Origin of the sequence: Alteromonas sp. DY56-G5 (assembly GCF_041414725.1) — a bacterium.
Taxonomy (GTDB): domain Bacteria; phylum Pseudomonadota; class Gammaproteobacteria; order Enterobacterales; family Alteromonadaceae; genus Alteromonas; species Alteromonas macleodii.
This window is the reverse complement of the sequence record NZ_JANHZQ010000012.1, coordinates 1-57,671: the sequence shown is the minus strand read 5'-3', so window position 1 is coordinate 57,671 and position 57,671 is coordinate 1. Positions and strand designations below refer to the sequence as shown.

Genomic DNA, 57,671 nt, shown 5'->3' with positions numbered 1-57,671 from the left:
CCTGAAGGCGCCCCGTGAAATAATGGGCGGATAAGTGAGGGCTAGGCTCTACAATCGCTTCGATATCAGCAACAGGGATATTGAGGTTGACCATTTCTCGCACTTGATTAAGCGCGCCCGTCATCTCTTCCTCAATGTTATCTTGTATGTGGAAGTAGACCAGACAGGTAAAAACCAAAAAGCAGCCAATGAATACGGCCACTATAGCTGTAGATATTTTCGTAAAACCTGACATAACCGCCCCTGCAAGCCTTTTATTACAGGGTTATGCTATACAGGCTACGTTAAAAAGCACATCCTGCAATAGGGGCGAATTCATCCTACCAAGGTAGGATGAATTCTGTTTTGAGCGATGTTTTATTTGGTAAGAACTTAGACTGTTTACACTTATCGGTAAGCCTGTTTCTCTGTGCTACTAGCTTCCCAATCGACTGCTGAATTGGCCTACTGCATCAACGACTTCTTTTGCACCGTCTTGAATTTGTTCGATAACTTCACCCGCCTCTCTGGCGTAGTTGAGCCCTGATTGCGCTTTTTCATCACCTTCATTAACCAAGTTCACTGCGTCGGTGGCCAATGTCTGGTTGTGTTTAACCACGTTGATAATTTCTTCCGTGGCTTCGGTTGTACGCGATGCTAACTGACGCACCTCGTCAGCAACTACAGCGAAACCTCGCCCCTGATCGCCAGCACGTGCCGCCTCAATCGCAGCATTTAGAGCAAGCAAGTTGGTTTGTTCGGCAATAGCACTGATACTTCCGATAATAGTGGCAATTTGTTGAGACTGAGCGTCCAACGCATTAATCCCCTCTTTTGCCCTATCCATTTGCTGCGACAATGAAGACATTTCAGAAAGCAGTTCGCTAATGACTTCCTTTCCTCGTGTGGCGATTTGATCCGTTGTGTTTGAAGAACGGTAGGCGATATCAGCAGCACTGGACACGGCATTTTCTCGTGCCACCTGCTCAGTAATATCAGTAGCCAGCTTAACCACTTTATACATACGACCGTGAGAATCACAAATCGGGTTATAGGTGGCTTCCAGCCAAATAGTGTTGCCGTGAGTATCGAAACGTTCGAATCTTCCTGCGACGAATTCACCCTGAGCAAGTCGTTCCCAAAACGTTTTATATTCGCGGGAATTCGCATACTCCGTATCACAGAAAATTCTATGATGCTGACCTTTAATATCGTTAAGGCTGTACTTAACGGTTTTTAGGAAAGCTTCGTTTGCGTCTTGAATATTGCCGTTTAAATCGAATTCAATCGCTGCATTTGACTTATGTAGTGCGGCCACCAAATCTTCGTGTTCTTTCGAGTTGGCTATAGTGCGCGTGAGGTCGTTGAGGTTAACTGAGAATTTGTGAATATTCCCTTTTCCGTCAAAAATAGGTTCAACTACGCCCCTTAACCACGCTTCTTCACCATTTTCACGAAGAAACTCAATCGCCCCCCAGTAATGAACACGCTGCTCGATAGAATCTTTCAGCTTTTTAAAGTGAGGCGTGTTTCTGGCAATCTCGGGAACAAATTCAAAGAAGCGATGCCCTTTCACTTGAGAGAGTGAGTAACCTAGCTCTTTCTCGAACATCTCGTTGACGGCTTCAATTTCACCACGTTCATTAAGATTCAGAAAGATCATTTCTTCGCGCAAGCCATCTCGCACTTGCTTGAGTATATGTAGCTCCTCGCGAAGCGCTTCGTTTTCTTTCACTAAGTGTTTATTGAACATAGGGCCTTCCCTGACAGAGAATTACAGTAATATGCCGTATATCGGCAGTAACCAACCTTGCCTTAACGATAAATTGATAAATGCATACAAGGTTAAGCAATCGTCACGCTAAAATGTGCCTGTTCGCCAGGGCGTGCTGTCCTAGTTTTGGTATGTGCTATGTAAAGCCTAGACCACATTCAGCCACTTGCATTAAAGCGTGGAGAGTTTTTCGACGCTGCTACGCTATTTTTTACATATTTACCCTGCAAAAGACAGTAGATAAATGTCTAATTTTTTAGTCGAGAAATTTTGAATGGTATTGTGTAACTTTATCTGTAAGCCATTGTGTAAACACCTGAAAGCGGGCTTGAGAATGGGTTTCCTTGTGTGTGGCAAGCCAGAACGTACGCTTAATATGAATCTCGTTTTCAATGAGTCTAACTAAGCCCGGCTGAGTTTCAGCCATAAATTTAGGCAAAATGCCCACCCCTGCACCATTTACAAGCATTTGATACTGCGCATTAATACTGGTGCTGCGAAGGGCACTCAATTGTGACAAAGCAGTCTCTTCAATGAACTTTAATTGAGGCGCATACACCAAATCGGGCACGTAACTCACTAAATTGAAGGCGGTGAGCTCTTGTAATGTTCGTGGTTCGTTGTCGCTGATAAGGGACTGGTGGGTATAAAGGTAAAGGTTATAGTCAGTCAATTTTTGTGTAACTAGCAAGCCTTTACTGGGCTTTTCTAACAAGATAGCCATATCGGCTTCTCGTTTGTTCAGGTTTAAAAAGCCGCTGGTTGCCACAAGCTCAATACTGATCCCCGGATACTGCTTTTTAAAATCGGGTAGTAAAGGCGCCAAAAACCAGCTACCGAAACCTTCAGAAACACTCACTCTGATCGTACCTGCCAAATGCGAGCGTTCATCACCTAATTCATTTTGTGCCTCTAGAAAATAATGTTCTGCCTTTTCAATATACGTAACTAGCTCACTGCCATGGGTGGTAAGCACATACCCCTTTCTAGTTAGCTCGAACAACTTGCAATTTAATGAGTCCTCCAGTTTTTTTACACGACGAATTAATGTCGTAGGGTCTACCTTCAAGCCTTTAGCTGCAACAGCTACACGACCATTTCTTGCCAAACCAAGAAACAAACGCATGTCGTCCCAATTCACTTAAACACCTGCATTTTTACAGCACCATACTGCAAGTATATGTATTGTCTTTGCAAACACAAGGTTTCAATATTGTTAAAAATTACAGGAGCTATGTCATGAGAAAGATTGTTCACTTTATTGCAGGTAAAGATTTTGAGGATAGCAGCGAGAATACCGCGTCGGTATTTGCGCCTAACACCGGTGAAGTACAGGCTGAAGTAAGCTTGGCTAACACTTCAACTTTGGCCTATGCAATTGAAACAGCCCAAGCTGCACAGGTTGAGTGGGCAGCAACAAATCCTCAACGACGCGCTCGTGTAATGTTCAAGTTTAAAGAGCTGGTTGAAGCAAACCGCGACCGCTTAGCGGCACTATTATCGAGCGAGCACGGTAAAGTATTAGTTGATGCGCAAGGTGATATTCAGCGTGGCCTTGAAGTTATCGAGTTTGCCTGTGGTATCCCTCATGCGCAAAAAGGTGAATATACCGAAGGCGCAGGCCCGGGAATCGATGTGTATTCCATGCGCCAAGCACTTGGTGTAGTGGCAGGTATTACGCCATTTAACTTCCCGGCCATGATCCCTATGTGGATGTTCGGTGTGGCAATTGCCTGCGGTAACGCGTTCATTTTAAAGCCATCAGAGCGCGATCCGTCAGTACCTGTTGAACTGGCAAAGCTTATGATTGAAGCTGGCCTTCCTGCAGGAGTGCTTAACGTTGTACACGGTAACAAAGAAGTGGTTGATGGGATTTTAGATCATCAAACTATTAAGGCGGTGAGCTTTGTAGGCTCTTCTGATATCGCTAACTACGTGTACGAGCGTGGCGCTCGTGCTGGTAAGCGCGTTCAGGCTATGGGCGGCGCGAAAAACCACGGCATCGTAATGCCTGATGCAGATTTGGATCAGGTGGTAACGGACTTAGTTGGTGCTGCATACGGCAGTGCTGGTGAACGCTGTATGGCGCTACCGGTTGTTGTTCCGGTGGGCGATGAAACTGCTGAAAAACTGAAAGCCAAGCTTATACCAGCGATTAAAGACATTATGGTAAGTCATAGTGAAGATCCTAACGCCCATTATGGCCCTGTGGTTACTGCTGCGCACAAAGAGCGCGTTGAAGGCTATATCGACCTTTGCATAGAAGAAGGTGCTGAGCTTGTTTACGACGGCAGAACCAGTCAGATCCCAGACGACAGTCAAGGCTACTTCATCGGCCCAACGTTCTTTGACCACGTGACCAAAGACATGCGTTCATACCAAGAAGAAATTTTTGGCCCTGTGCTGCAAATGGTGCGCGCGAAAGATTTCAATGAAGCGGTTAACTTAGCAAGTGACCATCAATACGGTAACGGCGTTGCTATGTACACCCGTAACGGCCATGCGGCGCGCGAATTTGCGCAACGTGTAAACGTGGGCATGGTAGGGATTAATGTACCTATTCCTGTGCCAGTTGCTTACCACACCTTTGGGGGCTGGAAGCGCTCTGCATTTGGTGATACCAACCAGCACGGTATGGAAGGGGTGAAATTCTGGACCAAGGTTAAGACCATTACGCAGCGCTGGCCTGATGGCTCAGGTACGAACGACAACGCCTTTGTTATTCCAACCATGGGCTAAGTGAGGAGACTATTATGACCACAGTTGCATTTATTGGCCTAGGTAATATGGGCTCAGGGATGGCAGATAACCTGGTTAAGAACGATTACAACGTATTAGCTTTTGACTTAAGCGAAGCGGCGCTAGCTAAAGCCAAAGAGGCAGGCTGCACTATTGCGCAAAGTACCGAGCAAGCTGCTGCTGAGGCCGACATCGTTATCACTATGTTACCAGCAGGCAAGCACGTAAAAGATATCTATTCAAATCAGATATTGGCTTCTGTCCGTGAAGGCACCTTGCTTATTGATTGCTCCACCATCGACGTAGAAACGGCGAAGAGTGTGTCAGAACTGGCAGAGAAAAAAGGCCTTAAAATGCTGGATGCGCCGGTTTCTGGTGGTGTTTCAGCGGCTGCAGGCGGCACACTCACGTTTATGGTGGGTGGCGACGCTGATGCCTTTGACAAAGCCCATGGTGTACTTAGCGCAATGGGCAAAAAAATCGTCCATGCGGGCGGCCATGGTGCGGGACAAGCAGCAAAGATTTGTAACAACATGTTACTTGGCGCGACCATGATTGCGACGTGTGAAAGCTTCCAGCTGGCACAAAAACTAGGCTTAGATGCGCAAGTGTTCTTCGATATCGCGTCAAATGCCTCGGGACAGACATGGTCAATGACCACCTACTGCCCTGTAAAAGGTGTAGGGCCACAAAGCCCTGCTGATAACGATTTTGCTGGCGGTTTCGCTTCTGCGCTTATGCTCAAAGACTTGGGGCTGGCCATGCAGGGCGCGAAGGGCGTCAACGCGCAAGTACCTATGGGTGAGCTTGCTGCAAAGTGGTTTGAAATGCATTGCGAAGAAGGCAATGCAGGGATGGATTTCTCTTCAATAATCAACCGATTAGCGTAAGAGAAAACCAACAGTTCTCCGACGGCTACTTTCCCTCAGAAGAGGTGGCCATCTTACTGAGCGAGTAAAGGATTTTACTCGCTCTTTTTTTTAAACAAACTGCGTCTACGCTTTTTCTCTCCGATTTTCTTTCTAAGCCATCCGCGGTTTAATCATTTCCCCTAGGCTGCGTCAACATGTCATCATACGCATCCATTTCCCAAGGCAGTTCGCCTGGGCTGGTATCGAGGAAGTGCAGATAACTTTCGAACTGATCTAAGATGTCCTTAGTAATACTCTCTTTGTCATATCCGTAAATATCGTAAGCTTGTCCTCCGCGGCGAAGGAATACTTCAGCACGAAAATATTTTTCTGACTCGTCTTCTTCTGAACGCAGTTCTGCGTAGCTAAACCCTGGCACTAAATATTCAGTCATACGGATATCGTAGATAAAATCCATGTGATCGTGACGCTCAACAGTGAAGGTGGCCCTTCCCGTTTCCTCATCAAGCTTAACAAACGCCTCCCACTCTCTCGCTTTCAAAGCAGCTTGTACGTCTTTCATCGCTGCAATCACAGTTTTATCAATAAACTCATGAACCTCATTTCGGCTTGGGTAATCGACCATTGCTGCGAGTCGGCCTTTTAGGCTAGTCGAGCGACCGTGGTTTCTATTAAGCGTATTCGCCTTCAAACTGTTGTTTCGGTAGCCTTCAATGACAAGCGCACGCCATAGACCTGCTACAGACGCTAGCATAATGAAAGCGAATGGTAAGGCGCTCGCAATGGTCATCGTTTGCAGAGCATTCAGTCCGCCAGCCAACAGCAACACCGCTGCAACGGTTCCTTCCAAACACGCCCAGAAGATACGCTGCCAAACCGGGCTTTCTTCTTTACCACCAGAAGCAAGAGAATCGATAACCAGCGACCCAGAATCTGATGACGTCACAAAGAACGTAATGATCAATAACACGGTCAAGCCTGACATGATTGACGCGCCAGGTAGCAAGTCATAGAGCTTAAATAAGGCAACGGCTTCGTTTTCCTGCACATCGCTAATGAGTGTAGTAACACCTTGGTTCATAATGGCATTTAGCGCGGTGTCGCCAAACACGGAAAACCAAAGGAAGGTGAACATGGTAGGCACAAGCATTACACCAAAAACAAACTGCCTAATGGTTCTGCCTCGACTTATTTTGGCGATAAACATGCCTACAAACGGCGCCCAAGCGATGGTCCAGCCAAAAATAAACAGCGTCCAGTTCCCAATCCAATCGCTGCGACTGTAGGCCTGAAGATTAAAGGTACGTTCAATGATGCCGTTGATATAACTTCCTGTGTTCTGTAAAAAGGTTTCTAAAATATGAACCGTTTCTCCGAAGATAAAAACGGTACTCATAAGCGATACAGCCAGAACCATATTAAGAATTGATAACCTTTTAATGCCTTTATCCATTCCCGCGATAACCGATATTGTTGCGGCAATGGTTACGATAGCAATGGTGCCTACCTGCACCATGATATCAATGGGGATATCGCCGGAAAGATAATTTAGCCCCGCATTGATCTGTGTAACGGATAGCCCGAGCGTAGTGGCAATACCAAATAATGTACCGAGAATGGCGAATACATCTACCGCGTGACCTATAGGGCCATAAATTTTATCCCCTATCAGCGGATACAAAGCCGAACGTATAGATAACGGCAAGCCATGTCGAAAAGCAAAATAGGCAAGAACTAAACCGACTAGCCCGTAGATCGCCCAGATGTGAAAGCCCCAATGAAAAAATGCGATTTGCATGGCTTGTTTCGCCGCATCAACAGTTTCAGCTGCTCCTGCAGGTGGTGAAGAATAGTGTAGAACAGGCTCTGCTACGCCAAAGTAGAGCAGCGCTACACCGTAGCCTGCTGAGAACAACATAGAAAACCATTCGGGAAAGCTATATTGAGGCTCTGCATGATCGGGCCCCAACTTTATGTTCCCCCAGCTAGATGATGCTACCGATACAATGAATACCAAAAAGATAGCGACCGACAACATGTAAAACCAACCAAAGGTTTCTGTAATCCATGCCAATGTACTGTCAAAGGCCTCACCGGCAAGTTCGGGATTGCTGATGGTTCCGATCACCAGAAGCAAAATAATGACGACGGCGGGGAGAAATACAGGAAGAAGAATGGTGGAGTTGTTTACTTGGCCTTTCATAGCAAATCCCTTTTCACTGACAGGAAAGTTGAAACCCTGTGTAATGCGAACAAACTTTATATTTTCTACTTGTGAAGGTTTGAATCGGTTCAAGCTTGGTGTAAGCATATAAAGTCGGAACGTTCAGATTCCGACTGCGCTAACTAAACAATTTCTTCATATAGCGAGCGTTCGTAGTGTTTTATTTATCTATCTTCCAGCGACATTTGAACGCTCTCAAATAACATACTGTTTGCTTGTCTAGGGACATACACTAATTCTGTAATAATTAGTAATTAACATAGTCTCCTTTCCAAAATACACCGCTTTTCGAAAGATATTTGTTTGGGATTAATGTGAATACGTTATCTAAAGTACACGCTGTTGGTTTTGTTGGTGAACAAGAAAATGAAATAGCCTCCCCTCGCAAAGGATTGCCAAAGGCGAAAGTGCCCACTAAAAAGTCAGATTTTTCTTCGTTTTATCATATGCATTGGGAGGGATTATGCGCCTTCTTAAGAAAAACCTTTGGTTCAGGTCCTCCAGACCCTGAGGATGTAGCGCAAGACGCGTTTTACCAGCTGGCAAAGATGAAATCTCGCGAGCATATTGAAAACCCTAAGGCGTTTTTATACAAGGTTTCAATTAACCTGACACTGCGTTCTTTGAAATCAGATAGATGGATTGCGAACGTTGTACCCGGTAACGACGAGTCGTTTGAATCAGAGTTACTGTCACTATCTGAGCCCGATAAAATTTTGCATTCACAGCAAGCTTTGCAGCAACTAGGGGCTTTGTTTTGCACTTTGTCGGAAAAGCAAAAATACATCGTAAGTGCAAGCCGACTTGAAGGCAAAACCTATCAACAGATTTCTGACGATACTGGATGGAGTATAGCCGATGTATGTCGGCAACTTAACAGTGCACTGGTTATCCTCGCAAGCTCAGTAGATGCAAATGATTGATTGTGCCTTAGCGAAAAACGAACAAAGAGATTGAACGTGAAACAGAATTCAAACGTCACCCATCTTAATGCTGAAAAGTCTATCAATGAACAAGCCATTCATTGGTTTACTTTAATGAACGATGAAGACTTAGCACATCAGTATCAGGAAGCATTTACCAAGTGGTACACCCATTCCCTACGTCATCGCAACGCGTTTAAAGCTATTGCTAAAATGTGGGATAAAACAGGTTTTACTGATGACATTATTGCATATGAGACCGAAAGAAATTCAACACTAGAAACAGGCAAATCAACCCTACTCAAATATAAAGACCTGTACAAGAAAGTTGGTGCGCTCGTAGCGTTCGCTGCGACTTTAGTTATTACAGTTATTACTCTGCTAAATAAACAGGACCAATCATTTTCTCAACCCAGCCACGTCTTTGCTTACTCTACGACAACAGCACAAATAAAGAATATTACGTTGCCTGATGGCAGCAAACTCACTCTTGGTCCTACAAGTAGTGTTTCGTATACGGAGCTAGACACAACCCGTTCTATTGAACTGAGTCAAGGAAGAGCATTTTTTGATGTAGTCTCGATGACCAATAAACCTTTCATAGTAAATAGTGGTGTTAATACTGTAGAAGTGACAGGCACTGAATTTGAAGTAGATGTAAATAACTTCAAAAAAACCACTCGAGTAAGTGTTGTGGAGGGCAGTGTTAAAGTTTCAGGTAAAGGCGAAGCACCTGTGTTCCTATCTCAAGGAGAACGAGTTTCTGCACCACTAACTGGGGGACCGATGACGAGCATAACGACTTTCTCAGATAAAGAAACACTCGCTTGGATGGACAATAAACTTATTTTTAATAATACCCCTATTACAGAGTTCTTGTATCGAATACAACCTTATGTAGAGCAGACCCTCTCTCTTGAAGGTTTTAGTTCTGATGCTGTTACGATAAACACGATAGTTACCCCTTCCAATGTTCACACATTGCTCGATTCTTTGCCTGCGGCTTATCCACTGGAAATGGTGAGAACAAGTAGCACAATTACATTCACCTATTCTGAAAATTAGCAGTTAGCGGTACTTTTTTGAATGCAAAAGTGCCGCAAACAATTTAGTTACATTCATGAAGGTTTTATGAAACCTGACATAGTTTTGAAAAAGATTTCCTCTCTTTGCCTCTTTGTTCACGACAGTCGACTGCAACACACTTAATTTGAACTCAATCGGTAGTAAACCACTGACCGTAACGGAGAATGTAAAATGACATCGTCGCGTTGTGTAAAGAAACACTTGTTAGCTTTTTCCATTTGTACAGCTTTGTCACTAAATACCGCTGCAATTGCGGCTGCCCAAGAAAGCATAAGCGTTGAACTTGAGCCAGCTCCTTTGGCATCGGCATTAAACCAACTTTCATTCAAGTCGGGCATTGTGATCATCGCACCTGGGCGACTGGTCAATAATATTAAAGCTCCTGCGCTAAATGGGAACTATGAAATAGATGAAGCGCTTGAAAAATTGCTTTTCAATTCTGGGTTAGAGGCCGTCAAGCAAACGAATGGGGCGTTTGTAATAAAGAAACGTGGGCCCCAGATGTCTCTTACCCCAAAGGACACTGCTGTCAATGGAGCACCTATCGACGAAATAGTAGTTTCAGCTACAAAACGTGACACCAACCTAATGGATGTATCGGCGGCTGTTTCTGTCTTGAATACACAGCAGATTCAAGATGCGGGGGTCACTGATTTCAAAGGATTGGTAGATGCACTGCCGGGCATATCAATTAACTCTGCATTTGGCGGAGCCAACAATAGTTTCATTACAATTCGTGGTATTGGTGGGGCTGATGACTACAAACCAAATGGCAACCCCTCTGTCGCATTACATGTTGATGGTATCTACCAAACGTCTAATGCTTATCTTGGCATGCCTTTGTTCGACTTAGAGCGAATTGAAGTCCTCAAGGGCCCTCAAGGAACACTTTACGGACGTAATACAACAGCAGGAGTCATTAACGCCATCACAAAGCGTCCCACAGACGAATTCGAAGGCTATGCCAGCGTAGAGTATGGAAGTTACGAGTATACACAGGGTGAAGCTGCATTTGGCGGAAGCGTTTCTGATAATTTAAAGGTACGTATCGCTACGAAATTTGAACAAGGTGGTGGTTACATGGACGGCAAAGGCGCGGGCCTGTTCGCTGGTTATGTGCCAGAAGGTTTTGAGGGGGTAATTCCGGCCGTAACCGATCCGGGAGAGCGAGACGGGTTTGGTGATAAAGACCTATTTGCCTTTCGTGCAACCGGGGTTTATACCTTCCAGGCCAACACTCACTTAACTTTGCGCTACTTTATGAGCTCTGATAATGGCGACACACTTCAATACGATCGTATCGCTTTGGAAAATGAGACAGGCTCTGGTATGAGCAGAAATGCAGGCGAAAACGACGACCCATATGCGTTTTACGCGGATGAGTACTATAGACACACTATAGATATCGAAGGTGTAAACGGAGAATTAGCTCATCAAATAGACACTGATTTGAACGTAAACGTGCTATTTGGCTACCAAGAAAGTGAGCGTAATATGGGGGGAAATGGTGACGGAACCTCATTTCCTCGCTACAAATATGCATTTGATGAAACACTTGACCAGTCCTCTTTAGAAATTCGCTTCAGTGATAGTCAAGGAGGAGACATTGATTGGATCGCAGGTGTCTTCTATGTCAGCGACTCGGTGGACTTCGTAAGCGATTGGACAAGCTTCGCAGTTCGCTCCCAGTACACTTCTCCGTATAGTCAGACTCGAAACAGCTTTGCTACGTTTGCCAACGTTGATTGGTTTGTAAACAACGACCTGAAATTATCTGCGGGCGTTCGTTATACTCAAGATACTGCTAAGTTTTCAGGCTACAACCAAGACTTAGACCCTTGGGGAACTTCTATATATGAGGAAGTATTCAACTCCCCTGGCCTGTTTTCTTGGGACAGAGATTTTGACGACAATAATGTCTCAGGTAAGCTAACCGCCCAATACTACCTTTCTGATAACCTGAATATTTTTGCCTCTATTGGCAACGGATACAGAGCAGGGGGGTTTGATGGTACATCAATATTCTCTTTAGAAGAGACTGAGCCATTTGACTCTGAAACCGTAGATTCATTTGAACTGGGGTTGCGTTATACCGACGAGAGCTTGAGTGCTAGCGTCGACTTATTTGCTTACGATTTTGAAGAAATGCAAGCAACTACTCGACTTTCAAATGACACCAATGGACGAACAAATGTTGGAGCGGCTGAAGTTCGTGGTGCAGAAGCTTCCTTCAACGCCCAGCTGTTAAACAATGGCGAACAACAATTAACGTTCAATTCATCTGTTACCTATCTCGATACAGAAATTACGGAGTTTTCATCTAACCGTGTCGATGATGTGCAAAATACAGTTGGAGACCCGTTACCTGGCTCACCCGAGCTTTCATATTCAATCTCGCTCAATCATAGCATTTTCGTTGCAACTAACCGGTTACTTTCTACTCGTCTGACCTATACCTACCACGACGAAGAAACTAACCGATTGAATGCAGGTGCTGGCAATACGGTGCCTGATTACGGCTTGCTTAATATCAATATGGACCTTGAGTTGGGTAACGGGTTTACCGCATTTGCATATGGTCGAAACATTACTGATGAAGAATATTTTCTAGAACTCAATGCAGGTGCTCGTCTCGTTGGTGCTCCAGCAACATACGGCGTAGGCGTTCGCACTACCTTCTAGTCTAATGCAGGCATCTGCAGGTTGCAGATGTCTGCCCACAAGAGGCATTGATATGAAGCATCTCGTGCTTATACTATTACTTAGTTGCATACCTACTATAGCACTTGCTAGCACACCAATTTGGCAGCAAGCAAGCGAATACCCTGACAGGGTTATACTTAATCCTACCCAACTTCCTAGTGAAAGCTTTTCTGTTAATTGGCGCACGTCGGAAGAAGTTGAAATTACGGTTGCCCAAATTGCACCTGTTACATCAGCCGCCAGATTCGATTTGGGTGCAAAAACCTACAAAGCAAAAACACAGCGCGCTGAATTGCGCAGAGGTAACTCAATACCTTCTAACGTTCATGAGCAATCGAGAGACAATGTTAATCAAGAGAGAGCTCAATATCACTACAACACGCACCTCGCCGACGTTGCATATCACGAAGTTACATTTAAAAACTTAAAACCAAATACGCGTTACGCGTATAGAGTACGAGGAGGCTTAGGGAAATGGTCTGAATGGTATATGACGAAGACGGCCGGTCTCCCCTCCTCCTCAACTACACGATTTCTGTACTTTTCAGACGCACAAAATGGCATGCGCGAACAATTTCCAGCACTCTTGAGAAAGGGCTTTAAGGCGATGCCCGATGCAGACTTTGCTCTTTATACTGGTGATCTTGTAGACCATGGAGCTAGGGACTTAGAATGGGCGCAGTGGTTTTCTGCAGGGCAGTTCATACACGCAGAAATTCCAGTAGTCCCCGTGGTTGGAAACCATGAATATGCCCATCAGCATTTAACCGATGGCGGAAAACAGTGGGTTTTAAGCCGCTTTTGGCAAGATCAGTTTAAGCTTCCAACCTCTCCGGAGTTATCAAATCAATTACAAGAGACAGCTTATACTTTGCATTACCCTAATACCGACGTATTCATTGTTAATACGGAAATCAGGCACAATGAGACGGCATTCGCAATGCAAACAAAATGGCTAAGACAGACACTTAGTGAAAGTAAAGCAAAATGGAAAATTATCGCCTTTCATCACCCAATATTTTCAAACTGTGGAATGCCACTAAATAGTCCGGGGCAAGACGAGCCCGCAGTTCGCAGTGCTTTATTGCCATTGATAACAGAATTCAATGTTGATCTGGTTTTACAAGGACACGATCATGCTTACTCTAGAGGGAGTATAAAAAGCGAGCAGGGCACGCATGTAAATAGTGTTTTTGTTACGGCAAGTAGCAGTCCTAAAGCTTATCCACTAAAGAAAACGCGGTGGGATGAATACGAAAAATTCAATGTTACGTTAGAAAGAGTCGGAGAAAATACGCCGACTTACCAAGCTATAAAAGTACACGAGAACACTCTTTCATATCGTTCATATACCTTGACTGGAGAACTCTACGACGCTTTCGACATTACAAAAACACAACCTGGTAATGTGATGACATATCCCTATGACCTTATGAAAGAAAGGCTTTTCAGTAATACCGAGCCCTATAAACACCACAATTCACTCTACTAGTTGGTTATTTAATTTAGAGACTAATTTTACTTTAACGCCAACACTCAATAGCGTTGGCTTATCAAAAATAATCAGACATAGATAGATAGCGCTGCCTGATATGTTCAATTAACAGCTTAATTTTTCGAGATGGCTGGCGGCTGAAAGGATAAACGGCATAAACGCCTAACACCTTACCTACCCGCTCTGGAAACAAATCGACCAGTGTTCCATTACATAAATCTTCGAATACCAAACATTTAGGTACGTAGGCAATACCTCTACCAGCAAGGGCTGCTTTGCGAAGCGCCCCTGCATTGTCACTTGAAAATGCGCCATCTACGGTGATGGTGTAACTGCCTTGAGACGACGTAAACTCCCACTCCCTTGCGCCGGATGTGTGGTAGGAATACAACAAACAGTTGTGAAAGCTCAAATCCTCTGGTGCTTTAGGCCTGCCCTTTCGTCTAATGTAATCCGGCGATGTGCAAACCACCCAATGGGAATCTAAAAAGTGCCGTGCGATCAGACTTGAGTCTTCCAAATATCCCGTTCGAATAACAAGATCAAACCCTTCCTCGACTAGATTTACAAATCGATTATCTAGAGACATATCAACGCTTAGCCCTGGATGAAGGGTACAAAACTCAGCTACCGCATCGGCTAACAGTAAATCGCCCGAAATCGTTGGAACCGACATTTTAATGTGTCCGGATATTTGTTCACTGTATCCAGAAATTGTGTCGATAGCTTCCTGCGTGGACGCCTTTACATTCATGGCGCCTTGCTTCAAAGCTTGACCCGCTTCGGTAAGCGTGAGTTTGCGAGTAGTGCGGTACAAAAGCTGCGTTCCCAGCTCTTTTTCAAGCTTTGCTATTCGCTTACTGACTACCGAGTTGGTAATGTTGTTCGCCTCTGCCACTTTGCTAAAACTGCCCATCTCCGCAATTTGTGCAAAGAGAATTAAATCGTCTGCTCTCACGTTATTACTTCACTTTTGGAAAAGATAAATTTCATTGTTGCCGTATATCCCTAAGGCGAGAAACGTTATATTTTTATCAAGTTAATTACAATCGATTAAAGACATGATTATTTCATCGCCGACTGATTATCGACGCGCTGCGCAAAAAATATTACCGCCGTTCCTATTTCACTACATTGATGGTGGTGCCTATCGAGAGCATACACTTAAACGCAATGAAACTGACTTGGCTGACATTGCATTAAAGCAGCAAGTGCTGAGAAACATGTCGTCGCTTGACCTTTCTACAACGGTCTTTGGTGAACAATTGGCTTTACCTATTGCCCTTGCTCCCGTGGGATTAACCGGAATGTATGCGCGACGTGGTGAAGTGCAAGCCGCTAAAGCGGCAGCAAACAAAGGCATCCCGTTTACCATGTCGACGGTGTCAGTATGTCCTATTGAAGAAGTCGCACCAGCCATTGAACGTCCAATGTGGTTTCAGCTCTATGTGCTTCGCGATCGCGGCTTTATGAAGAATGTTCTGGAGCGCGCCAAAGCAGCGGGTGTAACAACGTTGGTTTTTACCGTAGATATGCCTGTACCAGGGGCTCGCTATCGCGATAAACACTCCGGTATGAGTGGGCCATTTGCTGCAAGCCGTCGCGTACTGCAAGCGATGACTCATCCTCGTTGGGCATTTGATGTAGGTGTATTCGGTAAGCCTCATGATCTTGGCAATATTTCTACTTATCGTGGCGAACCGACCCAGTTGGAAGACTATATTGGCTGGTTGGGCGCCAATTTCGATCCGTCTATCAGTTGGAAAGACTTAGAATGGATCAGAGAGTTTTGGGACGGCCCAATGATTATCAAAGGCATTTTAACTGAACAAGATGCCAAAGATGCGCTGAGTTTTGGCGCAGAAGGCATTGTAGTATCCAATCACGGCGGTCGTCAGCTAGATGGCGTGCTTTCTACCGCTAAGGCTCTTCCAGCGATTGCTAGCGCGGTGAAAGGCGATCTAAGTATTTTCGTAGACTCAGGTATTCGTAACGGCTTGGACGTGGTGAGAATGCTGGCATTAGGTGCCGATTGTACTTTACTAGGGCGCTCTTTTATTTATGCACTTGCTGCTGAAGGCCAGCAAGGGGTAGAGAACTTACTCGATCTGTACAAACAGGAAATGCATGTCGCGATGACACTATGTGGTGCAAAATCAGTCAGTGAACTTAACCTCGACTCTCTCGCTTTTTAGTATCGCTGGCACCAAGACCACTAAAAAGCCCCCCAGTAATTGGATAGTCCAACTATTGGGGGTCACTTCATTTTTTATGGCTCTTTTATCAATGCACAAGTGGCTGGAAGCGTAATTTGCGCTTAATGATGCCCACCACAACAACTTCCATCATGCTCAGCCCAGTTTTTAAGTTTGGTGGTTTTGCCTATTCCCGGGTTAAAACTATTGGTGGGGTCTAATTCTCGGTAAAAGTTTTTCAGCGCATCTTTTGCAAAGTACTCGTGTCCCACATTGTGCTCTGCTGGGTATTCAGCGCTTCTCGCATCGAACGTTTCCAGAATTTTACCCTTTAACAATTTGGCATCCGCCCCTTTTTTCAACACGTAATTCTGGTGCATTACGTGGCAGAATAAATGGCCGTAATACAGTTTCGTGTCTATCTGGTCGTCTATTTCTTTAGGCAACACTTCAAACCAGTCAGGATCGTTACGGCGAAGTGCAACATCGATGGTCATCATAGCGCCCACGTCTTTGCTGTGCATAACGTGGTAACGACCTATCGCGCCACCAGCAACAAAGCGATGCAAAATAGCCTTGTCAGCTTCTTCTTCTGTACACTCAAAATAACTACCTTCATTCGTTTTAAAGAAAGCATCAAGGTAGGCTTTGGCCTCATCTACCCCGTCGTTGCTCATCTCCAATATCCAATGATGCTGATACTTGTCTCTGTACTCTTCCATTCGCGTAGGCAAGTGGTTAGGAAAAACGTAGCTCATATACTGCATAACGCGATCTGACATTTTGTTGGGTAAGAAGCCCAGCTTGTCAGTAAATGCGTCAAATTTGCGCTTAAATGCAAACAGCTTAGGAATAAATTTGGCGCCAAGCTTGCTGATAACGATAAACATATCTTTACCGTATTTCTTTGATACGTCGTAGCAATCTCGGTGAAGGTACTCACCCGAGTCAGGCAAGTTCTTGAAAGTAGAAAGTATGTCGCGACGCACTTTGGTAAACACAGCGGCGTCGTTAGACCCCACATAAAATACCTGTTTTTTCTCAGGAATAGGAAAGGTGTCTAGCCTCACTGCGAACACGGCAAGCTTACCCGCGCAGCCTGAAGCTTCATGAAGTCTTCTGCCGTCATTGTTGAAGCGCGAAGGTGTGTCTGAATCAACGTCTCGAACTCGTTCATCATACTCGTTGTCTGATGCACGAGCGTCAGGGTGCTGAACGTCAGCTTCTTTGTAACGTTTGTTCTCAAGATTATTCAGAATTTCTTCTGGCTCACTACCTAGGTTAATCCCCAGATTGTTTACCAAAGATAGATTGCCATTAGCGTCGATTTGGGCAAAAAGCGCTAATTCAGTATAGGCAGGGCCTCGCTTGACCAAAGCACCACCTGAATTGTTACATATTCCCCCCACGATCGATGCGCCAATACATGAAGAACCAATCACAGAGTGAGGTTCGCGACCATAAGGCGCAAGCGTCTCTTCCAATCCAAACAAGGTGCTCCCCGCTAAGCCAACGATCTGCTTTCCGTTGTCAACTAACTGAATATCATCAATACGCATAGTACTGATAATAACGAGAGGCCTGTCGTAATCTTTACCATCTGGCGTAGAGCCACCCGTTAACCCTGTATTGGCCGCCTGCATAATAACCGCAACGTCGGCTTCAACACACAGCTTAAGCACACGCCAAATTTCGACAAGCGTTCCTGGGCGCACTACCGCAAGCGCTTCGCCCGCACCAAAACGAAACCCTTTAGTGTAAGGCTGCTTCTTCGCTTTATCAGTTAACAAATAGGCCTGCCCTACTACATCGCGCATTGATGCAATCAAAGACTGAGTGTCAACGTTTACGGTCATGGTTCTCTCTGTGTGTTGAAATAATGGAAGGAATGACTTGGTGTTGAACTATACACTAACACCATTATTAACAAAGGGGGCAAGCCGCTTTTATCGAGATAATTTACTTATATTTAATTCGTTGAACACTTAGAGGCTCTAGCATTTAAGCAAAACTTACAAGCGTTTTTCACTGTTACATTTTGTTACGCTTTGGAGGAGCAAGTTAGACCAGAGGAGTATTGTAAAGCCAATGTATAGTTCGTAAGGTTGATAGACACGAAAAGGAGCTTTCATGTCACATCAAGCGTTCGTTTTAACAAGAAAAAGTTTTTCAGAAAATACTAGAAGGGATGGGGCTTACGAACGATTCCTAAGTATTTTGCCGTCATGTGGATTTGTCGTCACAACCGGTGCGATTCATCCACCTCGAAGCGTGCTTAATAACACCTTTACCTTCTTTATCGATGCGCAGTATTGTGACTCTGCCGCTATGCTCAACTTGCCTGTAGTCAACGATAACCCAGAGTTGAACAAAGTCATTTTCAACGTGCCAGAGTCTGACGTCGATTTTCATTATGCGGCACTGCAACATGGTATTAATGGTATTTTCCATATTGAAGATAGCTTAGAACTTCTGGTTCGCGGTGTTCAACAAGTTCAGGCGGGCAACAAATGGTTCAGTCGCGAGATTATGAGTCGCTATATTGATGCCAATTTAGTGTCTAAAGCAAAACCCGTTGCTGCACTTCAATCGTCACATACTGTGCTGACCAAGAGGGAATTGGCCATCACACGCAAAATTGCAGATGGTGCCCAAAATCAGGAGATTGCAGACTGCTTACACATCAGCGTAAATACGGTGAAAACTCACGTTTACAGCATATTTAGGAAAACGGACTGCCGAAATCGCGTTGAGCTTATAAAGTGGTTCGATCACCAGTTTAGCCAACCACAACAAGTAAGCATATAAACTGATAATCCATTGAATTTAATTGCGTATGGCGCTTACGCTTTCGCGCGCCATACACCTTTCTCCATTCCTTGTAGCACCAACTCAGTCACCGCTTTTTCTATGCTTTGTTTAACGCACTCGAACATGGGTTCATTAGTCGTGTAGCCCGTTTCTGCTTCAAGCAAGCGCTTAAGCGAAACATACCTAAACAGGCCTGCTCTCACCTCCTGGCTTAGTACTTTCTTAGAGGTTGAAACCGACACCAATACTTGACCTGTTCTCACGTCAACTGCACGCATGTAAATGGAAATTTGATCTTCCCTAAACAGTTCACTCGCTCCAATGCCAAAGTACTCTACACCAGCGCCGCCGGTACGAATGTTGGTATCGTAGCTAATTATCCCACCTTCTATAATAATTCTAGCTGTCGTGAGTGGCGGCAAATCGCCTCCGCTGCTTTCGTCGGCTCTAATTATTTTGCGTTCGGTAAGAATGTTCTGCAGCCCTTCACGCTCCACAGGTAAAAACCACGATGTCTCGCTTAAGGTCTGAACAAGAATAGAGGTTGCGCCTTGAGTCACCGCAGTAGAAAACGAACTTGCCCCAGTGCTAGGTTTATATTGCCCGGTCTGGTCTCTAAACGCATATACAGAAACCGGAATTTGTCCCATAGGCGCTGGCAAGCTTTTTACTTCAGACAATGTGGCACTGTCTTTAATTACATCAGCGGCCGTTGTATCTGGCGGCAGCGTATTAGTGATGGACTGGCATCCTGCAAGCGCCATGGCCACTATTAAAAAAACGGTACTTCTCATGTGTTTCCCTACCCAAACCGTGGAATTTCAACGACAGTAACCTCACCTGTCAGTAAGTTAGTAATGTTCACAACAATGCTGTCAGGATTACTCGTTATTAGTTCTACCTGAAAGTCACCACTAACAAAAATACTATCCTGATTGAATATGCTGTCTATCGGGTTTCCATCTTCATCATATTCTTGTTCACCGAATGCGATGTCTGTGATTTCGCGGACTATACGGTTAATATAGGCGCGTTCGAGTGATTCTTGAAGGCGTTCGTCATAGGAGCGCTCGCTGTAAGGCGCTGTATGAGCGTTTTGTGAATTCGCCTTACTTAATAAAAATGATCCGTTAAGTGGATTACCACCGAATGACGGGTTGATCGGTTCATACACCAACTCTGTTGCTTTCACACTAGCTGAAGTCCACGAGCCAGTCGCGATTAAGGCTGCTATCAATATCCCTTTTTTCATTACCATTCGTCCCCTGCTAAATCTGGGCTTCTACTGTCTATACTCGCGTTTGCCACCGCGTCTAAAACTAACATGATGGCTTGCTGTACTTTTTCATCTAACGGTACTTGTCTACGCCCCATGTACGTTTGATAAACCACTCTGTTGTCGTAAATCACCGAAAGAAGAGTACCCGCTTGTGGCACAATAATTTCTTTAACAACAAGGTTCTTACCCGAACTGTCTGGGACTTCTCGCCAGTATTGGCTAATGCGAGAGGCAAATTCGTGGCCTTGGCGGCTAATACTGTTATCGAGCAACAGTCCACCTAGCCGAATTTCTTCTGCGTGAATCGGAGAAAAGAACACACTAAAAAGCAGTGTGATAAGAGAGAAACAATACAAGTACTTCATTTTACTGAATATAGCCGGGCAAACGCCCGGCTACTCACTTTTACATCTGTAGGTTTACATCTGAACAACGGTAGCTACGTTGTAGTCACCAACCTGCGTAACACTTACTGTGCCGCCGTTGCCAGTGATACTACCTGTAACTAAGTTATCGTTACCCATTTGCGTAACTTCAAATGTATTCATATCACCAGAAATAACGAACTGACCACCTGCGTCGTCTGTTACCCAGTTTCCTACGCCTTCTTGCATAACACTAACAATATTGTCGTCACCGTTAACCAATAGGTCTAGTAAGTTAAGCTCGCCCGTTTGCGAAACCATAATTTCGTTGTAGCTTGATGTAACGTTGCTTGCCAACTCAACTGATGCCGTATTTTCAACACCCTCTTGAGACATTTCAATGATGTTGCCATCAGCGTAGTAAGTTGCATCACCAATACCAGCTTGTGCTAACGCCAAGTTGGCATCGCCATCTTGCTCAATTTCAACGGTGTTAAACAGGCCATCGAAATTAACTGTGCTGATTTCATTGGCATCACCTACCTGAGTTAAATCAAACTCGTTGAATAAGCCAATTACGCCAGCATAAGCCGTGTTGCCTTCGCCCACTTGGTTAATTTCGAACGTATTCGCTTGTCCGCCGATAGTTTCTACGGTAGCTAAGTTAACGTCACCGATTTGATCGATATTAACTTCATTGCCAGAGCCTTCAAATACTCCTGTGGTAATCTCGTTGCCATCACCATCTTGTTCAAACTCTAGCACATTACCGTCGCCAACCATGCTCCAACCCACAGCGTTCTGGTCGCCATCTTGGTCAATTTCAATTTCGTTTTCTGAGCCGACAACGGTTAAGTCAGACACGTTGTAATAGCCGTCTTGAATAACATCGATAACGTTTGCATCACCGCTTAACTCGCGAACATACGATTCGTGCCAGTCACCACTTTGATCAACAAATACCGTATTGTCGTTACCCGCAATGGCATTATTAGCCCAGTTACCACCATCGCCCTGATACACTGATAACGTGTTTCCGCTGCCCGAAATGCTATTTATTGAGCGATTAAAAATAAAACCGATAGGGCCGCCATCACCTAATTGAACAAGTGAAACCGTGTTATCGTCACCTTCGACAACGACATCGGCTGTACTATTTAAACTATCTTGCTCAGACTCTAAGAAGTTGCCGTTACCTGTGACACTTGCAAAAGAGGTATTACCTGACTGCATTTGCGAAGCTAGTACTTCGTTTGCGTCACCCGTTACTTCTACAAAGATTGCATTTAAGTCACCTTCCTGACTTAAAATAGATTCATTACCTACCTCATTTCCCTCTGGGGCCGTTTGGGTTAGCGTAATTTCATTGCCTTCAGCTGCAGCAATAAAATCTGCGGAAGCACTGAAATCAACTGTCTTACTCGCTGGAACTTCCTGAGCCGATGCCCACCCTGTCGCTGCTACTAAAAGCAATGCACTCGCTATTTTTGTTTTTTTCATTTTCACATTTGTCTCCCTATGGCAATCACATCATTCTTGATATTGTGTGATGTTAATCACCATTTCGTTCCCTATCTGGTAAACAGTAAAAGACTGTTCACCCAATTGATTAACATTGGCTACATTGTCGAACCCATCTTGAATAATCTCGAAATAGTTATTGTTGTTTTGCTGCAATAAATTAACCACGTTCCCCTCACCCAGCTGAGTGATAAGAGCTTCGTTATTACTGCCGTTTTGAACAACATTCGATAGGTTGGCGCCGTTGCCGCTTTGGATAATGTTAGTTATGTTATTTAGCCCAAACTGACTAACAGCGATGAAGACCGTTTCATCGTCTATCGTTATAGCTTGAGCATTCAGACTCATTGAAAGAGAAGATTCCACCATGTCTGAGCTTGTTGATAAGTCGGACTGTTGAGCATAAGCAGGAAGATTTACGGTTAGAAGACTACACCCCGTAATGGCTGCCAACGCAACGGCTCTACATGCCTTAGCGTTATTAGCAAATTGGCTCTTTTTAACCTTTAGCTTCTTGTCCATGAGAACGACTGCTTCCTTGATTAACAACAAAGGTGACCCCTCTATAACACTCCTTAAGACGGCGAGAATCCATCACCAATAAGTTGTATTTATTACAGGTCAAATACAGTTAGCACACGTTAAATCAGCAAGTTATTTATTATGGGTAATACCATAGTGCTAGATTTGACGAAAATTCACGCACCGAGTAATTATTGGTAAGACCACCTAGTTTTTGTAGGGTCTTTTAACGGGTATTGCTACAGCGCGCCCCTAAGACATAGAGATCTTAACTACCTGTCAAAAGTCATAGTAATTAAGTACCACTTTGGGCTTCTCTTCTCACTTTTTCCTAGTGGTTAAGTAGTATTTTTGAGCAAATTTTACTGTTAGGGGTGGCAGGTTTTTAAATTTGCGTTATAAGTTTTAACCGTTAGTTATATCAGACCGAACGAGAAGGTTCTGTGATTAAAGCATTATTGCTAATTATGGAATCTAATTATGAAAACAAAGCCTTTTAAAACAGGCCTTTCAGCACTGTCATTAGCCCTTCTACCGCTAATGGTATCTAGTCATGCACACGCCGCAAAAGCCGAAATTTTCGACGATAGCGTTATCGTTGTGTACAAAGAAAATGTAAGCAAAGCGGAAAAGATGCGCGCTCGCTCTTCGGTAGGTGCACGAATTAGTGACGCAAACCGTGATGAGGTAGATGATCGCTTCTCTAACCTTTTAAATGGTCGCATTGCCAAACTGGAACTTCGTGGCAAGTCTGTAAAAGACGCCATAGAAATCTTAAAGAAAAATCCTGCGGTTAAAATCGCCGAGCCAAACTTCTTGTACCGCAAAGCCTTGGTACCTAACGATCCTTCTTATGGTGACCTATGGGGTTTGAATAACACCGGTCAAGCCGGCGGTACTGCAGATGTGGATATTGACGCACCAGAAGCATGGGATATTACAACCGGTGATAGCGATGTGGTCATCGGCGTTATCGATACGGGTGTTGACTACAATCATGAAGATCTTGCAGATAACGCATGGGTTAACCCAGGTGAAATTGCTGGAAACGGTATTGATGATGATGGCAACGGTTATATTGACGATGTTTACGGTATCGATGCCTTTAACGGCGATTCTGATCCTATGGACGATGATTCTCACGGTACGCATGTGGCCGGGACAATTGGCGCTGTGGGCGGAAACGGAATTGGCGTAGTCGGTGTAAACCATGACGTGTCAATCGCTGCATGTAAATTCTTAGGTCCTGACGGCGGTTCAACCGCTGGCGCTATTGAATGTATCGATTACTTCACCGACCTTAAAGAGAACCGCGGCATCAATATTAAAGCTACCAACAACAGCTGGGGTGGCGGCGGCTATAGTGAAGCGCTAGAAACTGCTATTGAAGAAGCTGGCCAAGCGGGTATTTTGTTTGTTGCTGCGGCAGGTAACTCTGGTTCAAACAACGACAACGTAGATAACTACCCGTCTAACTACGTCACTACAACAAACAGTCTGCTTGCAGTTGCTAGCCACACTCGTACTGACGGAGACAGCGGCTACTCATACGGTATTGAAACCGTAGACATCGCGGCGCCGGGTACAGCTATCCTATCTACAGTACCAGGTAACGGCTATGCGGCATACTCAGGCACGTCAATGGCAACACCACATGTTGCGGGTGCAGCAGCACTTGTGTGGTCGCTAAACCCAGAACTTACGCCATCTGAAATGAAAGAGCTGTTAATGTCTACAGGTGAAACTAGCCTATGGGCTGATGGTCGCACCGTGTCTGGTAACCGCCTAAATGTACTTAACGCACTTGAAGAAGCTGATCCAACTCCAGGTTTTAAACTGGGCATTACACCTGGTTCAGCTGAAATTGAAGCGGGTGAGACCTACACCTTCACTATTGAAGTTGGTTCAATTGCTGGCTACGAAGAAGAAGTACAGCTATCGCTTGCAGAGCCAAGTGATATCGCATCTTTAAGTGCAAGCTCGGCAATGCCTGGCGATACGGTAACACTGACCGTAGAGACATCTGAAGACACGCCTTGGGGTCCGTACAGCTTTACGGTTAACGGTGTAAGCGGTGATATTGAGAAATCTAAATCAGCGAACCTTTACGTTTACCCTCAAGGGCTAAACGAATTCCCTTACGCATATTCTGGTGATGCTGTACCTACGTTACCGAATGAAGAAGATCCAGACGATGTTGGCGTGGACCTAGTGATTAACGTACCTGACGACTTAACCGTATTCGGGATGCAGGCGTCGGTAAATATCACACACACCTATAGCGGTGATCTCGTACTATCACTGACCTCTCCTCAGGGTACGACCACCGTTCTTCGTCAGAATCAAGGTGGCGCTACAGATGATATCGTTGAGAGCTATAACTCTGATGCCTTTAACGGCGAAGTAGCAACAGGCGATTGGACCTTGAACGTGCTTGATACGTTCAACGGTGACAACGGCACTGTTAACACATGGAGCCTTGTGGTGACCGGTATTGGTGAAGTAGGCCCAACACCGCCTAACTCTGCGTTTACCTATGACGCTTCAGGATTATCAGTAAGCTTTACTAATAACAGTAACGACGTTAATGACGACATTGTCAGCTATAGCTGGGACTTTGGCGATGGCTCTACTTCAACGGAAGAGAACCCAACGCATGTTTACGCGAGCACAGGCGCCTATGACGTAACCCTTACGGTTACCGACTCTGAAGGCCAAACTGGCGTATCAACAGAAACCGTATCAGTTTCAGATAGCAACATTGTTGCAGAAATTGACCGCGCTATGCTGTCTCGATTCGGTTCGTTACGCGTAGATTTATCATATAGTGGCTCGATGGCCGATACTGTAATGATTTATCGCAACGGCGAGCTACTTGAAGAAGTAAGCAACACTGGACGTTATCGCGACAGAAGCAGAGGCGTTCAACCTGGTGAGTATACTTATATGGTTTGTGATGAAACCTCTGCATGCTCTGCACCAGTGTCTGTAAACCTTTAATGTAGTTTGCGTATCGCTGACGCGCTCTTCGTGACAGTTGGCGAATGATACGCTGAACAGTTAAGAGTTAAGCAATTGCCGGCCAAGGATAGGCCGGCTTTTTTTATTCTGAGAATTAAAGAGAGCACCAATCTAAGCCATCGGCTTATTCACTATAAGCCAAATACAACGTACACTTGATGCATTAAGAAATAATAAGCATTTTTTCATGCACATACTCATTATTGACGATCACGAAATTGTAAGGGATGGCATTAAAACACTCATCGAGCAAGAGTATGGCTGGCATGTTTCTTACGCAGTAAGCTCTCTGGATGCTCTTCCCTCCTTCGCTACGTTAGACGATATTGACGTTGCCATTCTAGATATCTCATTAGCACAGGAAAGTGGTTTCGATACGCTAGTAAAAATCAAGAAAGACGCGCCGTTTATAAAGTGCTTAATGCTGAGCATGTATGATCATGTTGGCTATATCAGTAAAGCGCTTGAGCTCGGCGCCGATGGCTACGTTACAAAGAATGCCGCCACTAAAGAATTGATGGACGCGTTGGAGTCTCTAGAAAAAGACGAGAATTATCTAAGCACAGATATTAGTAAAAAGTTAGCTTTCGGTGATAAACAGCTAACCTCTATCCTTACTGAAAGGGAAAAGGAAATTTTCTTACTGTTAGCAAAAGGATTCCAGCCAAAACAGATTGCTTACTACATAGATACTGCCCCGAAAACAGTGATGGTTCACAGAACTAATATTTACAAGAAACTCAATGTAACCTCCCAATTTGGTTTACTTAGAATTGCGTTAGAAACTGGGTACCTCGACGTTTCTGACGTTATCTACGACGACACGCTAGTCAAAGCAAATTGATGAATTTAACGCGGTATTTCAACGTTACCTATTTACTAATGGGATTAGGTTATACCGCGCTATTTCACGGCGTGTGGTTGTTCAGCACCCAATTCGAAATTATTTCAGGTACGGTGAGCTGGTATTTGCCTGCTGGAGTTCGCCTGGCGGCGTTTTTACTACTGCCAATTTACAGCTGGCCACTGCTACTCATCGCAGAAAAATCAACCCACTTCATTTTATTTCACCCCGGTGGCATTCTCGACAACACGGCGTTTTTAAGTGGAACCATAGGTTGGTACTTAGTCCATTTAGTGCTGTCACCTGCGGTAATTTGCACCTGCGTTTATTTATTCAGACGTCGCTTTAGCGCACCTTATATAGACAATGTTTCCAGCACCCTTGCCACGTTGGCTTTTGGTATTCTTATAAGTGTTGCTCTTGGGGCGGTATTTTTGGGCAGAAGGGCTATTGAACTGCAAACAGGCATAGAGGTTTTTCTTTCTATTTTGTTTGATTTTTCATTGGGTGACTTTGTAGGAATTGTTGTTCTTTGTCCTTTTCTTTTCGCATTATATAAACGGCCATCTATCCCTAAGAGTCATTTAGTACTGTACCTTACAACAATCGCTTGGCTGGTTTTGCTGATGCTGAGCAGCTATGCCTACTCCCAACAAATTAACATCAGCTATCAAGTTAAGTATCTAGCGGTTTTCCCCGCGCTCTTTTTATCGTATCGCTATGCCATAGTTGGCAGTGCGTTTTCGTGTTTACTCATAGGTATTACTGCGTTCGTGGTGGCAAGCCAGAGCGCACTTCCTCCCATTGAGCATCAGTTTTACATCTTAGCATCATGTACAAGTTGCCTCATTTTAGGTGCTTCAATTAACCAATCTACCTTGCTGAATATGAAGCTTGCGAAGAAAAACGAGGATCTTGAAGTATCGGTGCAAAGCGCTCAAGCACTGGCCAGTCAATTAGTGGTAGTGCAAGAAGATGAACGAAAGCGCTTATCGCGGGATTTACACGACGACTTTGGTCACCGCATAGTCGATTTGAAACTTCAACTGTCGCTAGATAGCAGAGAAAGCGAAAACGACATGATGCTCAATAAGATAGATGCTCTATACCACGCAATGAAGAAAAGCTTAGGGGGATTGCGTCCGTCCGGTATTGATACACTTCCCATTGAAAGCGTGATCCAACGTTCAGAGATTATTACCACGCTCAAGCGCGCAAACATAGACTATTCGTTTAACGTTAGCGGCACGCCAGTACCGTTCGATTCAGACCAGAAAATACATATCTATCGCATTGTGCAGGAAGCGGTGACAAACAGTATAAAATATGCCAATGCGACGTCGCTCAGTATTGATATCAACTATGCGCAACACAGTGCCGTGTTTATCGTCACTGACGACGGCGGCGGCATCCCTGAGCATTTTGCCCACTTAGCAAACGCTGAACCCACACTCGGCCTGCTGTCGATGAGAGAACGCGCAAAGTTGATAAATGGTGAGTTTGATATTTCCCAGAACAAACCAACAGGCACCCGAGTTTGCCTGACTTTGCCCTACAGTGCTTAAGTTACTCCACTGCGTTTTAGGTGCGTCGCTGCACCCTTTTTATGCTACATTGCTGTTGATTTAACTACTATTTTGATAACCGTATGCAAAAAAATTTCATTACTCGCCGAGCCCGTTTTTTTAGACAGTGCCTGAACATTGCTGTCCTAATTGCCACTTTCACCACGTTAAATGGCTGCGTAAGTACTCAAAATGAAAGTCCTTACACTTACGCTCCGTCTGCATCACCCTATCAAGATGTGGTCAATGCACAGCAGCGAGCTGTGGAACAAAGCAAATTACTTTTGGTTGTACTGGGTGCTCAGTGGTGCCACGACAGTACTGGCTTAGCTGAGCGTTTTGCGACAAAGGAAATGGACCTTATTCTACGCGCTCATTATGAAACCGTATTTGTTGATGTGGGAACACTTGAAGACAGAAGAAATATAACCGAGCGATTTGACTACCCCATTTATTACGCCACACCAACAGTAATGGTGGTTGAACCTAAAACCAGCGCATTGTTAAACAGAACGTCAATGGATATATGGGGGCGCGCTGACAGCATTCCCTTATCGGAGTACATTCAGTATTTCTCTCGCTTTCCTGCAATGACAACTGCGCAAAAAGCCCCGTTTATTAACTGGGAAGCGACAGATGAAGAAGAAGCTTACAATAAAGAGCAAGCACTCAGATTACAAAGCGCTTATGACAAACTCGGTCCGCTACTTGCGCTAGATTTACAAGGTAATACCCCACAAGGGCTTAACGAGCTATGGAAAGAGACCAAAGGGTTTCGCACTGAACTGCAAAAAACGCTGATAAAGCGCGCCGAGCTTACGTTAGATTCTGAGAATGGCAATGGAGTCAACACCACGCCAGCATTGCGACACTACAATCCGTTTTCGTGGGAACATAATTAGGGCCTGTTGACCTTTGGTGTACGAATTTTGGTCTAAATGGAAGCCTTTTAATCGCGAAACAGTGCTGCAAGCCTAGCGGGCTAAGTTAAAGGACTGTGACAAAGAATACGGACATTAAAAAGGGCCTTTCCAACGGCCCTTTTTTAATAAACTCGGTTTTATGAAGCGCAGTTCAACTGTTTACGCTTTTGCCCTGTTTGATGCCGTATTATTAGTGGTGCTATTTGACGGATTACTTCTGCGCTTAGCTGGTCGTTTAGCGGCACTTCCTTCACTTCCTGAGCGTCTTCGACCTGCAGGCTTTCCACCGCTATTGTTGCGCGAATCCGGTTTACCTGCGCGCGGATTACCATTTCCGCTACGGTTGCCTTGACGTTGACCCGACTTTTTATTCTCGCCACTTCGTTTACCTTCGCTGCCGCTCTCACCTTGTGGTGCTTTCGGCTTTTTCGGCTTCTTGGGCTTTTTAGGCTTAGAAAGCGTGGTAACAGGCACGGCTTGCTGAGGCTCGAAACCTTCCAACGTTTCACGAGGAAGCAGCTTTTGAATCAGTGTCTCAATATCTTTCAGGTTTTGCAGTTCTTCAGCACATACAAATGACCACGCCTGTCCACTAGCCCCTGCGCGCCCTGTACGACCAATTCGGTGAACATAATCAGCTGCCGTATTGGGTAAGTCTAGGTTTACAACGATAGGCAATTCACTAATGTCGATGCCGCGTGCTGCGATATCGGTGGCTACCAGCACTTTAATTGCGCCATTTTTAAAGTCAGCAAGCGCTTTAGTTCTCGCTCCTTGGCTTTTATTACCGTGAATAGCGGCACTTGGAATTTTTGACCGAGTTAGCTTTTCTGCAATACGATTAGCACCGTGTTTCGTGCGGCTAAATACTAACACCTGCTCCCACTTCTGCTGTTTGATCAGACAAATAAGCGCGGTCGTCTTTTTAGATTTATCAATGGTCACTAAGTGCTGCTGAACCGCTTCTACCGTGGTATTGGCTGGCGCGGTTGAAATACTCACAGGGTTGCGCGTTATTGTTTTCGCCAGCGCAGTGATTTCATCAGAAAACGTGGCTGAAAACAGTAAGCTTTGACGCTCTTGTGGCAATAGCTTCAATACTCTCTTAATGTCGTGAATAAAGCCCATATCAAGCATTCTGTCGGCTTCATCCAATACCAACACTTCAAGCTGAGAAAACTTAACAGCGTTTTGCTGGTAGAGGTCAAGCAATCGTCCAGGCGTAGCAATTAACACATCCACACCTTTACGCAGCTTCATCATTTGAGGATTAATCCCTACACCACCAAATACCACGGCAGTTTTTAATGGCAAAAACTCGCTGAACGCTCTGATGCTCTCTTCTACCTGAGCAGCAAGTTCTCGCGTGGGTGTTAAGATAAGTGCCCGAACATTGTTGCCAGATACAGGTTGTCCTTCCATCAATCTCTGTAAAATAGGAAGTCCAAATCCTGCAGTTTTCCCTGTTCCCGTTTGCGCAGCTGCCAACACATCCTTTCCTTGCAATACTTCTGGTATTGCCTTTTCCTGGATTGGTGATGGTGTACTAAACCCTCGTTTTTCAATAGCTTTTAACAAGGGTTCAGCGAGCCCTAATTGGGTAAATGACATTAATAAACTCCTGTCATAGGTATTTATAAAAAATTGCATACCGCAAAGGTATAAGCGTTAGTGCTTTATTGCTAACCGTGGGGGTTATAGATTACTGGGAAAACCTAAAGAGATACGCCATTGCCAACTTGGCTTATTGGTGTTTGACATCAAGAAAAGAACGTAGGTGTTTACTCTTACAAATTGCGCGCGGAGTCTACCACTAAAAGCCGAAAGCCACCAGCGCATTTTTTGTTCAAAATCTAGTTAAGCCTGTCTGACGTTTAACTTAATAAGTTCCGATTTACATAGCATAACAGCAAGGGAAGTTTCATCGGCTTTTCGCTCTAAGGGAAAGGTCTTATACCGTACCGTCTTCCCTCATTTTTAGGAGAGATATTGTTATATTTATATTTTTATCAAAACGATAAATATCTATTTAATACGAATTTTTCGACCTAGAAACGTAAACTTATCAAGTAACAGAGTTTAATTTTATTTATCAATACCTTAAGACATTTAGCTTTTACAAGTGTGCGTTAAAAAACAAGTTAAACAGGGCTCTTCTACGTAAAAACACCTCAAAACCTTTGAAATTAAAGACAACTTGATAGCCAATTTCTGTTGGATAGATAAAAAAAGCTTTACCATATTTGTTATAACAGATAAAAAGCGCGCAGTTATTCCACGCTCAAATTACATCCACGCTGCTGCAGTGTGGCAAACAAGTGAAGTAGAAAACATGAATGTTGATAGTTTAACCCAGCACTTTGAGGAAAAGTTGGCTTTAGTCAAAGCATCGGTGATGTCTGATAGCTTTGTTATCCAGCTTACAACAATCGCAATTATTTATTGCGTTGCGTTTTTGCTTGCACGACAAGTAAAAAAGCCATTTAAGTTTACCCGAGAAAAGCCACAGCAAGGCGCACATACTATGCACGGCTTTTTATACAATCTGGGTGAGGCACTATTCCCGCTTATCACCATCAGTATGCTAAAGCTTACTACCGTGTTGGGGGCGCAATTTCAGTTTGATGCATGGCTATTGGAAATAGCCGTTGTTGTAGCACTAATGCTGTTTGTTAATTCCTTGATTACTGGTTTTGTCGAAAACAACACCATTGCAGCGTTTATGCGATGGGTGGGTTTACCTATCCTATTTTTACACTTAGTTGGCGTGCTTCCGCTGATAACTTCAGCATTGGAGTCAATGGCAATATCAGTCGGCAATGTTGAAATATCAGCGTATGGCGTAACAAGAGTGCTATTGTTTGGTGGCTTGCTGTTCTGGCTAGGCCGCAGCTCGAACGCCATTGGTCAAGATATTATTCGAAACCATAAGTCGCTCGACGTTTCTACCAAAGAAGTGTTCGCAAAGCTGTTTGAAGTTGCCCTGTTCTGTGTGGTGTTTCTTTTATTGCTTAACGTCATGGGAATTAATCTTACCGCATTAGCCGTGTTCGGAGGTGCAGTAGGTGTGGGTTTAGGCTTAGGTCTGCAGTCCATCGCATCAAACTTCATTTCGGGCATCATTATTCTGTTAGATAAATCGTTGACCGTAGGCGATTACGTTGAATTGGAAGACGGGCAGAAAGGTATCGTCAGAGAATTTAAAATGCGCTATGCCGTATTAGAGACATATGACGGTAAAGATGTACTGGTGCCTAACGAAAAGTTTATCAGCTCCTTGCTAATAAACTGGACACACAAAAACCAAAAACAACGTTACCGCATCGACTTTTCTGTCGCCTATAAAACTGATATCCGCGCGATGGTAGAGATTATTAAAGAGGCGGTATCGGAACATCCGCAGGTGATCAGTGGCGATGATGTTCCATTTGAAGAGCTGCCTGACTGTGAAATAGATAGCTTTGGCGACTCTGGCGTTAACATGTTCGTTGAGTTTTGGATGGAAGGTGTGGACGATGGTAAAAACCGCGTGGGTGGCGATTTGCTGCTTACTGTGTTTGAAACATTACGCGAGCACAACATTGAAATACCGTTCCCTCAACGCGAAGTAAGGGTTATCAACGAACAAGGCATTGGTATTCGAAATACCACACCGTAGCTATATTCGCTCATGACATGAGCGCTTTCGGTCATACCTTCGCGCTGGCTAAAACCTAGCGCGAAGTGTATCCCATTGCCACTCTTGGGCAGACAGACCTAACGTCTGGACAAACTTTGCATAGTCTTCTTTGCCCATCGCTGATGCTACAGTTTTTAATTGAGATTTGGCTTTTATTGCTTTTACCTGCAGTAACTCCAATCGCTTATCGGCACTTGAATCGAAGTTTTCACTGATGATTGCATTCGCTTTATTGGTCGCTTCCCACGCTGTAATCACATAGCCCACCAGCTTTATGTAAACACCCACCATACGCTTTCGCTCAAATATGTTCTCAAACAGTGAGCCGGATAACGACATTTGGAAACTGGCCTCTGTTTCTAAGGCAACAAATTGCTCGGCGTTCTTTAGCTCATTCAACACATTGTGTAAAAGCTTAATGTGGGCATGCGTATTAAGTGCATCGACGTGAAGTGCATTAATATCGTCGCTTAGCATTTCTAAATTGACCAACGTTCGTTGAAGACTAGCCATTGTGGTAATTGTCTATAGAAGCGAAAAATAAAGGTTCAGTGTATCGAATTAAAGATGGGTTTGCGATGGTCTCGCGGTCGTTTTAATCACATTAAGAATTCATAACACAACTAATAGAAATCAATTAAAAAGGGCGCGGAAGCGCCCTTTTAGTTTTTATGTCTATTGAGAATTAGTTGTTAAGCTAATTCGCGATAGCAGTTATACCGCATCTATTTACCCAAGCTGGCGTTTAGATCGTGACGTAAATCGAAACGGTCTAGCGTCATCACTTTGGTCCAAGCGTCGACGAAGTCTTTAACAAAACGGCTTTTCGCGTTGTCGTAGGCATAAACTTCGGCCACTGCACGCAGCTCACTGTTTGATCCAAAGACCAGGTCTACAGGCGTACCTGTATACATAACTTCACCAGTAGTTCTGTTTACACCTTCATATACCGACGGGTTATCTGTTTTTCTCCACTTAACGCCCATATCAAGAAGCGTTACGAAGAAATCGTTGTTAAGCGTGCCTACTTTGTCAGTAAATACACCGTGGCTAGTGCCACCTGTATTTGCTCCCAATGAACGCAGACCACCAAGCAAAACAGTCATTTCTGGTACCGTTAGATTAAGCTGATCGGCTTTGTCTACCAGCATGTCGGTTGGCGAACGATAGCTAGCTTCTGCGTTGTAATAGTTTCTAAACGCATCGGCTGTTGGCTCTAACAATGAAAACGAATTAACGTCTGTTTGCTCTTGGGTAGCATCAGTTCTACCAGGAACCACTGGCACAGTAACCTTGACGCCAGCATCTGCCGCTGCTTTTTCAATTGCTGCCGCGCCGCCAATCACAATGAGGTCAGCAAGAGACACTTTCTTCTTAGAAAACATGCGTGAATTGTAGTCTTCTTGCATCTCTTTAAGCTTAGAAACAACGGCTTGAACGGTTTCAGGCTCATTGGCTTCCCAATTCATTTGCGGTTCAAGGGCAATACGAGCACCATTCGCTCCACCGCGTAAATCAGATGCTCGGAAGCTAGACGCTGCCGCCCATGCTGTTTTCACAAGTTGCTGAACGGTTAAACCACTGTCTAAGATGTCAGCTTTAAGTTTCTTAACGTCTTTATCAGAGATCGCTTTATAGTCAGCTTTAGGCACTGGATCTTGCCAGATGAAGTTCTCTTCTGGGATATCGTTACCCAAGTAACGTGCCTTAGGACCCATATCGCGGTGAGTTAGCTTGAACCACGCTTTGGCAAACGCCGTTTGATACTCTTTAGGATCCGCTAAGAAGCGCTCGGCAATTTTTCGATACTCTGGATCATACTTAAGCGCCAAGTCAGCTGTAGTCATCACAGGAGGATTTTTCTTACCTTCTACGTGCGCATCTGGTACTGATTTATGAAGCGATTCATCGGTAGGGATCCACTGGATAGCGCCAGCAGGACTGCGAGTTTGCTTCCACTCAAAGCCCAATAAGTTTTGAAGATATAGGCTCGTCCATTTAGTAGGTAGCTGTGTCCAAGCACCTTCCAAACCGCTCGTTACTGTGTCTTCTGCATTGCCTTTCCCGCAATTGTTCTTCCAACCTAGTCCCTGCTCTTCTAAGCCTGCACCGCCTGGCTCAGCTTCTAAACAATCAGCAGGCTTGTGTGCGCCGTGCATTTTTCCAAATGTATGACCACCCGCTATTAGCGCAACGGTCTCTTCATCATTCATCGCCATACGGCCAAATGCAGTGCGAATATTTTTCGCAGATCCCATCGGATCAGGCACACCTTTAGGGCCTTCAGGGTTAACATAGATCAAGCCCATGTGCGTTGCCCCCAACGGGCGCTGAAGCTTACCGTCGCGCTCTTCACGATCGCTCGCAAGCATTTCCACTTCTGGGCCCCAATAAACCATGTCAGGTTCCCAGTCGTCGGTACGACCACCCGCAAATCCATAGGTGTCAAAGCCCATGTTCTCCATGCCTACAGTACCCGCAAGGATCATTAAGTCGCCCCAAGATAAACTTTCACCGTACTTTTGCTTAATAGGCCAAAGCAAGCGACGCGCTTTATCAAGGTTTCCGTTGTCTGGCCAGCTGTTCAGCGGATCAAAACGCATTTGACCACCGTCACCACCGCCACGACCATCTAGCGTACGATAGGTACCTGCACTGTGCCATGAAAGTCGAATGAAGAAAGGACCATAATTTCCGAAGTCGGCCGGCCACCAATCTTGAGAAGTAGTGAGTAGCTCATTAACATCTTTTTTTACTTGGTCGAGATCTAGCTTAGCGAATGCCTTTGCATAACTGAAATCATCACCTAGTGGGTTTGAGCGATTATCGTGATCTCTTAACGGAGAGAGATCGAGCTGATCAGGCCACCAAAATTGATTATTTTTCGCTTGAAAAGCTTTAGCAGTGCCCGTGCCTTTAGCACCCGCAGGCTTACTAATTTGATCGTTGGCAATAGCCCCTGTTGCACCAAGCGATAAGGCAACAAGTACTGATACTGTGGTTTTTTTAAACCTGTTTATAGTCATGGTCTTTTCCCGTCTGAGTTTGTTGTAGTTACCAAAGCGTGAGTGCGAATCACACCACTAATTTGTTAACATTTTGTTTACCTCATAAGCAGTTAAAAGATAGACAGGCTTAGAGAATATTTACAGTTGATAAAATGAATTCAACTGATTAGAAAATCCAATCAATGAAAAGTTGATTAATTTCAATATCTTAAAAACCCAGTTCACTTTATGACGTAAACGACTGTCGCTCAGTAGAATTATGTAATGCGGAAAATGAGCTAGATCTGTGAATCTCTTTCAGAGATTGGGAAATTTTTTCGCTTCTTGAAGAGTGAAACTTTTCCATACTTTCTATAAGCGGCTAAATAACCAACTAAAAAGTGTCGGTTTATGTAAAGTTTTCATCTAATTGAAATACATTCTGCAATTTCTACCATGGCACAGCAATTGATACAGAGATGATGCAATTAAAGACGCATTAACTTCAGATAAGAAGTCGATGGAATGTTAAAGAAGTAATGAGGATGAACTTATGAAAAACACACTTAAGACACTTACCGGACTTGCAGCTGTTGCCTCTATCAGTGCTATGGCTTCATTCAGTGCGCATGCTCAATCAAATCAAATTGAAGCAAAAGACAGTGGTTTTTATGTCGGTGGTAATTACGGTTACCTACGCGTTGAAGGTGAAGATGACTTTGACGATGACAAAGATGTTTGGCAAGGCCTTGTTGGATATAAATTCAATGAGTGGATTGCAATTGAAGGTGGTTACATCGATTTTGGTGATTACGGTAACGACCTTGCAGGGGCTGAAACAGACGGCTACACAGCGGCGATCAAGGGTATTCTTCCATTAACAGAGCGTTTTTCTCTCTACGCGAAAGCAGGTCAACTTTGGTCAGAAACCGAGTATAACTTTGCTGGCGTTTCACGTGATAACGATGACGAAAGCTTGTTTGTAGGCGCAGGTCTAAGCTACGCGATTACTAGTAACTTTTTAGTAAACGCCGAGTACACTGTTTATGATACAGAGCTTGATGCAGACGAAGCGTTTGATGACATCGACGACACCGATTTTGAAACCGATCTTAAGCAAGCCAGTATTGGTGTTGAGTATCGTTTCTAAGACATTTGTTGCCTCACGTTTAACAACGTGACTTAATGAGAATGCTAAAGCCTTGGCAACACAGCCAAGGCTTTTTACTTTTTGCTACCCGTCTATTTTCTGGATGAGCTGCGCCAGTTCCTCAATTTTTGACACTGTCGTTTTAACTAAGTTGTCAATTTCATTGGATGAGGACTGGGAGTTACCTGCTAACGTTCGTACTTCATCAGCCACAACCGCAAACCCTCTTCCCATTTCACCTGCTCGTGCCGCTTCTATCGCTGCATTTAGCGCTAGCAAATTAGTTTGCTCAGAAATAGAATTAATTGTGCCCACTATATTACTTATAGTCTGGCTGGTAACCAGTAGCTCTTTCATAGAATCTTGAGTATCGTTAACCGCTTGTTTTCTAGAGGTGATATTAACGGCAAAAAAGACATAACGTGTTACTTGCCCGTTAAAGTTCTTAAGTGCGCTGATTCTCGCGTCAAAGGCAAGATAACGCCCAGCCACTTGAAACTCAGTAATTTTTGAAACAAAACCAGCGCTCTCTAGAGTAGACTTGTCCTCTGCAGAAAGACTATTCATTACCTCATCTGCAAATGATTCAGAGCTCATTACCCCGTTCAATGTGTCGCGTAGTAGTTTGTTTGCCTCAACGACTTCACCATTAGGCTTCATTTCAAGAAGAACAAGTGCACTGCCTATAGCTTTTAATTTGTTAGTAAAATCTAAAGCCATTTGCTTAACACGAGTAATATCAGCCTGAACCGCGATAAAGTTAACGAGTTTTTCTTCTTTGAAAACGGGGTTTATTGATAGTGAAGTCCAGTAAGGTGTACCGTCCTTTCTATAGTTAAGAATTTCATCATAAAATGCTTCGCGGTTTTTAATTTTTTGTCGTATCACATCCACAGTACGTTGATCGGTTTCCTCACCTTGTAAAAATGATCCAGGTTTCTTACCTTTTACTTCGTCCAGCTCCCACCCCGTCAACCGGTAAAACCCGTTATTAACGTACTCTATGAGACCATCTGCATCAGATATAATAACGGCGTTGTCTGTTTCGTTGGCAACCAGCGAAAGCATACGTTGTAACTCTCGCTGCTCTACTTCTTCTGTTACATCTTTAATAAATGCTGTGTAGAGGGTTCGGTCAGCCAGCCTTACTTTAGACAAAGACAGCCTGCCCCACAGGCTTTTACCGTCTTTCCGCTCCACTTTAACTTCGCGGCTGGTTCCGACAATTTTGTCTTGGCCTGTTTCTCTATTTGCGTTGACATAGTTATCGTGGTTCGCTTGAATCGCCTGAGGCACTAACATCTTCACATTTTGGCCAATTACTTCATCTCTTGTGTATCCCCATAGCTTCTCAGCGGATGCGTTGAACAAGGTTACGTTGTTGTTTTCATCGATACACACCACAGCATCTAACGCTTGCTCTAATGTTTGCTCCACTATTTCGCGAGACTCTCGCTCTTCTGTAACGTCTCGAACGAAAGCGGTGTAGTGCTTCTTTCCTGCAACAATAACCTGAGATAAAGCAAGCTGAACCCAAATTCGCTCCCCACTTTTTGTTTCTAATTCGACTTCTCGCGAGCTGCCAACGATTTTATTAACATTTGTTTGTCGATGAGAATTAACGTAATTGTCGTGATTTGCTTTGTGTTCGTGGGGAACCAATAGTTTGATATTTTTGCCTAGTACCTCGTTTGGCGTATAGCCCCATAACTTTTGAGCGGCATCGTTGTAAAACGTAATGTTGTTTTTTTCATCTATGGTAACTACAGCCAAGATTGATTGAGCAAGCGCCTGTTTCGCCGCATTTTCCTTTGAAAAAAACTTCATTTATCTAGACCTTCTCATTAAATTTTTTAAGTTATATAGAAGATCTTTCCCTGTTTTTCCAACTGTGAATATTAAACTCGTTTCACAGTGAAAATATTACACATTACGAGCTGATACATCTTACACACGAGCTCAAAAACTCTAATTATCGATAAAAATCATTTACTTATATTTATCGTTCTTTCGTTTTATAGAGGTACAAATTCTGCAACAGAATACAAATAGTGAAAAATGAATAAATAGGAAACGTCACATGCAATCAGGAAAGAGTGTATTTCAACCCGGTCAAAACTGTTGGGTAGAGAGCAAGGCTCGCTTTTCTACACCTTTGATAGATTGCGGAAACTATTATAAAGCCTTGCACAGCTCTATCGTTAAAGCTAAGCACAGTATCTTCATCGTTGGATGGGACATAGATAGCCGCATTCGTTTGCTGCGAGGCGACGACGAAGCGAACAGTGAAGCGCCGAGCGTAATAAGTGATTTACTTAAGTGGAAAGCTGAGCAAAACCCTGACATTAAAATTTACCTGCTACGTTGGGACTCATCGCTAGCCTTTTTCGCGCAGCGCGAAATGTGGGCAAAGGAAGTGTGGGAAGAAAAAACGCCAGACAATGTGCAAACCGAGCTCGATGACACGATTCCGATGGGCGGAAGTCAGCACCAAAAAATTGTGGTTATCGATGATGAACTCGTATTCTCAGGTGGAATGGATGTATCCACTAACCGCTGGGATACCCGTGACCATCCCGTAGTTTCAGAAGAGCGTGATGGGCCTGATGGGGAGTATGGTCCTCTTCATGATGTGCAAATGGTATCAAGTGGACCCGTAGTAGCCGACTTTTCAAAATTAGTTCGATGGAGGTGGCAGCGTGTTGCTGACTCTTCACCTATTGATATCCGCAAGGACGCGCGCATTGATGAAAATGCCCCGTTGCCTGATGCTTGGCCACAAGATTATCCTCCCCTTTTTGAAGACGTAGAGTGTGCACTTGCCAGAACAATTCCATTTATGGATGAGGTCGAGCCTGCTCAAGAGGTACGTCATATGCTGCTTGATCTTATCGGTGAAGCAGAGTCTGTAATCTACATTGAGAATCAATTTACAACGCGTCAGGAGATCGCTGAAGCGCTGAATAAGCAGCTCAAACTGAAACCTAATCTTTCGGTCATTATCGTAAGTTCCTACGAGCCAAAAGGTAAGTTTGAGTGCGAAGCATTTTGGGCAAGCCGCATAGAATTCAAGGAAATTTTAGAAAAAGGGGTTGACCCTAAGCGAGTAAAACTGACTTATTCTTCAATTGAAGACATGCAAGGCCGCAAGGCATACAAGCGCATCCACTCCAAAGTGATGACCATCGATAACAAATACCTTGTTATCGGGTCATCAAACTTGAGTAATCGCTCAATGACGCTAGACACCGAAATCGACACGGTGTTGTTCGGTAACACTAAGGACAATCAGGCGTGTATTGAGCAAGTGAGAAACGACTTACTCGCAGAGCACACGGGACGCGATATTGATGCAATGCCAGCGTTATTCAACAATGAATATCCGGTTGAAGCATTAATGCAGGATCAGATAGCACACGGCTACGTACTTACCGAAGTTCGCGATGAGGTGTTTACCGAACAATCCGTTAAGAATGTGTTCAGAGCGTTATCTGACCCTGAAGAACCCCTTATTTCAGTGCCAACCTTTGATGGAGCTGCTATGCCTGCACGTAACCCAAGACGTCGCAGTATTATGATTTTGATTGGTCTTGCCATCATTGCTGTTCTTGGCGGGCTTATGTTTTGGGCTAGCCAGTCCATACCATGGTTAAGTTCCGACAGCATTAACGCCTTTCTAGAGAAAAGTCGTGGAACCTACTTTGCTCTGCCTACCGTGTTGCTGGTTTATGTGGTCGGCGGCGTTTTATTCTTCCCGGTCACAGTACTGTCACTTGCTGTGGCTGCTATTTTTGGCCCTATATGGGGGCCCATCTACGGCATCATGGGAGCACTAATGAGCTCTGCAATCATGTTTGGAATAGGCAAGCTATCTGGCAACGCGGGGCTTAGAAAAATTGGTGGTCCAAAGGTAGCTGCCGTTGATGAAAAACTAAAGCGTAGCGGTATCGTTGGCGTCGCGGCCATTCGAATGTTGCCTGTAGCGCCCTTTAGTTTGGTGAATTTGGTAGCGGGTATCTCATCTATTGGCATTTTCCAGTTTTTAGTAGGGACATTTTTAGGCATGTTCCCGCCCATGATTGCGAAAGGGCTTGTGGGTGATTCGATAGCACAAATTTGGCAAAACCCTTCTGTGGAAACCATTAGCTATTTAGTTGGCGGTATCGTTTTATGGGGCCTTATGATTTGGGGCTCGCAAAAATTTGCCCGCTACTACCAAGCTCGGAAGGAGTCGGGGAATCAAGATACTGCCAGTGATAATAGTGACAAAGATGAGGTAGAGAAATGTGCCGCATAGTGACCTACAACATTCACAGCGGAATAGGTAGAGACAAAAAGCACGATTACAAACGCATAGGGCAATTCTTGGCAAACAGTGGCGCCGACGTGGTGCTGCTGCAAGAAATGGATACTCGTCCCTCTGAGCGAAGTACAGCACAGGACGTTAAAGATATCTGCGCTGAAAACACGTTTAAGCTCATTCCATCACCAGCCATTAGGGAATCTGATGGCTGGTATGGCAACGCCATCCTAACTCGCTTTGACGTATTAGCGCACGATACACTGGATGTCAGCCAAAACGGGCGACAGCCTAGAAATGTTCAGATTGTAGAGCTCAAGACAGAGAAGACCCCCCTTACGGTGGTGAATACCCATAAGGGGCTTAAGAAGCTAGAACGTCGCTCACAGTTTTCTTTGCTTCATGAGCACCTTTCTTTGAAGATGAAAGAGAAGCAAATCCCTCTAGTTCTAGCCGGTGATTTCAACGAGTGGCAGTTTTTCTCAAAAGCGTTTAAAGCACTTAACGAATTGCTATTACAGCAAAAAGTGGGGGCAACATTTCCAAGCCACTTTCCTGTATTTGCACTTGATAGAGTATGGGTGTCTGACGACATCAAGGTAAAAGCGTGCAGAAAATTAAAAAATGCGAAAACTCGAATCTTGTCAGATCATTTACCTGTACTTGTTGATATTGAACTGCCCCAGAACGACTAACCCAGTGCTCTTTTGCACTTAACGGGTTGCATTATTCTCGTCGTACGCGAGATTTAGCATTATCTTGTGTTGGCATAGTGCTATGCAGGTTGCGCTATTAACGATGAAGCGGCAAATTCTAACGTACCGCACCAGTGTTTCAGTGCGTTTTCTTGAGCCACTACTTTTCTGAGAATATCAATGATCGGACTGCTATCTAGTAGCGTCTTGGCACTTTTGTTTGTCGCAGCGAGTACAGTACGCTGCATTTCTGGCTGTGTTATTTTCAGTGATGAAACTAGACCAGACTCCTTTAAATGAAAAATAGCTGATGTAGGAAGGATCATCACGCCTTCTCCCTGCATAACTTGCCTAAGGCCAGTCATGAGTTGTCCAGAATAAGCCAAATCGTGCTGCAAACTAACGCCCGTTGCTTTTTCATAGTCAGCAATTAGTTGACCCAATGCATCTTTGTTACCCGGTGACAGCAAAGGTAATTCACTGATTTCCCAAAAACGGATCGTCGTTCTATCTCGAAGCTTGGCGTATTGTTCACACGATGAGGAGGCAGAAAAAACCAAATGAAGATCTTCTTGAATTAGCGGTGTGACTCGCATGAATTTAGGGTCGACAGCTTGCTGATAAGTAAGCGCAACATCCACCTGCTTTGACTCAAGCCAATCATTAATGGTGTAAGACGGTCCAGTGCTGATTTCGACTTTGAGCCCTTTATGGTTCGCCGTTATCTCCGTGAGCAGCGGTAAAGAAAGCACATTGCCGATTGACGGTAGCATTCCTATTTTTACTACCTTCTTTTGTCCAGTTTGAAAGGCTTCCAATGCGGCCTTAACGTTGTCTATTTCGGTTAGCAGCTTTAATGCATGTTTATAAAAAACTTCGCCCGCCGATGTTAGGTTTACTCCCGAAAAACTTCTTTCAAGCAGCGTCGCTTTCATCTCTCTTTCTAAACTTGCTAACTGCTGACTAATGGCGGGTTGAGCGATATCCAATGCTCTCGCTGCCGCAGCAATACTACCCTTACGCACAGTCATAACAAAATAATGCAGCTGTTTTGAATGCACTTGCCCTCCTTACAAAGGTGGTGAGTTCTAGAACGGGAACGGTTTAATGAAGACGGCAGCAACGAATATGCCATTCCATTAAGTTATATGAAGCAAAATTGTAAAAATGGGCTAAAAGCAGTGGGGCATGAAAATCTTGTCTTCCTCCATACTTAAGTCTAATAGCATTAAATTAGCGCCCTGTGAGACGGCTCAATATTTTTCTTATACCCCTGAATAATCTTCTTTCTTCCTGCAAAGCCAAAGAGTTTTTAGCCTTGTTCTTGTACACGAGTAGCTAGACAACAATAACAAGATGCTTCTCGCATCAAAGTAGTGCTCGTGCGTGCCTAAAAAGAGTGCAGATTTTAATAATCCACACCCACAAAACTAAGTAGCAATAAGCACGATTGGGAACACAAATGAAACAGAAAAAGCTCCACACTGCAGTACGTTACGCACTTACCGGATTAACACTTTTCACTACTTCATTGCTTGTACAGGCGCAAGAAGTGACTGAAGAAACCACAGAAGCCAAAGACCTAGAACGCATTGCCGTTGTTGGTGCCCGCGGTGCACCGCGTTCGGTGACCAGCTCCCCTGTACCGGTTGATGTACTCACCGCCGAAGACGTTGAAGCCGTTGCGTTTACCGATATGAACAATGTCCTTATGACACTCGTTCCCTCTTATTCCGTAGGCCGTCAACCCATTTCCGACGGCGGAACATTTATCCGTCCAGCAACGCTTCGAGGTATGCCCACCGATAAAACGCTTGTTTTGGTTAACTCTAAACGTCGTCACAGGGCCGCACTTGTTTCAATTGGCGGTTCTGGCACACAGGGGCCAGACATCGCAACTATTCCCACCGCAGCAATTCAAAGTGTTGAAGTGTTGCGCGACGGTGCAGCTGCGCAATATGGCTCAGATGCCATTGCAGGTGTTATCAACTTTCAATTAAAAAATAACACCGAAGGCGGCTCGTTCACTGCCGACTACGGCAGCTACTACGAAGGAGATGGCGATCAAATTACCGTTACTGGGAATAAAGGTTTCGCGTTAGGCGACGATGGCTTTTTCAGTATTTCAGCCGAATACTCTGACAGCGAGGCCACCTTTCGCGGTGAGCAATATTGTGAGCCATGGTTTTGTGTGGATGACCAGTCAGATCAATACATCGCTGATGCTACGGCCATGGCCAACAGCGTTCATGGTTCAGACGTAGTCCAACCATGGGGGCAACCAAATACAAGCGGGACGCGTGTTTTCTTTAACGCCGGTTACGCACTATCCAGTAAACTTGAACTCTACGCATTCGGTAACTATTCAGAAAGTGAAGGTGACGGTTCATTCTATTATCGCTATCCAGGCAATGGCACCATTGAAGACATTCGACTTGAGGACGGTTCAATCTGGAACCCGCTAGAGTTCTTCCCTGGTGGCTTCACGCCTCGTTTCTTCGGTGATGTGACTGACTACTCATTTGTTGGTGGTGTTAAGGGCATGTCGGGCGACCTTACTTATGATATCAGTGGTCGTTACGGCAATAATGAAATCTCTTACACACTAGCCAATACCATTAACCCGTCACTGGGTAACGAGTCACCTACTTCATTTAAGCCGGGTGACTTAACCAACGAAGAAACACAGATTCAAGCTGACTTCACCTATGACTTGAACCAGTATGTTCTTGCCTTCGGTGCAAGTTACTTAGACGAGTCATACGAAATCTCTGAAGGCGAGCTAAGTTCCTATTTTGCAGGCTCTTACGCCACATCCGACCCTTGGGAGTTTTGTAACGACGACTACACCACTACGGCACTGGGCGCTGCTGTCATTGCTAACGGTTCAACTCTGAATTGTGCCAACTACACCAGTGCTGACAGTAACGACGATGGGGTTGAAGATGATGGATTCGCTGGAGTAGACGCCGTTTATACCGTTGTAGGCGTTGGCTCCAACGGCTTTCCTGGCTATTCACCAGACTATTCGGGCTCATACGAGCGTGACTCATATGCGGTATACACGGATATCTCTGGTGACATTACAGACGAGTTGTTTGCTCAGGCTGCGCTGCGTTATGAAGACTATTCTGACTTTGGCTCAGAAGTAGTATACAAAGTAGCAGGGTTCTATCAGTTTAGTGATGAAGTAGGCTTTAGGTCGTCTTTTGGCACTGGCTTTAGAGCCCCTACTCCAGGTCAGCAGGGCACCACCAACGTATCTACACGTCTGCCCGATGGCTTCCCAGTAGCAACAGGTTTGTTCCCAGCCGGCGGCGAAGTAGCGCGGGCGCTTGGTGCCAACGAGCTTTCACCCGAAAAATCGACCAACTTTACGCTGGGCATGACTGCGAACTATGGCGATTTAACGCTCACTGTTGATTACTACAACATCAAGCTTGAAGACCGCCTTTACTCTGTGTCTACCCGAGATGTTTCCACCACTGTCGTTACCGACCCTCAAGCAGACGGTTATGACGCATACCAAAACTATCTAGCCCTATCAGGTGCCAATGTTTCTGGCGCCGAGTCCATTGGTGGTGTGTTCTTCTTCCAAAACGCTTTCGATACCGTAACCGAAGGCGTGGACGTTGTTGCTACTTACAAGATGGAGTCGAGGTATGGCGCAACCGTGCTAACCGGCTCTGTGAATTACAACAAAACAGAATTCGATTCTGATCCGAGTGAATACTTGAACGCTGAGGATCAGTTCGACTTTGAAAATGGCCGTCCCGAAATGCGTGGTGTCTTCTCAGTTACCCACAGTTACGACGTGTGGTCTGCCGTTGCACGTCTTAGCTATTTTGGCGAATACGAAAATGCGGGAAGCGATGACGGGGTAAACGCCACGAATATTCAAACCTTCGGTGACGAATATATGTTCGATATAGAGGGCTCCTACCTTATTAACGAAAACCTCACCCTGTCAGTGGGGGTAAGAAATCTCTTCGACAATTACCCAGATGTGAGTACTAACGGCGACGCCTGTTGCGGTGAAGTCTATGACTCTGCCTCGGTGGTTGATTGGCAGGGAGGATATTACTACACCCGACTTGCAGCCCGTTTTTAACTGGCTCCTTGCAAACACCGACATAAGTCGGTGTTTGTGTATGTAGTTAACTGTATATAAGAAAAACTTAAAAGGTCATTCATGTTTAAAGCTGTTTCATGCGGAGTAAAAAGCAAATGGAAATAGAGCTACTGTGGTTTGTAGTTACTTTGTGTATAACTGGTGCCATTGCAGGTATCACGGCAGGTCTGTTTGGTAATGGCGGGGGATTTGTTGTCGTGCCAGCTCTTCTCGCTGTTTTTCCGTTTTTTACTCCTCCATCAGAAGCCCTCGTTAAGGTAGCCATCGGAACATCATTGGCATCCATTGTGGTATCAAGCGCTCGGTCAGTGATGGCGCATCGCGCTAAAGGTGCGGTGGATTTTGACATTCTTCGCTCGTGGAGTATTTGGCTTATTCTTGGCGTTGGTGGCGGGCTGCTCATCGCAAACAACTCCAGCGCCAATGGTTTAACGGTCGTGTTCGCCGCTGGTGTTCTACTTTACTCCGTATACTTCCTTTTCCCTGAGTTCGTTGTAAGACCCGGGCTTGTTTTCGATATGCCTAAAGGCATAGGCAAAGCGGTTTTGGCGTTTGTTCTGGGTGGTTTCTCTGCTCTGCTTGGCATAGGCGGCGGTACGCCGACAGTAATCACTATGGTGATGTGCCAGCGCACCATTCAACAGGCTGTTGCGACCGCCGCAGGCGTCGGCTTTCTTATCGGGCTTCCAGGTGCCATTGGCTTTTTGTTTATGAAGCACCCTGAAACCGCCTCGTTGCCGGTAGGCACTATTGGCTACATCAATATACCTGCGCTTATTGCTATCAGTATTGGGGCAATCTTTACCGCTCCAATCGGAGCCAAAATGGCGCACAACTTCAGTGAAAAGAAGCTAAAGCGCTTATTTGGCATCTATCTCGTCATTGTTTCTAGCGCAATGTTCTATAAAGCCATTTAAAAGAAGAAGGAGAAAACCCGTGAGTTATAACCGTTCAAGACGCTTGTTTATTGGTGGCACAGTTGCAGCGTCAGCAATAGGTGCGAGTGGCATAAGTCACCTTGTGAGCGCCCAATCTGTTAGCGCAAGCGCTTCCCCATCGTCTGTTATGTATGGACCAAAGCCTGGGGTTGCAAAGCTCAATGCCAATGAGAACCCGTTTGGGCCGAGCCCGAAAGCGCTAGACGCTATCGCAAAAGCATCGGCGGAAGGTGGAGCCTACTATGCTTATCCTGCCGCTATGACGCTATTGGATATGATTGCCGAGCGCTATGGCATTACTCGAAAGCACATTTCTTTGAGCGCAGGTTCAAGCCCTATTCTTTCCTACGCCGCCCTTGCGGCCAGCAAGAACGGAAAAATTCTGGGCCCGGACCTTTTTTGGGACACCACGTCTAAAGCACCTGAAAAACAAGGTGCGCCAGAAATAGTGAGAGTTGCTAATACGGCAGAGCTTGATATTGACCTTGATGCCATGTACGCCGCAATAGACGACTCTATTGGTATGGTGCACATTTGTAACCCGAACAATCCAACGGGAAAAGTGCTCGATCCGAATAAGCTTCGCGAATTCTGCATAAAAGCATCTAAAAAAACACTGGTGTTGGTCGACGAGGCATATAACGAGCTTATCGATGAGCCTCCTAAGCATTCAATGATTCCGCTCGTTAAAGCTGGTCATAATGTCATTGTAGCGAGAACCTTCTCAAAGATTTATGGCTTAGCAGGTATGCGCGTGGGCTATTTAATCGCATCAGAGGAAAACACTGAGTGGATCAATCGCTATGGCATGGGCGGCTATACATTGAATCAAGCAGGCCTTGCCGCGGCTATCGCCAGCTACAATGACGATGCCTTTTTAACTTTCTCTAAAGAGAAAATTTATGAAGGTAAATCTATGGTTATGGACGCAGTAAAAGCAAATGGATTGACAGCGCTACCTTCTAGTACTAACTTTATTTTTGTTAATTTAGGTGACGGCAACGCAGAGTACTTCCGCCAAGCCATGGCTGAACAGGACGTGCTGATTAGAGGAATCTACCGTACGTACGACAACTGGTCTCGCGTAAGTATGGGAAAAATTGGCGATGTAAAACGCTATGTTGATGCCATGCCCAGTGCACTTGAAAAAATGTACACTATGCAAAATACTTAGCTGCAAGGGTGTGCATTGTCGGCCGATGCACACCTCGCTACTTATAGACTTAAATTTTCTGCTACTTCCTCGTTTACTCTCCTAGTCATTTTCAACTAAAAGTCTAATACGCATAAAAGTCACTTCTGTCATATACTCATTTTAAAGCGCCACTGCTCAAAGAATACGCTGATTGGAAAATTTTTACGGTATTGTTGCAGTAACGCTAAAGTTGCACATACTTTACTAAAAAGGCATCGCATTAAATGCCGCTCTAGGAGGCTGTAAATGTCAATTTCTGTATTAGTAGCTGATGATTCTAAGTTGTCGAGGCGTAGTGTGATTCGCTCACTTCCGCAAGATTTAGAGTATGACATCACCGAAGCAACAAACGGGCAAGAAGCCATAAATGCGCTGTCAGAAAGTGAATTTGCATTGGTACTTTTAGACCTAACCATGCCAGAAGTTGACGGCGTTGGTGTGTTGGAATTCTTGCACCAAAGGCCCGACGCCCCAAATGTAATTGTGATTAGCGCTGACTTTCAGCCAGAAAAACAGAAAATTGTCATGTCTCTGGGGGCAAAGCGCTTTTTACGCAAACCGCTTGATAAAGAAGAATTAGCAATGTCGTTGTTTGAGTTGGGGTATCTATGAGCATTGTACTACCACTAGACGAAGAGCAAAGAGATGCCCTTCAAGAACTCCTAAATATTTCCATGGGGCAAGCGGCTAACTCTCTTGCGCAGTTAATTGAAACCAAAATTGATATTTCTATCCCAAAAATCTCAGCGGTTACTCCCACCCAGCTTTACAGTCTCTTATTTGAAACCGAAGACGCTTTCTATACCCGTCAGTCTTTTTTAGGCGACGTACACGGCGAAGTGATGTCTGTGCTATCTCAAGCTGGATTGAGTGAGGTCGCAACGTTAATGGATTACGATGAACCATTAAGCAAAGAAGACATTCAAGAGATTATCTTGGAGCTTTGTAACATTTTGGCAGGTGCGTGTTTGGCTGGTCTTTCCGACCAGTTGGAGCTTACCACTAACTTGAACATGCCCACGTTATTCTTGCCCGATAAAGCGAACTTCGATGAGTTGCAATGGCAGCACAGCTTAGTGATGGAAGTGCAGTTTATTATCGCGATCTCGTCGTTTAGCATGCGCGTTGTTTTCTGCTTAGACGATGAATCTCTTGCACGCATGAAAGACACATTGGATGAGTTACTCGCATAATGTTTGAACAACTGGTAGGTAAATTACCAGTCGGAATTGGTATAGTCGATGAGAGCTTTAAGGTTGTTTATCTAAACGACTTCTTTTTAGATCGACTTCCTCACAATATGCGCGACTGCTATAAAGAAACGCCAGTTGTTGAGTTATTTCAAGGACAAGGTAAGTTTCTAAAACGCAGACTAAAGTCAGTTTTTGTACTGCAGCATCCTAGCTTTAGCTACTGGGAACAACGCCCCCACATCTTTCCGTTTAAGAGCTCTCGCCCTATAACGGGTGAAGAAACACAGATGTATCAAAACATGGAAATCTTGCCCATTAAAGACAAAAACACAGGGCAAAAATTGGCGTGTATTTTTCTGCAAGATGTGACCGCCCAAGCTAGCTATTTTAGAGCCCAGCAAAAGCTTTCTGAAGCTTTGAAGAAAGAACACGAAGCGCAAAAAAAGTTAATTCGCAAACTCGATACCGCACAGAGCCAGCTAATTCAGGCTGAGAAAATGGCTTCTACTGGTCAGCTAGCGGCGGGGATCGCCCACGAAATTAATAACCCTATTGGTTTTGTGAGCGCTAACCTCAATACACTTGAGCAATACGCAACTCACCTTATTGCGATCTGTGATGGCGTTCAGGAGCAACTCGAACACTTCACCGACGAACTTAAAGAGCAGGTCGACGCACTGTTTGAGTCTAATCACTACGACTTGTTAAAGGACGATATTACTGAGCTAATTGCCGAATCGACAGATGGTCTTACCCGCGTAAAAGACATCGTCGAAAACCTTAAGAACTTTTCGCTGGAGACTACCGAAGGTGTGCAGATAGTAGATATCTGCGCCGTGTGTCACCAGCTGATCACGCTTATTTCCGCCCAGTACAGCACGCCCCAATATAAATTTGAATGTGAATTAGAGAAAGTGGAGGTAATGGGAAACCCTGGGCCGCTGAAACAGGCGCTAATGAACGTCATGATAAATGCAGCGCAGGCCATAGAAGATAGGGGCTTCATTAAACTTACTGTGCTCGATTCACCTACGTTGGTGACCATCAAAATACTGGACTCGGGTTGCGGTATTCCTACGAAACATCTAAAGCGAGTCTTTGAACCCTTCTTTACTACAAAGCCCGAAGGGCAAGGCCAAGGGCTGGGCCTTTCTGTGGCTTACACCGCCATCGAACAACATCAAGGTAAAATATCTATTAGCAGCAAAGAGGCAAAAGGAACCGTGGTAGAGATCACCATTCCGAAACAGCCTGCAGCACAGCCCCCGTCCAGTGAAGATAATGAAGAGAATAAAGAAAACGAAACGGAAAACTCTCAAACGGCCTAGAAAACAGATAGCCCAGTACAGAGTAGGACGTTGTTAATCCTCACTCTGTTTGTATGTCCTCTGACTGAACTAACAAGCAAGCTTTTTTACTTCACAGGCTTTAAATGTATACACACCCTTGCTGTTTAACGTCCGCGAAATGACTCCTTCATTAAGCAAGTAATTAAGGTGAGACAAACACTCTGCTACTGCAAACACCATGTTGCGACTAGAGAGCTTGCGCTTAAACATAACCGGTAATAACTCTACGACCGTTTGAGGTTGCTCGCAAGCATTTAACAGTGCTTTTAGGTGCTCGTGATGATGAGCAATAAGCGAATCTACTCGCTCATGCAGGCCGATAAAGGGTAGCTTGTGAGCAGGTAATACTGTCGCATCTTTGGGCAAATTCTTGAATTGCGGCAGCGTAGAAAGGTAGTCGTCTAAGGTGTTGGCATCAGGCTCTGTTGAGTAGGCGCCAATGTTTGGCGTGATAATCGGCAAAATATGATCGCCTGATATGAGAATATTTTTTTGCTTATTGTAAAGGCACGCATGCTCAGGAGAGTGGCCGCGGCCAATGATGATCTGCCATTCATTACCGCCAAGCGACAGCGTCATACCATGTTTTAGACGGGTGTAGCTAATGGGTAGTGGTGAAACAACGCTGCTGTAGCCATTGCCTTCACCAGAAGTAAGCTTTGCGATCATGGATTCGTCTAAACCTGCTCGCTGGTAATATTGCACATCCCGCTCATTCGTTGCGCCATTTCTTCCTGCCGCAAACGCTCTGGCAGTAAAGTACTCAATTTGAGACATATAAAAGGGGACGTTATACGTGTCGGCTATCCAGCCCGCTAACCCTACATGATCAGGATGTAAGTGCGTAACGATGACACCAACTATTGGCCCGTCTAATTGCTTGAATATACGCTCCCACAGCGCTTTGGTGGTGGACGTTCCTATGCCAGTATCAATGACCACCCAACCGCCTTCACCGCGGATCAGGTACAAATTTATGTGGTCAAGTTCAAATGGAAGCGGCATTGTTAGCCAAAGAACACCATCGGCCACTTCTATTAGCTCGCCCGGCTCTACCTGTTTATCGAATAGATATTCCATATCGCCCTCACCTTTTCTATCGTGCATGGTCTAACGTGCACAAAGACTGTACGTTTTCGTTTTAACTCGCGCTGCTTACAAAAACAAACATATCTGTCGAATAGAGATCTATAGGAGTAGGTGATAACAAACGTTATACTAAGCCTACTGCCGTTTCTCGTGCACAGTGGTAGCGCATTTTTATTGCACCTTTGCCCCAGTTATTGAACAGATAATGGTAATGCGAGTTTATAAAACGTACACGCCCATGAGGCTATTTAAAGAAATTAACGTCAACAAAGCCGGTTAGTAAATCAGATTCATGTCAGCCTCAACAATACAACAAGGGTTCATACTCAATAAAAGTACGTTTACCCGGCGAGGCAAGGTTTATGTTGAGCTATGGGTAAAAACGCCCAGTAGCACCGCTAGGTTAATTTCTTCACCCCAATACCCCACTTGCTTTGTATCTGTTGATCACGCCAATGATTTACGCAAAATCGCCGAGCGTATTTCAGCAAAGATCAGTATTTCAGATGACGGGTTTTACACGCTGGAACAAGTTCCTGTTGCGACGGTAAAAACCGCAACCGAATCACATATGCATCAGCTTCGCCAGCATGCGCAGGAAAGCAGTATTATATTGTACGAAGCGGATATTCGCGTTGCCGATCGCTACTTAATGGAGCGCTTTGTGTATGGTGCGGTGGAATTTCTGGCTCCGCAAGATTTCGACGATACGTCTCAGATCATTATAGAAAATGCGCAAATCAGACCCTGTCAATTCAGAACCACATTTACATCACTTAGCATAGACATCGAATGCAATGAGCATGAAGAACTCTTTAGCATTGCGTTAGCCGGTGAAGGACTCAACATTGTGCTGCTTCTATGCCCGCCACGTTTTGTTGGGCAAACATTGCAAGGACAAGAAGACAGCGCGTACGAGCTCATTGTCGTTGAATCAGAAAAAGCACTGCTTGAAGCATTTTTTTCATATCTTACATCCCACGACCCAGATATCATTTTAGGCTGGAATGTTAAACAGTTCGATATGGCGGTACTTGAACGCCGCGCTAGGGCTAACTCGCTAAAGTATGCTATCGGCCGCCATGGCAGAGAGGCTTCTGTAAGGCAGTGGGAGGATCAAACCCTCGTTGATGTGCCAGGACGATGCGTTATTGATGGTATCGAAGCACTAAAAACAATGACTTATCAATTCGAGTCGTTCTCGCTCGATCACGTATCTGAAGAACTGCTTGGCGAAAATAAGCTTATTCAGGCTGCCGACAAGCTTGAAGCGATAAAGCGTCTTTATCATAGCGACCCTGTTGCACTAGCTAACTATAACTTTAAAGACACGGAACTGGTCAATCGCATTCAGGATAAAACCCAATTTATCGATTTTCTGGCGCTGCGCAGTATTCTTACCGGCCTAGATATGAGTCGCCCCGGAGGGTCAGTGGCCGCGTTTTTAAATGTGTACTTGCCTAAGCTTCACCGCAAGTCTTATGTCGCGGGGGTAAGACCTGAAAATGGAGGCTTGGCTAGTCCGGGTGGTTATGTCATGCGTTCCCAGCCAGGTTTATATAAAGACGTTTTAGTCCTCGATTTTAAGAGCCTATATCCTTCCATCATTCGTACATTTAAAATCGACCCGTTAGGACTTGCAGAAGGGCTTAAGTCTCCTGACACGGCGATAGAAGGTTTTAAAGGCGCAGTATTTAGCCGCGAATCTCATTTTCTACCTTCCATCATTGAAAACCTATGGCTTCAGCGCGACGAAGCCAAAAAACAGAAAGACGCACCGCGCTCTCAGGCCATCAAAATATTAATGAACTCCTTCTATGGTGTGCTTGGTAGTGGCGGCTGCCCCTTCTACGATCCTCGCCTGGCTAGCTCAATCACATTAAGGGGTCACGAGATCATGCAAACCACTGCGGGTTGGATTGAAGAACTAGGCTATACGGTTATTTACGGTGATACCGACTCAACATTTGTTCATGTAGAAGGGAATGATGCACTGGGTTCGCCGTCAGAAACTGGGCTTGAGCTCGCTAGCATTATTAATCGAAAGTGGACTGAGTTACTAAAAAGTGAGTTCGACATTGATTGCCACTTAGAAATTGAGTTTGAATCTCACTTTTCTACGTTTTTTATGCCGACGATCCGAGGCTCTTCCGAAGGCAGCAAAAAACGTTACGCAGGAATGAAGGGCAGTGAACTTGTCTTTAAAGGCTTAGAAAATGTCCGCTCTGATTGGACGGTATTAGCTAAAACCTTCCAGTACGAGCTGTACAAAAAAGTGTTTACTGGAAAGCCTGTTGAAGACTACATAAATAGCACGATGGCAGCGATAAAGTCCGGTGAAATGGATCACGCTTTGGTCTATAAAAAGCGGCTGCGAAAGCCTTTGTCGTCGTATACCAAGTCGCTGCCTCCCCACGTAAAGGCAGCGCGATTAGCGGACGAGTACTATAAAGAACAGGGGTTGCCACTTCGCTATCAGTTTAATACTACCATTGCCTATGTCATTACAGTACAGGGCCCTCAAACCGCAGAAACCGCCACGGCCCCCCTTCAATATGACCACTATATTGAAAAACAAATTCAACCCATTGCCGATAGTATCTTGCCTCTTATTGGCCTGAATTTTGAGACAATAGCGAACGATCAACTCTCGCTGTTTTAATCTCATTAATGGGGTTCTATCTATATCTGAGAACAGCTTAAGTTTGACGTATGAAGATCTTGCAAACACTGCGACAATTTAACATAGCAATAACATTGAAAACCTCGCCTTAAATTTTTATTACCTCACTAAATCAGTTAGTTATGCATTTGGCACATTCAATGAATAATGAATTACGTAAGTCATTAGCGGTGTCAGATTGAAACTTACTTCCAATCTGCACCTATGTTGAGGTCTGTGGACCTAGTGGTTAGGGCAATTGAACGCCCGAGTTCACTGTAAAAGCCAGAAGGAATTTGATTATGAAGATCACAAAACTAAGTATGATTACCAGTGCTGTTATTGCTGCAACACTATCTGCTTCAGCAGTAGCAGGCCACCACGAAGAGAAGATCTCGATGGGATTTAACGCAATGGATAAGGATGGAAACGGCTATATCGTCGGTTCAGAGTCTTCTGGCGTTATTGACAGTAAGCTTCTCGCAAAAATGGATACCGATGGTGACAGCATGATTAGCCGTGTTGAATTCAACAAGTTTGTTGATGAAAAACCATCAATGTTTAGCGACGACATCATTACTCAGGTGAAAACTGAAGGCACCAATGACGCTCTACTCTCGGAAAAGGGCAACCCTGAATTATTCTCTAAAGCAGACGGTGAAATGATATCAGAGAAGAATAAGGAGCTTCGTACTGAAATGTCAGCCACAGCCGACAATAAGTTTACTGAAATCGATGTAGACAGCGACGGTAAGCTTACAGCCGAGGAGTTAAAGGTTGCACATGTCGAAGGTGACTTTGAGATGATGGACGAAAATGGCGATTCTTACGTTACCCGTATGGAATATCGTGCCTACTTCGAAGGTATTGAGTCTGAATAGACACTCACCTTTCGTAAAGTAAAAATTTTTAGGAAGCCTCCTTCGTCGGAGGCTTTTTTGTTTCATTAAAGTCGAGACAATTTTCTTTAGACATCAAATACATTGTCACTTTTAGTTATTACTCTCCTTTCAGCGTGTACGACGAATCACACAAATTCATCGTTGAATAACCCCATATACGACTAACATCTTGTCGACAAAACCCGTTTGCAACAATATTGTTAATAAAGATTGAATTATTTGTTTTATTCGTTGCGTATTCAGCATTTACTGCAATTGTTGCCATTGGTTATTTGGAACCAAAAGCCGAAACAGCCAACTCTATTATTTATATATAAATCAGATGCGTACGCGCATGGAGGCAAGATATGATGGAATCAAAATTTACACCGAACTCACTACTCCCTCTTCAGAAAAGTGAGTTTACTGGCTCTGATGACGCTGAGCTGACGTCGCTCACTATCGGTCAGTATTTCAAAAATGTTGTCGACAATTATGGCGATAACCCAGCGATTATTGTAAAACATCAAGACGTTAGCTGGACCTATCAGCAGTATTGGTATGAAGTAGAACGTGTTGCTTGCGGCTTACTTGCAAACGGTGTAGAACCTGGCGACCGTGTGGGCATATGGTCTCCGAACAATATCGAATGGTCGATCGTACAGATGGCCACTGCGCGAATCGGGGCGATCATGGTATGCCTGAACCCTGCTTATCGTCCTGATGAATTAGCGTTTGCCATTAATAACGTTGCCGTAAAATACTTAGTCATGGCGCAGTCGTTCAAGCAGTCAAATTACGTCGCCATGTTGAAAGAGCTTGCGCCAGAAATAGACAGCCAAGATAAGAACACACCAAAGCGTCCTCTAACGCTTGCTAAGTTGCCTTCACTTAAATATGTATACACTATTGGCGATAAGCCTGTAGAAGGATTACAGGCTTTTTCTGCATTGCAAATAGAACCAACGGAAGCGCTCGAGTCTCAGTTGGAGGCCGTTGAATCGAACCTTAGCGCGGATGATAACATCAATATTCAGTTTACCTCTGGCACCACGGGAAATCCGAAAGGCGCAACGTTAACGCACCGAAACATTCTAAATAATGGGTTATTAGTATCACAAGCAATGAGGTTCACACACAAAGACAAACTTTGTATTCCCGTACCGCTTTATCACTGCTTTGGAATGGTATTGGGCAACTTAGTTTGCTTAGCATCAGGTGCATGCGCAGTATTCCCCGGGGAGTCATTCGACCCTGAGACAACGCTTCGCACGGTAGAAGAAGAAAAGTGCACGGGATTACATGGCGTACCAACCATGTTTATTGCCGAGCTCGAACTATCCAACTTCAAGAGCTTTGATCTATCAACACTAAGGACAGGTGTCATGGCAGGTAGTACCTGTCCAGAAGAGCTCATGCGAAAGGTCCATAGTGAATTTCATATGACAGAAGTCGTCATAGGTTATGGTCAGACAGAGTGTAGCCCTATCAATCATATTACTGACATTGACTCGCCATTTGAAAAGCAGGTCAAAACTGTAGGGCGCGCTATGCCCCATACAGAAGTGAAGATCATAGATCCCCAAGGCAATACGGTGCCTATTGGAGAACCGGGTGAGATTTGCGCGAGAGGCTACTGTGTAATGAAAGGTTATTGGGGTGATGAGGTTAAGACCAAAGCCACCATAGACGATGAAGGTTGGCTCCATTCTGGAGATCTTGGAGAAATGGACGAAGAAGGCTATGTCACTATTGTTGGTAGAATAAAGGACATGATTATTCGCGGTGGCGAAAATATTTATCCAAGAGAAATTGAAGAAGTCTTGTATCAACATGCGGATGTATCAGACGCCGCTGTCTTTGGTATTCCTGACAACAAATATGGCGAGCAAGTATGCCTATGGATTAAGGCAAAGGAAAATCGACATATAGACGAAGATCAGATACGCGACTACCTGAAATCCAAACTAGCCTACTTTAAAGTACCCAAATACATCAGCGTAGTGAAAGAGTACCCCATGACGGTAACAGGGAAGCTTCAGAAGTTTAAAATGCGCGAATACATGATAGAAACACTGAAGAAGCAAGCCCTACAAACCGAAGCATAATCCCAGCAAATAGTGGGGTCAGAGTACTTTTTAAAAGATAACGCTTTAAAGTACACTGACCCTACATTCGTATTTCCAACGCTTGCACCTAAGCTATAGTCTGTACCTATCTACCGTATTTTCAAACTGCCTGTTACATATCCTAGAGAGTTAAAGAGCCCGGATTATTTAGGCAGCCCACAATAATGGGGTCAGAGTACATTTCTTTTTTAACGAAAGTGAGAGCCAAAAAGTACTCTGACCCCTTTACTCCTGAGTGAAAAGACTGAAGGTCTGTATCGGAGTTTGTGCGCCTTAAACTATTCGATAAATGAAACTTTCACAGTGACTAGAAGTAGGTAAAAAGAGCAGTCGCAGAGAAACACATTTTAATATTGGGGTCAGAGTACATTTCACTGATTTAGCGGCACTGGGGGGTAAGGGAATGACTATGTTCTGATGTTTAAAGTAATAAAGTACTCTGACCCCAATT

At 44.6% G+C, this 57,671-nt stretch carries 42 protein-coding genes (1 of these 42 running past the window's edge); 25 read left to right on the top strand and 17 right to left on the bottom strand.

The features are described 5' to 3' along the window. The 3 genes from NO989_RS08260 to NO989_RS08250 all read right to left on the bottom strand — a co-directional run. On the bottom strand, window positions 1-235 hold the 5' end (the start) of the coding sequence (locus tag NO989_RS08260; protein ID WP_342288017.1) for a histidine kinase. The gene continues 1,025 nt to the left of window position 1, outside the view; 235 of the gene's 1,260 nt are visible here — the first part of the coding sequence; the start codon lies at window positions 233-235; its stop codon lies beyond the left edge, outside the window. A gap of 180 nt (window positions 236-415) precedes the next feature. After that, window positions 416-1,732: a PAS domain-containing methyl-accepting chemotaxis protein gene (locus tag NO989_RS08255; RefSeq protein WP_061486529.1), complete on the bottom strand. Its 1,317-nt coding sequence runs from the start codon at window positions 1,730-1,732 to the stop codon at window positions 416-418. A gap of 277 nt (window positions 1,733-2,009) precedes the next feature. Then, window positions 2,010-2,894, bottom strand: a complete 885-nt coding sequence (locus NO989_RS08250; RefSeq protein ID WP_371342368.1) for a LysR family transcriptional regulator — start codon at window positions 2,892-2,894, stop codon at window positions 2,010-2,012. Between the two features lie 98 nt (window positions 2,895-2,992). Here NO989_RS08250 and NO989_RS08245 point away from each other — a divergent pair, with 98 nt between their 5' ends. Continuing rightward, window positions 2,993-4,492, top strand: coding sequence for a CoA-acylating methylmalonate-semialdehyde dehydrogenase (locus NO989_RS08245; RefSeq protein WP_371342367.1), 1,500 nt, complete (start codon window positions 2,993-2,995; stop codon window positions 4,490-4,492). Window positions 4,493-4,506: 14 nt separating this feature from the next. Further along, the gene (gene mmsB, locus NO989_RS08240) at window positions 4,507-5,382 is read left to right on the top strand and encodes a 3-hydroxyisobutyrate dehydrogenase (RefSeq protein ID WP_061486531.1); all 876 of its coding nucleotides are present in this window, start codon (window positions 4,507-4,509) and stop codon (window positions 5,380-5,382) included. Window positions 5,383-5,530: 148 nt separating this feature from the next. Here mmsB and NO989_RS08235 read toward each other — a convergent pair whose 3' ends face one another. Continuing rightward, window positions 5,531-7,567, bottom strand: a complete 2,037-nt coding sequence (locus NO989_RS08235; protein WP_061487006.1) for a BCCT family transporter — start codon at window positions 7,565-7,567, stop codon at window positions 5,531-5,533. A 335-nt stretch (window positions 7,568-7,902) separates the two neighbouring features. Here NO989_RS08235 and NO989_RS08230 point away from each other — a divergent pair, with 335 nt between their 5' ends. From NO989_RS08230 to NO989_RS08215, 4 genes are all read left to right on the top strand, one after another. After that, window positions 7,903-8,511, top strand: a complete 609-nt coding sequence (locus NO989_RS08230) for an RNA polymerase sigma factor (RefSeq protein ID WP_061095845.1) — start codon at window positions 7,903-7,905, stop codon at window positions 8,509-8,511. 36 nt (window positions 8,512-8,547) lie between these two features. Then, window positions 8,548-9,576, top strand: coding sequence for a FecR domain-containing protein (locus NO989_RS08225; RefSeq protein ID WP_061095846.1), 1,029 nt, complete (start codon window positions 8,548-8,550; stop codon window positions 9,574-9,576). 192 nt (window positions 9,577-9,768) lie between these two features. Next, window positions 9,769-12,279, top strand: a complete 2,511-nt coding sequence (locus NO989_RS08220) for a TonB-dependent receptor (protein ID WP_061095847.1) — start codon at window positions 9,769-9,771, stop codon at window positions 12,277-12,279. A gap of 52 nt (window positions 12,280-12,331) precedes the next feature. Next, window positions 12,332-13,792, top strand: a complete 1,461-nt coding sequence (locus tag NO989_RS08215; RefSeq protein WP_061095848.1) for an FN3 domain-containing metallophosphoesterase family protein — start codon at window positions 12,332-12,334, stop codon at window positions 13,790-13,792. A 61-nt stretch (window positions 13,793-13,853) separates the two neighbouring features. Here the strand turns inward: NO989_RS08215 and NO989_RS08210 are convergent, their stop codons facing one another. Further along, the gene (locus NO989_RS08210; RefSeq protein WP_061486532.1) at window positions 13,854-14,753 is read right to left on the bottom strand and encodes a LysR family transcriptional regulator; all 900 of its coding nucleotides are present in this window, start codon (window positions 14,751-14,753) and stop codon (window positions 13,854-13,856) included. Between the two features lie 103 nt (window positions 14,754-14,856). Between NO989_RS08210 and lldD the strand changes: the two genes are divergently transcribed. Then, window positions 14,857-15,990: an FMN-dependent L-lactate dehydrogenase LldD gene (lldD, locus tag NO989_RS08205; RefSeq protein WP_015068029.1), complete on the top strand. Its 1,134-nt coding sequence runs from the start codon at window positions 14,857-14,859 to the stop codon at window positions 15,988-15,990. A 122-nt stretch (window positions 15,991-16,112) separates the two neighbouring features. On the opposite strand, the gene dld is transcribed toward lldD, so the two are convergent. Further along, a complete protein-coding gene (gene dld / locus NO989_RS08200) occupies window positions 16,113-17,846 on the bottom strand; it encodes a D-lactate dehydrogenase (protein WP_371342366.1) in 1,734 nt (577 codons plus the stop codon). 274 nt (window positions 17,847-18,120) lie between these two features. Here dld and NO989_RS08195 point away from each other — a divergent pair, with 274 nt between their 5' ends. Then, window positions 18,121-18,798 carry a response regulator transcription factor gene (locus tag NO989_RS08195; RefSeq protein WP_371342365.1) on the top strand — a complete coding sequence of 226 codons (678 nt, stop codon included), beginning with the start codon at window positions 18,121-18,123 and terminating at the stop codon, window positions 18,796-18,798. Window positions 18,799-18,833: 35 nt separating this feature from the next. Here the strand turns inward: NO989_RS08195 and NO989_RS08190 are convergent, their stop codons facing one another. The 5 genes from NO989_RS08190 to NO989_RS08170 are packed head-to-tail and all read right to left on the bottom strand — an operon-like array spanning window position 18,834 to window position 22,488. Next, complete coding sequence (locus tag NO989_RS08190) at window positions 18,834-19,595, bottom strand: CsgG/HfaB family protein (RefSeq protein WP_014950698.1); 762 nt, start codon at window positions 19,593-19,595, stop codon at window positions 18,834-18,836. An 8-nt stretch (window positions 19,596-19,603) separates the two neighbouring features. Next, window positions 19,604-20,053 carry a curli assembly protein CsgF gene (locus NO989_RS08185; protein ID WP_014950699.1) on the bottom strand — a complete coding sequence of 150 codons (450 nt, stop codon included), beginning with the start codon at window positions 20,051-20,053 and terminating at the stop codon, window positions 19,604-19,606. Further along, the gene (locus NO989_RS08180; RefSeq protein WP_014950700.1) at window positions 20,053-20,445 is read right to left on the bottom strand and encodes a CsgE family curli-type amyloid fiber assembly protein; all 393 of its coding nucleotides are present in this window, start codon (window positions 20,443-20,445) and stop codon (window positions 20,053-20,055) included. Before NO989_RS08180 ends, NO989_RS08185 begins: the two co-directional genes overlap by 1 nt. Before the next feature lie 54 nt (window positions 20,446-20,499). Further along, window positions 20,500-21,945 (bottom strand): curlin, encoded by a 1,446-nt coding sequence (locus NO989_RS08175; RefSeq protein WP_371342364.1) that lies wholly within the window; start codon window positions 21,943-21,945, stop codon window positions 20,500-20,502. Between the two features lie 30 nt (window positions 21,946-21,975). Further along, window positions 21,976-22,488, bottom strand: a complete 513-nt coding sequence (locus tag NO989_RS08170) for a hypothetical protein (RefSeq protein WP_014980268.1) — start codon at window positions 22,486-22,488, stop codon at window positions 21,976-21,978. Between the two features lie 480 nt (window positions 22,489-22,968). Here NO989_RS08170 and NO989_RS08165 point away from each other — a divergent pair, with 480 nt between their 5' ends. The 4 genes from NO989_RS08165 to NO989_RS08150 all read left to right on the top strand — a co-directional run bounded on the left by NO989_RS08165 (window position 22,969) and on the right by NO989_RS08150 (window position 28,820). After that, the gene (locus NO989_RS08165; RefSeq protein ID WP_014950703.1) at window positions 22,969-25,488 is read left to right on the top strand and encodes a S8 family serine peptidase; all 2,520 of its coding nucleotides are present in this window, start codon (window positions 22,969-22,971) and stop codon (window positions 25,486-25,488) included. A gap of 208 nt (window positions 25,489-25,696) precedes the next feature. Beyond that, a complete protein-coding gene (locus NO989_RS08160; RefSeq protein WP_039225936.1) occupies window positions 25,697-26,353 on the top strand; it encodes a response regulator transcription factor in 657 nt (218 codons plus the stop codon). Beyond that, on the top strand, window positions 26,353-27,918 hold the full coding sequence (locus NO989_RS08155; RefSeq protein WP_371342363.1) for an ATP-binding protein: 1,566 nt from the start codon (window positions 26,353-26,355) through the stop codon (window positions 27,916-27,918). The genes NO989_RS08160 and NO989_RS08155 overlap by 1 nt, the downstream gene beginning before the upstream one ends. Window positions 27,919-28,001: 83 nt before the next feature. Beyond that, the gene (locus NO989_RS08150) at window positions 28,002-28,820 is read left to right on the top strand and encodes a thioredoxin family protein (protein ID WP_014977389.1); all 819 of its coding nucleotides are present in this window, start codon (window positions 28,002-28,004) and stop codon (window positions 28,818-28,820) included. Between the two features lie 180 nt (window positions 28,821-29,000). Here the strand turns inward: NO989_RS08150 and NO989_RS08145 are convergent, their stop codons facing one another. After that, on the bottom strand, window positions 29,001-30,452 hold the full coding sequence (locus NO989_RS08145) for a DEAD/DEAH box helicase (RefSeq protein WP_014977390.1): 1,452 nt from the start codon (window positions 30,450-30,452) through the stop codon (window positions 29,001-29,003). 721 nt (window positions 30,453-31,173) lie between these two features. Here NO989_RS08145 and NO989_RS08140 point away from each other — a divergent pair. Beyond that, window positions 31,174-32,499 (top strand): mechanosensitive ion channel family protein, encoded by a 1,326-nt coding sequence (locus NO989_RS08140; RefSeq protein ID WP_075176721.1) that lies wholly within the window; start codon window positions 31,174-31,176, stop codon window positions 32,497-32,499. Between the two features lie 48 nt (window positions 32,500-32,547). On the opposite strand, the gene NO989_RS08135 is transcribed toward NO989_RS08140, so the two are convergent. Beyond that, complete coding sequence (locus tag NO989_RS08135; protein WP_371342362.1) at window positions 32,548-33,033, bottom strand: hypothetical protein; 486 nt, start codon at window positions 33,031-33,033, stop codon at window positions 32,548-32,550. A 212-nt stretch (window positions 33,034-33,245) separates the two neighbouring features. Then, window positions 33,246-35,546 (bottom strand): catalase/peroxidase HPI, encoded by a 2,301-nt coding sequence (katG, locus tag NO989_RS08130; protein WP_014977393.1) that lies wholly within the window; start codon window positions 35,544-35,546, stop codon window positions 33,246-33,248. A 514-nt stretch (window positions 35,547-36,060) separates the two neighbouring features. Between katG and NO989_RS08125 the strand changes: the two genes are divergently transcribed. Further along, window positions 36,061-36,657 (top strand): porin family protein, encoded by a 597-nt coding sequence (locus NO989_RS08125; protein WP_371342361.1) that lies wholly within the window; start codon window positions 36,061-36,063, stop codon window positions 36,655-36,657. An 84-nt stretch (window positions 36,658-36,741) separates the two neighbouring features. Here the strand turns inward: NO989_RS08125 and NO989_RS08120 are convergent, their stop codons facing one another. Next, window positions 36,742-38,484: a PAS domain S-box protein gene (locus NO989_RS08120; RefSeq protein ID WP_110288092.1), complete on the bottom strand. Its 1,743-nt coding sequence runs from the start codon at window positions 38,482-38,484 to the stop codon at window positions 36,742-36,744. A gap of 253 nt (window positions 38,485-38,737) precedes the next feature. Here NO989_RS08120 and NO989_RS08115 point away from each other — a divergent pair, with 253 nt between their 5' ends. Both NO989_RS08115 and NO989_RS08110 read left to right on the top strand, forming a co-directional pair. Continuing rightward, window positions 38,738-40,954, top strand: a complete 2,217-nt coding sequence (locus tag NO989_RS08115; protein ID WP_371342360.1) for a VTT domain-containing protein — start codon at window positions 38,738-38,740, stop codon at window positions 40,952-40,954. Next, window positions 40,942-41,652, top strand: a complete 711-nt coding sequence (locus tag NO989_RS08110) for an endonuclease/exonuclease/phosphatase family protein (protein WP_014949486.1) — start codon at window positions 40,942-40,944, stop codon at window positions 41,650-41,652. Before NO989_RS08115 ends, NO989_RS08110 begins: the two co-directional genes overlap by 13 nt. A gap of 80 nt (window positions 41,653-41,732) precedes the next feature. On the opposite strand, the gene NO989_RS08105 is transcribed toward NO989_RS08110, so the two are convergent. Then, entirely contained in the window at window positions 41,733-42,713 is a 981-nt protein-coding gene (locus tag NO989_RS08105) for a LysR family transcriptional regulator (protein WP_371342359.1), read from the bottom strand. 401 nt (window positions 42,714-43,114) lie between these two features. Between NO989_RS08105 and NO989_RS08100 the strand changes: the two genes are divergently transcribed. The 6 genes from NO989_RS08100 (at window position 43,115) to NO989_RS08075 (ending at window position 50,438) form a co-directional block, all read left to right on the top strand. After that, complete coding sequence (locus NO989_RS08100) at window positions 43,115-45,763, top strand: TonB-dependent receptor plug domain-containing protein (RefSeq protein WP_371342358.1); 2,649 nt, start codon at window positions 43,115-43,117, stop codon at window positions 45,761-45,763. Between the two features lie 116 nt (window positions 45,764-45,879). After that, a complete protein-coding gene (locus tag NO989_RS08095) occupies window positions 45,880-46,701 on the top strand; it encodes a sulfite exporter TauE/SafE family protein (RefSeq protein ID WP_014949489.1) in 822 nt (273 codons plus the stop codon). Between the two features lie 19 nt (window positions 46,702-46,720). After that, window positions 46,721-47,896 carry a histidinol-phosphate transaminase gene (locus NO989_RS08090; protein WP_014949490.1) on the top strand — a complete coding sequence of 392 codons (1,176 nt, stop codon included), beginning with the start codon at window positions 46,721-46,723 and terminating at the stop codon, window positions 47,894-47,896. 267 nt (window positions 47,897-48,163) lie between these two features. Next, window positions 48,164-48,529 (top strand): response regulator, encoded by a 366-nt coding sequence (locus NO989_RS08085; RefSeq protein ID WP_014949491.1) that lies wholly within the window; start codon window positions 48,164-48,166, stop codon window positions 48,527-48,529. Beyond that, entirely contained in the window at window positions 48,526-49,110 is a 585-nt protein-coding gene (locus NO989_RS08080; protein ID WP_014949492.1) for a chemotaxis protein CheX, read from the top strand. Before NO989_RS08085 ends, NO989_RS08080 begins: the two co-directional genes overlap by 4 nt. Further along, window positions 49,110-50,438, top strand: a complete 1,329-nt coding sequence (locus tag NO989_RS08075) for a sensor histidine kinase (protein WP_278346037.1) — start codon at window positions 49,110-49,112, stop codon at window positions 50,436-50,438. The genes NO989_RS08080 and NO989_RS08075 overlap by 1 nt, the downstream gene beginning before the upstream one ends. 69 nt (window positions 50,439-50,507) lie before the next feature. Here the strand turns inward: NO989_RS08075 and NO989_RS08070 are convergent, their stop codons facing one another. Further along, a complete protein-coding gene (locus NO989_RS08070; protein ID WP_069944954.1) occupies window positions 50,508-51,539 on the bottom strand; it encodes an MBL fold metallo-hydrolase in 1,032 nt (343 codons plus the stop codon). Window positions 51,540-51,840: 301 nt separating this feature from the next. Here NO989_RS08070 and NO989_RS08065 point away from each other — a divergent pair, with 301 nt between their 5' ends. From NO989_RS08065 to NO989_RS08055, 3 genes are all read left to right on the top strand, one after another. Next, window positions 51,841-54,210: a DNA polymerase II gene (locus tag NO989_RS08065; RefSeq protein WP_371342357.1), complete on the top strand. Its 2,370-nt coding sequence runs from the start codon at window positions 51,841-51,843 to the stop codon at window positions 54,208-54,210. A gap of 302 nt (window positions 54,211-54,512) precedes the next feature. Then, on the top strand, window positions 54,513-55,091 hold the full coding sequence (locus NO989_RS08060) for an EF-hand domain-containing protein (RefSeq protein ID WP_014949496.1): 579 nt from the start codon (window positions 54,513-54,515) through the stop codon (window positions 55,089-55,091). Window positions 55,092-55,459: 368 nt separating this feature from the next. Further along, entirely contained in the window at window positions 55,460-57,199 is a 1,740-nt protein-coding gene (locus NO989_RS08055) for an AMP-binding protein (protein WP_371342356.1), read from the top strand. The last annotated feature ends 472 nt before the right edge of the window (window positions 57,200-57,671 follow it).

Excerpts from the sequence above, each read along its gene's own strand:
- NO989_RS08170 (WP_014980268.1), bottom strand. The coding sequence starts at position 22,488 with ATGGACAAGAAGCTAAAGGTTAAAAAGAGCCAATTTGCTAATAACGCT.
- NO989_RS08160 (WP_039225936.1), top strand. The coding sequence starts at position 25,697 with ATGCACATACTCATTATTGACGATCACGAAATTGTAAGGGATGGCATT.
- NO989_RS08180 (WP_014950700.1), bottom strand. The coding sequence starts at position 20,445 with ATGAAGTACTTGTATTGTTTCTCTCTTATCACACTGCTTTTTAGTGTG.
- NO989_RS08085 (WP_014949491.1), top strand. The coding sequence starts at position 48,164 with ATGTCAATTTCTGTATTAGTAGCTGATGATTCTAAGTTGTCGAGGCGT.
- NO989_RS08195 (WP_371342365.1), top strand. The coding sequence starts at position 18,121 with ATGTCACATCAAGCGTTCGTTTTAACAAGAAAAAGTTTTTCAGAAAAT.
- NO989_RS08255 (WP_061486529.1), bottom strand. The coding sequence starts at position 1,732 with ATGTTCAATAAACACTTAGTGAAAGAAAACGAAGCGCTTCGCGAGGAG.
- NO989_RS08065 (WP_371342357.1), top strand. The coding sequence starts at position 51,841 with ATGTCAGCCTCAACAATACAACAAGGGTTCATACTCAATAAAAGTACG.
- NO989_RS08125 (WP_371342361.1), top strand. The coding sequence starts at position 36,061 with ATGAAAAACACACTTAAGACACTTACCGGACTTGCAGCTGTTGCCTCT.
- NO989_RS08075 (WP_278346037.1), top strand. The coding sequence starts at position 49,110 with ATGTTTGAACAACTGGTAGGTAAATTACCAGTCGGAATTGGTATAGTC.
- NO989_RS08100 (WP_371342358.1), top strand. The coding sequence starts at position 43,115 with ATGAAACAGAAAAAGCTCCACACTGCAGTACGTTACGCACTTACCGGA.
- NO989_RS08080 (WP_014949492.1), top strand. The coding sequence starts at position 48,526 with ATGAGCATTGTACTACCACTAGACGAAGAGCAAAGAGATGCCCTTCAA.
- NO989_RS08235 (WP_061487006.1), bottom strand. The coding sequence starts at position 7,567 with ATGAAAGGCCAAGTAAACAACTCCACCATTCTTCTTCCTGTATTTCTC.
- NO989_RS08220 (WP_061095847.1), top strand. The coding sequence starts at position 9,769 with ATGACATCGTCGCGTTGTGTAAAGAAACACTTGTTAGCTTTTTCCATT.
- NO989_RS08190 (WP_014950698.1), bottom strand. The coding sequence starts at position 19,595 with ATGAGAAGTACCGTTTTTTTAATAGTGGCCATGGCGCTTGCAGGATGC.
- NO989_RS08140 (WP_075176721.1), top strand. The coding sequence starts at position 31,174 with ATGAATGTTGATAGTTTAACCCAGCACTTTGAGGAAAAGTTGGCTTTA.
- NO989_RS08155 (WP_371342363.1), top strand. The coding sequence starts at position 26,353 with ATGAATTTAACGCGGTATTTCAACGTTACCTATTTACTAATGGGATTA.
- NO989_RS08245 (WP_371342367.1), top strand. The coding sequence starts at position 2,993 with ATGAGAAAGATTGTTCACTTTATTGCAGGTAAAGATTTTGAGGATAGC.
- NO989_RS08165 (WP_014950703.1), top strand. The coding sequence starts at position 22,969 with ATGAAAACAAAGCCTTTTAAAACAGGCCTTTCAGCACTGTCATTAGCC.
- NO989_RS08070 (WP_069944954.1), bottom strand. The coding sequence starts at position 51,539 with ATGGAATATCTATTCGATAAACAGGTAGAGCCGGGCGAGCTAATAGAA.
- NO989_RS08055 (WP_371342356.1), top strand. The coding sequence starts at position 55,460 with ATGATGGAATCAAAATTTACACCGAACTCACTACTCCCTCTTCAGAAA.
- NO989_RS08095 (WP_014949489.1), top strand. The coding sequence starts at position 45,880 with ATGGAAATAGAGCTACTGTGGTTTGTAGTTACTTTGTGTATAACTGGT.
- NO989_RS08175 (WP_371342364.1), bottom strand. The coding sequence starts at position 21,945 with ATGAAAAAAACAAAAATAGCGAGTGCATTGCTTTTAGTAGCAGCGACA.
- NO989_RS08120 (WP_110288092.1), bottom strand. The coding sequence starts at position 38,484 with ATGAAGTTTTTTTCAAAGGAAAATGCGGCGAAACAGGCGCTTGCTCAA.
- NO989_RS08145 (WP_014977390.1), bottom strand. The coding sequence starts at position 30,452 with ATGTCATTTACCCAATTAGGGCTCGCTGAACCCTTGTTAAAAGCTATT.
- NO989_RS08115 (WP_371342360.1), top strand. The coding sequence starts at position 38,738 with ATGCAATCAGGAAAGAGTGTATTTCAACCCGGTCAAAACTGTTGGGTA.
- dld (WP_371342366.1), bottom strand. The coding sequence starts at position 17,846 with ATGACCGTAAACGTTGACACTCAGTCTTTGATTGCATCAATGCGCGAT.
- NO989_RS08150 (WP_014977389.1), top strand. The coding sequence starts at position 28,002 with ATGCAAAAAAATTTCATTACTCGCCGAGCCCGTTTTTTTAGACAGTGC.
- katG (WP_014977393.1), bottom strand. The coding sequence starts at position 35,546 with ATGACTATAAACAGGTTTAAAAAAACCACAGTATCAGTACTTGTTGCC.
- mmsB (WP_061486531.1), top strand. The coding sequence starts at position 4,507 with ATGACCACAGTTGCATTTATTGGCCTAGGTAATATGGGCTCAGGGATG.
- NO989_RS08110 (WP_014949486.1), top strand. The coding sequence starts at position 40,942 with ATGTGCCGCATAGTGACCTACAACATTCACAGCGGAATAGGTAGAGAC.
- NO989_RS08185 (WP_014950699.1), bottom strand. The coding sequence starts at position 20,053 with ATGAAAAAAGGGATATTGATAGCAGCCTTAATCGCGACTGGCTCGTGG.
- NO989_RS08060 (WP_014949496.1), top strand. The coding sequence starts at position 54,513 with ATGAAGATCACAAAACTAAGTATGATTACCAGTGCTGTTATTGCTGCA.
- lldD (WP_015068029.1), top strand. The coding sequence starts at position 14,857 with ATGATTATTTCATCGCCGACTGATTATCGACGCGCTGCGCAAAAAATA.
- NO989_RS08135 (WP_371342362.1), bottom strand. The coding sequence starts at position 33,033 with ATGGCTAGTCTTCAACGAACGTTGGTCAATTTAGAAATGCTAAGCGAC.
- NO989_RS08215 (WP_061095848.1), top strand. The coding sequence starts at position 12,332 with ATGAAGCATCTCGTGCTTATACTATTACTTAGTTGCATACCTACTATA.